General features: G+C 45.2%; 40 protein-coding genes. 26 read left to right on the top strand and 14 right to left on the bottom strand.

Going from position 1 to position 57671, the window contains the following annotated elements; genetic code table 11:
* Positions 1-475: 475 nt before the first annotated feature.
* From QUB10_RS17040 to QUB10_RS17020, 5 genes are all read left to right on the top strand, one after another.
* Positions 476-2482: a GspE/PulE family protein gene (locus QUB10_RS17040; RefSeq protein WP_333203871.1), complete on the top strand. Its 2007-nt coding sequence runs from the start codon at positions 476-478 to the stop codon at positions 2480-2482.
* 75 nt (positions 2483-2557) lie between these two features.
* The gene (locus QUB10_RS17035) at positions 2558-3655 is read left to right on the top strand and encodes a type IV pilus twitching motility protein PilT (RefSeq protein WP_333085111.1); all 1098 of its coding nucleotides are present in this window, start codon (positions 2558-2560) and stop codon (positions 3653-3655) included.
* Positions 3656-3823: 168 nt separating this feature from the next.
* The gene (locus tag QUB10_RS17030; protein WP_333203868.1) at positions 3824-4951 is read left to right on the top strand and encodes a type II secretion system F family protein; all 1128 of its coding nucleotides are present in this window, start codon (positions 3824-3826) and stop codon (positions 4949-4951) included.
* A 1043-nt stretch (positions 4952-5994) separates the two neighbouring features.
* On the top strand, positions 5995-7116 hold the full coding sequence (locus QUB10_RS17025; RefSeq protein WP_333203866.1) for a glycosyltransferase family 4 protein: 1122 nt from the start codon (positions 5995-5997) through the stop codon (positions 7114-7116).
* Between the two features lie 11 nt (positions 7117-7127).
* Positions 7128-7361, top strand: a complete 234-nt coding sequence (locus QUB10_RS17020; protein WP_333203864.1) for a hypothetical protein — start codon at positions 7128-7130, stop codon at positions 7359-7361.
* A 122-nt stretch (positions 7362-7483) separates the two neighbouring features.
* Here the strand turns inward: QUB10_RS17020 and QUB10_RS17015 are convergent, their stop codons facing one another.
* Entirely contained in the window at positions 7484-8419 is a 936-nt protein-coding gene (locus tag QUB10_RS17015; RefSeq protein WP_333203862.1) for an exopolyphosphatase, read from the bottom strand.
* A gap of 66 nt (positions 8420-8485) precedes the next feature.
* Between QUB10_RS17015 and bioF the strand changes: the two genes are divergently transcribed.
* Together bioF and pirA are read left to right on the top strand one after the other, a co-directional pair.
* A complete protein-coding gene (bioF, locus tag QUB10_RS17010) occupies positions 8486-9658 on the top strand; it encodes an 8-amino-7-oxononanoate synthase (protein WP_333203860.1) in 1173 nt (390 codons plus the stop codon).
* A gap of 277 nt (positions 9659-9935) precedes the next feature.
* The gene (pirA, locus tag QUB10_RS17005) at positions 9936-10085 is read left to right on the top strand and encodes an arginine synthesis PII-interacting regulator PirA (protein WP_172185012.1); all 150 of its coding nucleotides are present in this window, start codon (positions 9936-9938) and stop codon (positions 10083-10085) included.
* A gap of 193 nt (positions 10086-10278) precedes the next feature.
* On the opposite strand, the gene QUB10_RS17000 is transcribed toward pirA, so the two are convergent.
* A complete protein-coding gene (locus QUB10_RS17000) occupies positions 10279-10437 on the bottom strand; it encodes a hypothetical protein (RefSeq protein ID WP_333085104.1) in 159 nt (52 codons plus the stop codon).
* A gap of 54 nt (positions 10438-10491) precedes the next feature.
* On the opposite strand from QUB10_RS17000, the gene QUB10_RS16995 reads away from it, so the two are divergent.
* Entirely contained in the window at positions 10492-10686 is a 195-nt protein-coding gene (locus QUB10_RS16995; RefSeq protein WP_333203858.1) for a hypothetical protein, read from the top strand.
* Between the two features lie 494 nt (positions 10687-11180).
* Here the strand turns inward: QUB10_RS16995 and QUB10_RS16990 are convergent, their stop codons facing one another.
* Positions 11181-12548 (bottom strand): TldD/PmbA family protein, encoded by a 1368-nt coding sequence (locus QUB10_RS16990; protein ID WP_333203857.1) that lies wholly within the window; start codon positions 12546-12548, stop codon positions 11181-11183.
* A gap of 451 nt (positions 12549-12999) precedes the next feature.
* Between QUB10_RS16990 and QUB10_RS16985 the strand changes: the two genes are divergently transcribed.
* The 3 genes from QUB10_RS16985 to QUB10_RS16975 all read left to right on the top strand — a co-directional run bounded on the left by QUB10_RS16985 (position 13000) and on the right by QUB10_RS16975 (position 20592).
* Entirely contained in the window at positions 13000-17274 is a 4275-nt protein-coding gene (locus QUB10_RS16985) for a PAS domain S-box protein (protein WP_333203855.1), read from the top strand.
* Positions 17275-17557: 283 nt separating this feature from the next.
* On the top strand, positions 17558-18397 hold the full coding sequence (locus tag QUB10_RS16980) for a DUF1361 domain-containing protein (protein ID WP_333203853.1): 840 nt from the start codon (positions 17558-17560) through the stop codon (positions 18395-18397).
* Between the two features lie 221 nt (positions 18398-18618).
* Complete coding sequence (locus tag QUB10_RS16975) at positions 18619-20592, top strand: ABC transporter ATP-binding protein/permease (RefSeq protein WP_333203851.1); 1974 nt, start codon at positions 18619-18621, stop codon at positions 20590-20592.
* Positions 20593-20791: 199 nt separating this feature from the next.
* Here the strand turns inward: QUB10_RS16975 and QUB10_RS16970 are convergent, their stop codons facing one another.
* Entirely contained in the window at positions 20792-22060 is a 1269-nt protein-coding gene (locus QUB10_RS16970) for a transposase (RefSeq protein WP_333203849.1), read from the bottom strand.
* A gap of 346 nt (positions 22061-22406) precedes the next feature.
* Here QUB10_RS16970 and QUB10_RS16965 point away from each other — a divergent pair, with 346 nt between their 5' ends.
* Positions 22407-24029, top strand: coding sequence for an NB-ARC domain-containing protein (locus QUB10_RS16965; protein ID WP_333203847.1), 1623 nt, complete (start codon positions 22407-22409; stop codon positions 24027-24029).
* 67 nt (positions 24030-24096) lie between these two features.
* Here the strand turns inward: QUB10_RS16965 and QUB10_RS16960 are convergent, their stop codons facing one another.
* The 3 genes from QUB10_RS16960 to QUB10_RS16950 form a co-directional block, all read right to left on the bottom strand.
* Complete coding sequence (locus tag QUB10_RS16960) at positions 24097-25827, bottom strand: NAD(P)H-quinone oxidoreductase subunit 4 (protein ID WP_333203845.1); 1731 nt, start codon at positions 25825-25827, stop codon at positions 24097-24099.
* Between the two features lie 291 nt (positions 25828-26118).
* A complete protein-coding gene (locus QUB10_RS16955; protein ID WP_333203843.1) occupies positions 26119-26940 on the bottom strand; it encodes a Uma2 family endonuclease in 822 nt (273 codons plus the stop codon).
* 186 nt (positions 26941-27126) lie between these two features.
* The gene (locus QUB10_RS16950) at positions 27127-28050 is read right to left on the bottom strand and encodes an ADP-ribosylglycohydrolase family protein (protein WP_333203842.1); all 924 of its coding nucleotides are present in this window, start codon (positions 28048-28050) and stop codon (positions 27127-27129) included.
* A gap of 296 nt (positions 28051-28346) precedes the next feature.
* Between QUB10_RS16950 and minC the strand changes: the two genes are divergently transcribed.
* From minC to QUB10_RS16915, 7 genes are all read left to right on the top strand, one after another.
* Entirely contained in the window at positions 28347-29153 is an 807-nt protein-coding gene (minC, locus tag QUB10_RS16945) for a septum site-determining protein MinC (RefSeq protein ID WP_333203895.1), read from the top strand.
* 248 nt (positions 29154-29401) lie between these two features.
* Complete coding sequence (gene minD / locus QUB10_RS16940; protein WP_006635273.1) at positions 29402-30208, top strand: septum site-determining protein MinD; 807 nt, start codon at positions 29402-29404, stop codon at positions 30206-30208.
* A 216-nt stretch (positions 30209-30424) separates the two neighbouring features.
* Positions 30425-30796 (top strand): cell division topological specificity factor MinE, encoded by a 372-nt coding sequence (minE, locus tag QUB10_RS16935; protein ID WP_333157722.1) that lies wholly within the window; start codon positions 30425-30427, stop codon positions 30794-30796.
* A gap of 623 nt (positions 30797-31419) precedes the next feature.
* Positions 31420-31995, top strand: a complete 576-nt coding sequence (locus QUB10_RS16930; protein WP_333203840.1) for a TerD family protein — start codon at positions 31420-31422, stop codon at positions 31993-31995.
* Between the two features lie 12 nt (positions 31996-32007).
* A complete protein-coding gene (locus QUB10_RS16925) occupies positions 32008-32610 on the top strand; it encodes a TerD family protein (RefSeq protein WP_333203838.1) in 603 nt (200 codons plus the stop codon).
* A 123-nt stretch (positions 32611-32733) separates the two neighbouring features.
* Complete coding sequence (locus QUB10_RS16920; protein WP_333203836.1) at positions 32734-34092, top strand: VWA domain-containing protein; 1359 nt, start codon at positions 32734-32736, stop codon at positions 34090-34092.
* Positions 34093-34208: 116 nt separating this feature from the next.
* A complete protein-coding gene (locus QUB10_RS16915) occupies positions 34209-34910 on the top strand; it encodes a zinc-dependent metalloprotease family protein (protein ID WP_333203835.1) in 702 nt (233 codons plus the stop codon).
* A gap of 27 nt (positions 34911-34937) precedes the next feature.
* Here the strand turns inward: QUB10_RS16915 and QUB10_RS16910 are convergent, their stop codons facing one another.
* Together QUB10_RS16910 and QUB10_RS16905 are read right to left on the bottom strand one after the other, a co-directional pair.
* Positions 34938-35393 (bottom strand): TerB family tellurite resistance protein, encoded by a 456-nt coding sequence (locus QUB10_RS16910; protein WP_333203833.1) that lies wholly within the window; start codon positions 35391-35393, stop codon positions 34938-34940.
* A gap of 220 nt (positions 35394-35613) precedes the next feature.
* Entirely contained in the window at positions 35614-36783 is a 1170-nt protein-coding gene (locus QUB10_RS16905; protein ID WP_333203831.1) for a DUF58 domain-containing protein, read from the bottom strand.
* Between the two features lie 283 nt (positions 36784-37066).
* Between QUB10_RS16905 and QUB10_RS16900 the strand changes: the two genes are divergently transcribed.
* The 3 genes from QUB10_RS16900 (at position 37067) to QUB10_RS16890 (ending at position 42452) form a co-directional block, all read left to right on the top strand.
* A complete protein-coding gene (locus tag QUB10_RS16900; protein WP_333203829.1) occupies positions 37067-38347 on the top strand; it encodes a PilT/PilU family type 4a pilus ATPase in 1281 nt (426 codons plus the stop codon).
* Between the two features lie 566 nt (positions 38348-38913).
* Positions 38914-40545, top strand: a complete 1632-nt coding sequence (locus tag QUB10_RS16895) for a polysaccharide biosynthesis protein (protein WP_333203827.1) — start codon at positions 38914-38916, stop codon at positions 40543-40545.
* Positions 40546-41246: 701 nt separating this feature from the next.
* Positions 41247-42452: a glycosyltransferase family 2 protein gene (locus QUB10_RS16890; protein ID WP_333203826.1), complete on the top strand. Its 1206-nt coding sequence runs from the start codon at positions 41247-41249 to the stop codon at positions 42450-42452.
* A gap of 267 nt (positions 42453-42719) precedes the next feature.
* Here the strand turns inward: QUB10_RS16890 and QUB10_RS16885 are convergent, their stop codons facing one another.
* Complete coding sequence (locus QUB10_RS16885; protein WP_333203825.1) at positions 42720-48650, bottom strand: AAA family ATPase; 5931 nt, start codon at positions 48648-48650, stop codon at positions 42720-42722.
* A 167-nt stretch (positions 48651-48817) separates the two neighbouring features.
* Here QUB10_RS16885 and QUB10_RS16880 point away from each other — a divergent pair, with 167 nt between their 5' ends.
* The 4 genes from QUB10_RS16880 (at position 48818) to QUB10_RS16865 (ending at position 52190) form a co-directional block, all read left to right on the top strand.
* On the top strand, positions 48818-49036 hold the full coding sequence (locus tag QUB10_RS16880) for a hypothetical protein (RefSeq protein ID WP_333203823.1): 219 nt from the start codon (positions 48818-48820) through the stop codon (positions 49034-49036).
* A gap of 113 nt (positions 49037-49149) precedes the next feature.
* Positions 49150-49896, top strand: a complete 747-nt coding sequence (locus tag QUB10_RS16875; RefSeq protein WP_333153733.1) for a hypothetical protein — start codon at positions 49150-49152, stop codon at positions 49894-49896.
* Positions 49897-49980: 84 nt separating this feature from the next.
* On the top strand, positions 49981-50175 hold the full coding sequence (locus QUB10_RS16870; RefSeq protein WP_333203821.1) for a hypothetical protein: 195 nt from the start codon (positions 49981-49983) through the stop codon (positions 50173-50175).
* 311 nt (positions 50176-50486) lie between these two features.
* Positions 50487-52190 carry an NAD(P)/FAD-dependent oxidoreductase gene (locus QUB10_RS16865; protein ID WP_333203819.1) on the top strand — a complete coding sequence of 568 codons (1704 nt, stop codon included), beginning with the start codon at positions 50487-50489 and terminating at the stop codon, positions 52188-52190.
* A gap of 573 nt (positions 52191-52763) precedes the next feature.
* Here QUB10_RS16865 and QUB10_RS16860 read toward each other — a convergent pair.
* From QUB10_RS16860 to QUB10_RS16845, 4 genes are all read right to left on the bottom strand, one after another.
* Positions 52764-53318, bottom strand: a complete 555-nt coding sequence (locus QUB10_RS16860; RefSeq protein ID WP_006635267.1) for an NYN domain-containing protein — start codon at positions 53316-53318, stop codon at positions 52764-52766.
* Positions 53319-53498: 180 nt separating this feature from the next.
* Positions 53499-54338, bottom strand: a complete 840-nt coding sequence (gene murI, locus QUB10_RS16855; protein WP_333203817.1) for a glutamate racemase — start codon at positions 54336-54338, stop codon at positions 53499-53501.
* Positions 54339-54515: 177 nt separating this feature from the next.
* Positions 54516-56303, bottom strand: coding sequence for an N-acetylmuramoyl-L-alanine amidase (locus QUB10_RS16850; protein WP_333203815.1), 1788 nt, complete (start codon positions 56301-56303; stop codon positions 54516-54518).
* A 442-nt stretch (positions 56304-56745) separates the two neighbouring features.
* Positions 56746-57252 carry a hypothetical protein gene (locus QUB10_RS16845; RefSeq protein WP_333203813.1) on the bottom strand — a complete coding sequence of 169 codons (507 nt, stop codon included), beginning with the start codon at positions 57250-57252 and terminating at the stop codon, positions 56746-56748.
* Between the last annotated feature and the right edge of the window lie 419 nt (positions 57253-57671).

The following is a 57671-nucleotide window of genomic DNA, read 5'->3' as shown; positions in this document are numbered from 1 at the left end:
CAAAAGGGCGATCGAGGCTTTCGTAAAAGCTATCATCACAGAACATAGCTCATCTTTAATTTAGTACAGCTAACCGCGCCACCACGGGCGCTGTAATTTGAGCAAACAATTTGGGAAAATAGAATTAGCCTGGGAAGGGGACACACCCCGCCCCGCTTTTCTCTCCCGGTACGGGGAACCCCCAAGTGATGTGCCCTGACGCTATAACGAGAGTATCCCGCAAGTTAATCAGGTAAGTAAGCAACTTAGCACTCAACGAACAAGATTTGATTGCAAGCATCGGCAAATCCCTCCAAGGTCTCGTCAATTTGTGGACGAAGCTTAGAGGGGACTGCGAGCTTAAACTTGAGAGATAGGGATTGAGCAAGAAAATGATAGCTGATCCATAAGCAAAGAATACGGGGGTTAAAACCCCGCGTTGGTTTTCCTCTCAGCACTTTTTGTGACTGAGTTTCCCACCTATTGAGTGTTTTTTATGACTAGCACATCCCCGCTGCGCTCCACATCCATAGTTTCTGTGAGCCAATTTACTCCGGCTATCACCAAGATGATTCAGTCGGGTTACGTCAACGGCGAGCAAGTGAAGCAAGCTCTAGTTGATAGCCGGAACTCCGGCAAGCGGTTGACGGAGGTATTAGAAGCACTTACGGGGCAGCCGTTGCCTCCAGAATTGCTGCGACTTTACAAGAAGCAGCAGATGTTTGAACGGAAGATAGTCTACGGGGTTGAAGCATTTGACCCGGAGATGAGCGAAATGTCTAACGAGCAACTCGGAGTTATGCTCGATGCGTTGAAGATTTCGATCGACATTTGTCACCAAGGTCGGTTTTTACCAGTAGCGAAGACTGAAACTGAGCCGGCGGCGGTTTTAGTGGCAATGGTAGATCCCGACAACCTCAACGCCATAGAAGATTTGCGGCGGATTTTACAGCCTCACGGCTTGGCTTTGCAGCGACGGGTGATTACGCCGGACGACTATCAGGACATAACTTCTACCTATCAAGACGAACAAGTTAAGAGGGAAGCTAAAAAAGCTGAAATCGAAAAGCAGAGAAAGATGGATCTAGGGGAGGGAGATTTTGGCGAGCTCTCGCTAGAAGAGGAGAGTAGCGACCAAGAAGACCTCGCTAACACCTTGGACGATGCTGAGGCGGCTCCGGTAATTAAGGCCGTCAATATCATTTTGGCTAAAGCTTTGTCGGAAAAGGTGTCTGACATCCACGTAGAACCTCAAGAAGAGTTCATGCGGATTCGGATGCGGAAAGACGGGGTGCTGCAAGAGTATTTCCGGTTTCCCAAACAGGTAGTCGCATCGATTACCGCTCGTTTCAAGATTATTGCCAACCTGGATATTGCCGAACGCCGACAAGCTCAAGACGGCCGCATCCGCCGGGTATTTGAGGGACGCACGGTCGATTTCCGGGTGAACAGCTTACCTTCGCGGTACGGCGAAAAAATCGTGCTGCGGATTTTGGACAGTTCCAGCACTCAGTTGGGTTTGGGTTTGTTAATCTCCGACGAAGAAACTCTGGCTTTAGTGCGAGAAAGTGCTAGTCGTCCGTTCGGACTGATTTTGGTGACGGGGCCGACGGGTTCGGGCAAGTCAACTACTCTGTACTCGATTCTGGCGGAACGGAACGATCCGGGGGTTAATATCAGTACGGCGGAAGACCCGATCGAATATGCTTTGCCAGGAATTACCCAATGTCAAGTAATTCGGGAAAAAGACTTGACTTTTTCCAACATTCTGCGGGCATTTTTGAGGCAAGACCCTGACGTGATGCTGGTGGGGGAAACGCGGGACACGGAAACGGCAAAAACGGCTCTGGAAGCTGCTTTGACGGGACACTTGGTGCTGACGACGCTGCACACGAACGACGCGGCCGGGTCGATCGCCCGTTTGGCCGAAATGGGCGTAGAACCGTTCATGGTTTCGGCCGCTCTGTTGGGCGTTTTGGCTCAGCGTCTGATGCGGCGCGTTTGCGACAAATGCTGCATTCCTTACCAGCCTACTGCCGCAGAACTCGGCAAGTACGGTCTGTCGCCTTCTAAAGAAATTGATCTCACTGTTTACAAAGCCAACACTATACCGCTGGAGGAAAGGAAGGAACTCGCAGAACGCGAGCAACTTTGTCGGAAGTGCGGCGGCCTAGGCTACAAAGGACGGGTAGGGGTTTACGAATTCCTGAAGAATACTGAGCGGCTTCAAACTCTGATCACTCAAGGAGCTCCCACAGAGCAAATTAAGGAAGCAGCAGTAGAAGAAGGGATGAAAACCTTGTTGGCTTACAGCTTGCAGTTGGTGCGGGAAGGCGCGACTACTTTTGAAGAAGTCGAGCGGGTGACGTTTACAGACTCTGGGCTGGAGGCTGAAATGAAAGCAAAAAGCAAGCAGGGACTTACCTGCAAAACTTGTCAGGCGCAATTGAAGCCGGAGATGCTGGATTGTCCGTACTGCTTGACACCACGCTTTTTGGATTGATTCAGCAGTTAACTGTTGACTGTTAACTGAGCTAGATTGGTCAATAACTATCAATTTGATCGAGGAGAGGTATCTATGGGTCTGATGATTGAAGACGTACTGGAGTCCCTGGTAGAGCAAGGGGGTTCGGACATACACATCCAAGCGGGCGCGCCTATATTCTTCCGAGTCAGCGGTAAACTAACTCCTCAGACTCAATACGGCGACATTCTGTCTGCTGAGGAAGTGCAGATCCTGATTTTCCAAATGCTCAACAATATGCAGCGCAAGCAGTTGGAAATGGAGTGGGAACTCGACTGCGCTTATGGTGTTCGGGGATTGGCTCGGTTTCGCGTTAATGTCTACCGGGAGCGGGGTGCTTGGGCTGCTTGTATGCGGGCTCTGGCTTCTAAGATCCCTAATGCAGATGCTTTAGGCGTGCCGCAGATTTTGCGGGATCTGACGGAAAGACCCAGGGGTATGCTGTTGGTGACGGGACAAACAGGTTCCGGGAAGACTACTACGATGGCGGCGTTGTTGGATCTGGTCAACCGGACGCGGGCGGAACATATTCTAACAGTTGAAGATCCGATCGAATATGTGTTTCCTAATATCAAGAGTTTGTTTCACCAGCGCCAAAAGGGCGAAGATACTAAGAGCTTTGCTAATGCGCTGAAAGCTGCTTTGCGCGAAGATCCTGATGTAATTCTTGTGGGGGAAATGCGGGACTTGGAAACGATCGGTCTGGCAATTTCGGCGGCAGAAACGGGTCACATGGTGATGGGAACGCTGCACACTAATTCGGCTGCTGCAACGATCGATCGGATTTTGGACGTGTTCCCGCCCATTCAACAACCCCAAGTTCGCGCCCAGGTGTCTAACTCTTTGGTGGGAATTTGCAGCCAAAATTTGGTAATAAAAGTTGGGGGCGGCCGCTGCTGCGCTATGGAAATCATGGTAAATACTCCAGCTATGGCTAACTTGATCCGGGAGGGCAAAACTCCGATGATTTACTCCCAAATCCAAATGGGGGCAAAATTGGGTATGAGGACGATGGAAATGGCCCTCGCTGAACTTTACAAGAGCGGTAAAGTCACTTGGGAATCGGCAATGGCCAAGGCTTCTAAGGCTGACGAACTCGAACGCTTGATCGGCCCGGCACCTGTTGGTAGCGCCCCGGTAAAAGCTCATTAATTCCGTCAGCAGTCATTAGTCATTAGTTATAAGTCATTGGTCAGTTGTCAGTTGGCCGTTGACCGTTGTTATTAATTATGGGTAACAACTAACAACTAACAACTGACAACTGACAACTGACAACTGACAACTGACAACTAAGTTTTAATAAATTTTCAGAGGTGAGCTGTGGCTACCAACGTTATCCGCCAAAAACCGAAAGGTGGCTTTGATTTCAGTAAGATTCAGGAGCAAATTGAATATAACCTTACCAGTCTTACTGTTAAGGATATGGCTATTTTTGCTCGTCAGTTTGCGGCTATGTTTAATGCAGGGGTGGCGATCGTTCGATGCCTTTCCGTGCTGCACGAGCAGTGTTCTAATGCTAAGCTGAAGCGAGCGCTCAGGAGCATGAATGCTGACGTGCAGGAGGGGATAAACTTGGCAGAGGCGATGGCTAAGTTTCCTGATGTTTTTGACCAACTGTTTATCAGTATGGTGGCGGCGGGAGAAGTCGGGGGGGTACTCGATGAAACCCTAGACCGTCTGGCCGTGATGATGGAAAAAAATCACAAGACGGAAGCCGAAATTAATTCGGCTATGTCTTATCCGAAGACGGTGTTTTCTATCGCGATCGTGATTTTTTTCGCAATGACCATATTCTTGCTACCAACTTTCGCTAAAATCTTTAAGGATATTGGTGCAGATTTGCCAGCATTTACGTTGTTTATGTTGGCAATTAGTGCATTTTGTACGGCTTGGCCTCCCATTCAACAGATAACTGTTATTGGGGTAATTATAGCGCTAAAAATTGCCTTCGATATGTACTACAAAACTCCCATAGGTCGCCTACAAATTGATAGGATTGCGATGAAGTTGCCGATTTTTGGAGATTTGATCGAAAAATCTGCTGTGGCTCGGTTTTGCGTGATATTTGGGTCACTAACGCGATCGGGCGTGCCGATTCTCAATTCTTTGGAAATTGTGCGAGATGTGGCGGGAAATCAGGCGATATCTAATGCGATCGAATATGCGAGACAGGAAATTCAAAGCGGCGGCATGATCAGTATTGCTTTGCAAGAACAAGCTGTTTTTCCGTCTTTGGCCATTCAAATGATGGCAATTGGCGAGGAGACAGGGGAACTTGACAAGATGCTGATGAAAGTTGGCGCTTTCTACGAAACGGAAGTGGAAGAAGCAGTAAAAGGACTTACCAGTATGCTAGAACCTCTGATGATTGTGGTCGTCGGTGGTATCGTAGGTTCGATTTTGCTGTCGATGTATCTGCCAATGTTCGCAGTGTTCCAGAAGCTGTAAAAAAGAGCTAATTAGTTATTAGTTATTAGTTATTAGTTAGTAGCAATTAACGCATAACCAATGACTATTTCAATCTTTCCCAGGCTCTGCCTGGGCAGACTTTTGGAGGAGGCATAGCCTCGATTAAAAGGAGAAAACAATTTGGAGGCAGAGCCTCCAAATCTTCATTACCAGGGTCTTCCCATTGGTGACAAGTTACGAAAATGTCACAAAAGTCAAGTAGGATAGGCAGACAGATTTAACTGCTGCCTAATCCTGGCTTTACGCTCCGAGGTAAACGCATCTTAATTTGAACCCCAAATATGCTACAGTTAAATCCGAATAAATTTAAATTTAGTTATTGTAGTTGATGGATGCTATCAATGGCAAAAGGTTTTACTCAAACTTTAACTCACCAACCAAAACAAACAGATTCATTGCCTTCGGTGAATATATTAAATGGCAGATTTTTAGAATATTTTGCCAATTTGAACGACCCCAGAATAGAAAGAATAAAAAAAGTTACTCAGAGATATTACAGGGTAATCGCATCTTAATTAACGTATAATGGCGAGGGAAATTTTTCAAAGATTTGACAGCATCATTCAAGGGCAGCTCGTAAACTAAGTAATGAAAATTGAGTGTGATAATGAGAGCCTGCTAAGCACGCTCGCTGGGGTTCCACCTAGTTGATTTATCTCCATCACGTGATATTCCCTAGGGCGTGTTTTCAAACTATAACCACAACAGAATGCAGGCGATCGTAATCATGGCTGTATAATTGGCAGCCAGCTTATCATATAGAATAGCGATCGGACTCCATTGCTTGAGTCGCTTGATAGGACGTTCCACAATGTTCCGTTGGCGCTAGATTTGACGGCAGCCTTTTTCCATCTGCCTGAGTGAGGGATACCTGCCGGGAGTCCATTCCCAGTTTAACTGCTTGTTGGTCGCCGATCCCGTCTCCACCGCAGCCCTGCCTCTGGCAGGTGCATTTTATGTCATTTGTCAAGTACAATTTATACCAAATTATATCCGATTACCTGCACTAATAACCAATAAATATGGTTCACTTTAACGTTGCATTTCAACACTTTAATTCCTTCACCGACATTACCCTATCCCTGGCGAAAACTTTACACCAAATGGGAATTCCTATTTCTGTCGAACCTTCAACGATAGCCTCTCATCTCAGCCGCAATTCGACAGCAGAAGAAAACGACCTGCTAGCGAAGTGGATGAACACCACACCCTCAGATTTATTTCATATCAAATGGTCTCATTATTGGAAACCTTATTTTTTAAAAGAACTCAACGGACATCTCAACTTAGAACTTTTTGCAATCAATTACGAATTCGCCAAAAACCATGATGATTATGATTACTGGATTTACGATGCTGTTAACACTTCATCCCACAAGCTAGCAGTCAGCCAATATTCTAAAAACGTTTTAATAAAAGCTGGCTGTCCGGCGGCTAACGTATCAGTTATGCCTCTAGGTTTCAATCCTTTAATCTCGCAACTATATTTTCCCAGACCGCAAAAAACCCAAAAAGATGTAAAGTATATTCTGCACATGACCAATTCTTTTGATTTATATAGATTTGGCACGGATCTGGCTATTCAAGCTTTTTGTGAAGAGTTTAAAGATGATTCTAACGTAGAGTTAATTATCAAAGATGGCGGCAAAAATCCTGATGTTATAGTGGAACATCTCGTAAATATCGAAAAACAATTCGGCAAGTTCAAGTCAAAAGTTCAGGTAAAGCCTAAATTTTGTACTAAAGCAGAATTAGCTGATTTATACTTGTCAGCAGATGCTTTTTTAGCTCCGTTTCGTGGCGAGGGTTTTGCGATTAAAATTTTGGATGCCTTTGCAGCAGGTTTGCCCGTTGCTATGACTATGTACGGCGGCCCGACTGAGTACGCCAATGCTGATAACTGCTATCCCATTGCTTACGATCTAATTCCCGTGGGAAAGTGTTACGATACTGAGTATCTAAAAATCAGAAATGCTCCTCATTGGGCAGAACCCAATGTTCAGTCTGTTCGCGAACAGTTGCGAAAAATTGTTGAAGACCCGATGCGTTTTCATGTAGCTCAAAAAGCTAGAGAGACGGCGGATTTATTTAATTGGGAAGCTGCCGCTCAAAAATTGCTAAGATTAATGCGAAAGTTGTTTTAGGATCAGAAATTATGGGACTCGAACGCAAAATGTTTAGGGGAATGTTTTCAGCAGGGGAGGTGGTACGATTAAAACAGCCTTGTTTTACTCCCGGCCGATTGTTTGAGCCAGGAAAATATAACGCTGATGAGTTGCCGGATATCGCTTTTGATATGGGTTTGGTAGACCATTTGCCACCAGTCAAAGGCAAAAGTTCAGAAAGTCTCAATGTTCAGAACCCGCCAGATCAAAACCTTGAGGACTAAACTCCCGTTTGCAGTAATGAGTTCAGTCCTAAAAATCCCCGTTTGTAGTAAGGACTTTAGTGCTCAAATTAAAATAAATAATCAAAGACTCAAGTCCTGACTGCCAAAAAGATAAAGCCCATTTAATCATTTTGCTCTATCTGGGCAATTAACTCTTTCAAAACTTGACTAGCTTTATCGTTCTCAATCTGACAAGTTCCGGCATTCTGGTGGCCACCACCCCCATATCTTAACATTAACTCCCCAATATTAGTTTGAGAAGTTTTGTTAAAGATTGACTTGCCAACTGCGAAAACAGTATTTTGTTGTTTCAGTCCCCAAAGTACGTGAATTGATATATTGCATTCGGGGAACAAAGCATAAATTACAAAACGATTACCCGCATAAATCACATCTTCGTTACGCAAATCCAAAACAACTAAATTATTATATACTTGGGCGCAGCGCTGTATTTGCTCTTTAAACTTTTCTTCTTGCTCGAAGTAGAGGTCTACTCTTTCTTTCACATCAGGAAGCTGCAAGATTTCCTCGATGGTATGATTTTTGCAGTAATCGATTAACTGCATCATTAACTGATAATTGGAAACCGTAAATTCTTTAAACCTTCCCAAGCCGGTTCGGGCGTCCATTATGAAGTTTAACAGCACCCATTCTTGCGGATGCAGAACCTCTTCTTGGGAAAATTGAGCGGAATCTGATTTGTCAACGGCCGTCATCATCGCCTCAGAAATATCAGGAAACTTTGCTTGGCCTCCATAATATTTGTACAATACCCTAGCAGCAGAAGCTGCATAGGGATCGATGATGTGGTTAATTTTGATTTTCTCGTGTCTAAGAGTTTCGCTGAAATGGTGATCGAAAGCTAGATGAACTCCCTCAACATAGGGTAAATTGGTGCTAATATCGTTATTTGTTATTTCGATTTTCCCATCCTGCATATCTTTAGGATGCACGAATTTAATCTCGTCGATCATATCGAGTTCTTTGAGCAAAACTGCACAGACAAGACCGTCAAAATCGCTGCGGGTGACTAATCTGTATTTTTTAGTGAGTGGCATATGCTTCTGTGATAGGGAGGAACTGATCACCAGCTAATATAACGTATTACCCGATCGCTGGACAATATGAACACAGACCCTTACGCTTGGATAGAGAAGGCCCTGGACACAGTTCGCCGTGCCGATTGGTATCGATCGCCACAATCGATCGAAAGTTCCCCTGGGCCTGTGGTAAAGTTAGCAGGCCACAGGCTGATTAACTTTGCCAGCAACGATTATCTGGGACTTGCCGGCGATGACAGGTTAATCCAAGCTGCTATGGCTGCAACTAAGGAATTTGGTACGGGTGCGACGGGTTCGAGGTTGGTCAGCGGACACCGCGATTTGCACCGACAGCTAGAACAAGCTATTGCTAATTTAAAACAAACTGAAGATGCTTTAGTATTCAGTTCGGGATATTTGGCGAATCTAGGGGCGATCGCATCCGTTGTCGGCAAGCGCGATTTGATATTATCTGACAAGTACAACCATTCGAGCCTGAAAAACGGAGCCGCACTCAGCGGTGCAACAGGCCTAGAGTACAGTCACTGCAATCTTGAGGATTTAAAGGCAAAGCTAGAGCAAAATCGCGCAAGGTACCGCAAGTGTTTAATTATTACCGATAGCGTCTTTAGCATGGATGGGGACTTGTGTCCGCTGCCGCAGTTGTTGGCTGTGGCCGAAACCTTTAACTGCATGGTATTAGTAGATGAAGCTCACGCTACAGGAGTTTTCGGTGCTAGCGGTGCCGGTTGTGCAGAACATTTCGGGTGTACGGGAACACCGCTGATTCAAGTGGGGACACTCAGCAAAGCTTTGGGAAGTTTAGGTGGTTACGTTGCGGGCTCTGCTGCTTTAATTGATTTTCTGCGTAATCGAGCTGCGAGTTGGATTTATACTACAGCATTGACGCCTGCTGATGCGGCGGCTGCTTTGGAAGCTGTGAGGATTGTACAGCAAGAACCAGAACGCCGAGTTCGGTTGCGACAAAATATCGAAACTTTCAAATATTGCGCGATTACCAATCACCAATTACCAATTAGCAATTCCCTCTCCCCAATTTTCACTCTTCCGTTAAAAGATGCAGCCTCCGCTTTAACAGTGGGCAGCAAACTCAAGGAAATGGGTATTTTTGCTCCGGCGATTCGGCCTCCGACTGTAAGCGTGAGTCGAATTCGGATTTCGCTGATGGCAACTCACGAGCTCGCACACCTTCAGCAGTTGGTAGAGGCGCTGCTGCAAGTTTGGAGTTTTGAGTAAATGTTGGGTACGTACCGCGCACCGCTTGACTAAATGTAAATGTTGGGCATCGGGCATCGGGCATCGGGCATCGGGCATCGGCCTAATGACTACTGACTACTGACTAATGACTTCTGATTGTCAAGATATCGCTATTGACTTATGACCAATCTTATACAGGAGTTTGGTCGATCGGTCAACAACTGTAAATTTTTTGTAAATTTAGATACTTTTTGGAATTTAGCGCTATATTAGAGAAGTAGCAGGTACACCAAATTTAATATAAGGAACGTCCACCATGAACACAAATCGTCAAAACGTAAAAAAAGTAGCAGAAACCCACCGCGCTAACATTCACAAGCAACTGATGCACCGCATAGAAGTAGCGAGATCCAGTGGCAATCAAGATTTGGTTCGGGTGCTTGAAGAGGAAATGAGACAGCTTTAAAAAAGCTGCAACTAGAATTTGCCCGTAGTTTGGTTTAGAGGGTTGTGCGAGAAATGCAGAATTCCGGCAACCACTACCTGTGAAGTTTTGACTCCTCTCTTAGTTGGTAGGAAAAATCCCGGTTTCTTCAAGAAACCGGGATTTTTTATTGAGAAGGAAGAAGAAAGAGGGAACACTCCTGCACGCACAAACTCTATCTGTAGAGTGCGCCTCGTCCCAAAAAGATTTGCCAAAAATAGAATGTTATGTCGGTAAGTTGAATCAGATATTTATGAATTTGCTGAGCAATGCGATTCATGCCTTGAATTGCTATGACCAAAAACGCACCTCGGAGCAAATTAAAAATGACCATAGTACGATTACGATTTGTACTTATATGCTGAATTAGGATGGGGTAAGAATCGGTGTGAAAGACAATGGGCTGGGAATAACAAGGGAGGTAAGAACCCATCTATTTAGTCCTTTCTTTACAACTGAACCTGCGGGTCAAGACACTGGTTTGGGATTATTTGATTACCTATCAGATTGTGGTGGAGAAGCGCGGCGGAGATTTGAAGTGTTTATCACAGCCAACAGAACGGGGTGCATAATTTGTGATTGAGATTCCCATTAGGCAGAATAATCGGGTAGATATGAAAGAAACTTAAGGGGAATTAAACAAAAAATTAGGGGAAAGCCTGGTAAAGTCTATAGCAATCCTAAATGGTTATACTCGTTACCACGCTCTGCCTGGTAACGCATATCCGGAGGAAGAGCCTCCATAGTCTGGGCCGAGGCAGAGCCTCGCTTACATCGGTTCCCAGGCAGAGCTTGGGAACCAGTTAACCAGTTATTGAAACTGATGCGAGGATTGCTATATAATCGCGATCGCACTTCCCCAATTTCTCTGTAATTTCTGAAGTCTCCCAAACACCGAACGACCTCGCTGAAGCCCTCAATAGTAGATTTTCAGTGGTTTGTCAACTTGTCAGTGTCCCGCACTGGTTAAGGTGAGGCGTGAGGGCGCGAGCACGCCTTCACCATGTGCCAATTGCGTAAGTCTTGAACTAATGACTAATGACTAATGACTAATGACTAATGACTAATGACTAATGATTACCTTCCTCCGACTACAACATTTTTAATCCGCAGATGGGGGCCGCCGACGCTTACGGGTAAACCACTCTGGCCATTTTTACCGCAACCGCCGTAGGCATAAACCGAGTCGTTTCCTATAGACTCAATATCCTTTAACGTCTGAAATACATTGCCACTTAAGGTGACATCGCTCACGGGTTCGGCTAATTTGCCGTCGCGAATCATGAACCCTTGAGCCGCCGCAAAGGTAAACATTTCGCCGTTGGTTTGTCCTCCCAACATCCGCACTGCATAAACTCCTTCGTCAATGTCGGCAACCATTTCGTCAAAAGAATGTTCGCCAGATTCGATCGCAGTATTAGTCATCCGCACCAAAGGCATAAAAGTAGCGCTCAAAGCCCGGGCATTTCCCGTCGGACTTTCGCCCATTTTGCCCGCAGTCTCGCGATTGTGCATCCGAGCCGCTAAAACTCCATTTTTAATTAAATGCTTGCACTGAGCGGGCACACCTTCGTCGTCGTATTTCAAAGTTCCCGGCAATCCCGGCACAGTTGCGTCGTCTATTACATTTAATTGTTCGATCGCCACAGGCTTGCCCAAAGTCAACAATTCCTGCATTTTCGGGTTTTCGTAAATGCCGTCTGCTTCCGACAAATGCCCGAAAGCTTCGTGAATAAAAACCCCCGACAAATAAGGGTCTAAAATCACCGGATACTGACCGCCTTTCACCGATTTTGCCTCTAATTGACCTACAGCTCGAACGGCAGCACTCTTAACACGATCTTCAATATTTGTCAAGACATTGTAATCCGATCGCGAGTGAATCGACTCAAACCCTTGGCGGACGACACCGCCCTCGCCACGGGCGATCGCCCCGAAACGCCCGGTCACGTCCAAGCGCTCTTGAGCGATGCAAGTGCCTTGAGAATTTACAAAATAAGTAATCCCAAATCTGTCGCTGTAACCGGCCATTGTCGTCTGAATTCGCGGGTCATAATCTAACAGCAACTGATTGTAAGATTCGAGCAATTTCCGCTTTTCGGCGAGAGTAATAGAGCGCGGGTCGCGGCCCAATTCCACCGCTACATAATCTTGAATCGGGGTGACATCTGCTAGTAAAGTTTTTTCGCTGCCAACCAAACGAGACTGCACTACAGCTTCTTCAATGCGGTCTTTTAACTCATCTAAACCGTTAAAAGTGACAAAACTCCAGCCACCTTTGTGACAGGCGCGGATGCCACCGGCGAGACTAAAACTGCGGTTGACAGCATCTAACTGAGGGCCGCGAAAACTAATCGCAGTTGACTCGCTTTGTTCGAGGCGAACTTCCAGATAATCCACGCGATCACGGTAAGGTGCGATCGCTTCCATCAACTGTTCTTGCATCAAATTGCCCCTATGAATGATTAGCCGTAGCGCTGAAAAAAATTATTGCTAACCTTATTTTAGCTAATAACTCCCGTCTTTCGGGTGCGCGTTCCCCCACCGCTGTGGTGCGGGAGCATGGCGCGTCCTACCCGATCGAGGGCGAGTCAACCAATTTTAGATTTGAGATTTTAGATTTTAGATTGATCCGTCCTGAGTCTGCGAAAGAATGAATCCGGGGGCTTATGACGACATTACTTTCGGTCAGTCGATTGTAGATTTAAAACTTTTTCCATAGAATTAATGATGAGAAGCTTGCCGATCGCCCGCGTTCGACGGGCGTCCTCGAACACAACAAACTCGCGCCCGCTTGCGAAAAGCCCGGTATGCCGAAAATCGTGGATTTGCTTAAAGAAATCAAACTAAACTAAATCTATCTAAAGACGTAAAAAAATACCTTAACCCCCGGCAGATGGAATACTTTAAGGTTAAAAAATTCCAAATTTCACCGTATTTAGCAGCAATTTCGGCATCAATAGCAATTTTGATCGGAGTTGGCATTTTAGATCGATCGGAACAGCGGCGGTTTTTTCACTACAACCGCGCTACCACGCTCGCTCGCCTCAGTACAGTCCGTTCTAGGCTGGAAGGCTCTTTGAATTCCCGCCTGTTTTTGATGCGCGGTTTGGGGGCTTACATTTCCAACAACCCAAATATCACCGAAGGCGAGTTTACAGCGACGGCGAGAATTCTGGTGGCACAGCAACCGGGCATTCGCGCCATAACTTTAGTTAAAGGCACGACGGTCGCTTACATTTATCCGCGGGATGGAAATGAATCGGCGATCGGGGTTGACTTGACGGCGCTACCAGAACAGCGGGAAATGGTCAAAGAGGTCATCCGAACCAGAAAAACTTTGCTAGCCGGGCCCGTGAAATTATTGGAGGGGGACGAGACGTTCATAAGCAGATCGCCGATTTTTCTCACACCCTCCGGCGCCGAGCCTGAAACAGGAGTTTACTGGGGCTTGACAGGTCTGATCATCGACAAAAATTCCCTGATTGAGGAAGCAGGACTCAACGACTCCTCAGCGAAGCTGCAATACGCTCTGCGGGGCAAAGACGGTTCGGGAGCATCCGGGCCTGTGTTTTTCGGTGACGGGTCAATTTTTGAGCAGAATCCCGTGCTGCTGGAAGTGACTTTGCCCAACGGTTCCTGGCAGTTGGCAGCAATTCCGGCGGGAGGATGGCCTGCGAATTCGCCGTTTCGGGGATGGCTGCTTTTTGGAGGTGGCTTGCTGGCACTTTTGAGCGGGGCGGCGGTTTTTAACTGGGTGTACGGCCGTGCGAAACTGCGATCGAGCGAAGTTAAGTACCGGCTATTAGTTGAGAATGCTAACAGCATGATTGTGCAGTTAGACAGTGAAGGCAAGATTACTTTTTTTAACGAGTTTGCTGAAGCTTTTTTCGGGTATTCAGAAGCAGAAATCATGGGCAAAAGTGCGATCGGTACAATTATACCGAAAACAGATTTATTTGAAAGTGACCTCGCGACAAAGATTCGAGACTGTTTGGCACAGCCGGAAAAATACTTCCAAAACGAAAATGAAAACATCCGCAGCAATGGAGAAAGGGTGTGGATAGCGTGGACAAATAAACCTTTACTAGATGCGAAGGGAAATGTGGCAGGGCTGCTTTGTATCGGGACGGATATTAGCGATCGCAAACAAGCTGAAATCGCCCTGCAAGCTTCTGAATCGGAACTTCGAGCTTTGTTCGCTGCCATGAACGACGTAATTTTGGTGATTGATATTGAGGGACGCTACCTGAAAATTGCCCCGACAAATCCCGGACTTTTATACAAACCGTCGGCAGAACTTGTCGGCAAAAAAGTCAGCGAATTATTCGAGCCAGAAATTGCAGATTTTTGTCAGGAGCAAATTCGCACCGCCCTTGCTACAAATCAAACCTGTACTTTTGAATATAACCTGGAACTTGCCAGCGTACAAACGTGGTTTGCCGCGACCATTTCGCCAATGAAAGAAAACGCGGTTCTGTGGGTGGCCCGCGACATTACGGAGCGCAAGCAAGCTGAAAATTGGTTAACTGGTCAAAAACAAATTTTAGAAATGATTGCTAAGGGCGCTCCTCTTGGGGATACTTTAAATACTTTAGTTAAAATTATCGAGCAGCAATCTAGAGATGTCATCGGTTCGATATTGCTTCTAGCTCCAGATGGCGAACATTTACTGCACGGAGCAGCGCCCAGTTTGCCCGACAGTTACAATGCTGCTATTCATGGCAGAGACATCGGCCCGGATGTAGGCTCCTGCGGCACTGCTGCCTTTACCCGCCAACAAGTGATCGTTACAGATATTGCCAGCGATCCTTTGTGGGAAAATTATCGAGATTTAGCCTTGAGTTTTGGACTGAGAGCTTGCTTGTCTACTCCTATTTTTTCATCTCAGGGTAAAGTTTTGGGAACTTTTGGAATGTATTATTCCCAACCGTGCCACCCCCCAATTGTCGATATGCAATTGATAGAAGCGTCGATGAATTTAGCAGGAATTGCGATCGAACGCAACCAGGCAGAAGAAAGTCTCAAACAGCTCAATCAAGACCTAGAAAATAGAGTCAAACAGAGAACCGATCAATTGATGCAAACTGAAGAACGCTGGCAGTTAGCACTCAAAGGCAACAATGACGGCATTTGGGACTGGAACTTGCAAACCGGTGAACTTTTTGTTTCCGATCGCTTTAAGGAAATCACTGGTTACGAAGATAGTGACATTAGCGATTACAATAATACATGGAATACGAGTTTACATCCCGATGATTTAGTGAGTTCTCAGCAACTTCTTCAAGAACACTTGGAGAGAAAAACGCCGCATTACATCACCGAATACCGCTTGTGGTGCTACAACCGCGCTTACAAATGGATATTGAGTCGGGGACAAGCTTTGTGGGACGCATCTGGAAAAGCAGTCCGCATGGTAGGTTCAATTACTGACATTACGGAGCGCAAACAAGCTGAGGAAGCACTGCGGGAAAGTGAGGCAAGATTCCAAAAGCTGTCTGCTAATGTGCCGGGAATCATTTATCAATTTTTGTTGTGTCCCGATGGCTCTTTCAGTTTTCCTTACATAAGTGCTGGTTGCCGAGAACTTTTTGAGTTAGAACCCGAATATATTCTTAAAAATGCGGCTGTGCTAACAGATTTGGTTCATCCCGACGATCGCGAAAATTACGACGACTCTATTGCTATTTCTGCCCAAAATCTGCAACCTTGGCAGTGGGAAGGACGGCTGGTACTACCTTCAGGCAAAATTCGCTGGTTTCAGACAAATTCGCGTCCTGAAGCTAAGGAAAACGGCGATATTCTTTGGGACGGCATCACCGTTGATGTTACCGATCGCAAACAAGCTGAATTAGCATTGCAAGAAAGCCAGCAGTTTATTCAAAAAGTAGCCGATGCTACTCCCGGTATTTTGTATCTCTACGACTTGGAAGAACAGCGAAATATCTACACTAATACTTCACTGTTAGGGCTTTTGGGATATACCGTTGACGACATTACAGCGATGGATTCGTCACTCATGCCTCAGTTAATCTACCCCGAAGATTTGCCTAAAATTGTGGAACATCACGCGAGCTTTGCAGAAGTTGAAGATGGCGAAACTAGGGAAATTGAGTACCGGGTACAGGGAGCATACGGTCAATTGTTGTGGCTGCAAAGCCGGGATACTATTTTTAGTAGGAATGCGGAGGGTCATGCTAAGGTAATAATTGGAGTTTCCCAGGATATTACGACTCGCAAGCAAGCAGAGGAAGCACTGCGGCAAAGTGAGGAACGAGAAAGAGAAAAAGCTAGAGACTTAGAGTCAGCGCTGCGGTCATTGCGCTCTACTCAAACTCAACTCATTCAAACTGAAAAAATGTCTTCCTTGGGGCAATTAGTTGCCGGGATAGCTCACGAAATTAATAATCCCGTTAACTTCATTCACGCTAACATTGATTATCTCAACCAGTATACAAAACAGTTGCTAGATCTGGTGACTCTTTACGAAGATGAGTATCCCGAACCTAATTCAAAAATTGTCGATCGCATTCAAGAGATAGATTTGGATTTCATGGCTGAGGATTTAAGAAAAGTTATGGGTTCGATGCAGGTAGGAAGCGAGCGCATCCGGCAAATTGTATTGTCCCTCAGAAATTTTTCGCGACTGGACGAATCGGCAATGAAGCCAGTGGATATTCACGAGGGAATTGAGAGCACTTTGTTAATTTTGCAGCACCGCTTGAAGAGTCGGGACAGCCGCCCGGAAATTGAAGTAATTAAGGAGTTTGGGAAACTGCCGCTGGTGGAGTGCTATGCGAGCCAACTGAATCAGGTGTTTATGAATATTATTGCTAATGCAATTGATGCTATTGAAGAACAATATCAAAAGTTATCCGTTCGGGAAGCAGATACGAGTGGCCGGATTTCTATTTGCACTGGTGTAACGCCCCAGAACACTGTGATAGTGGAAATTTCGGACAATGGTACGGGCATTCCGCAGGGGATAGTGGATCGAATTTTTAACCCGTTTTTTACTACGAAAGCTGTGGGGAAGGGTACGGGGTTGGGAATGTCTATCGCGCACTCGATTGTGGTGGAAAAGCACAAGGGTAAGATTGAGTGCATTTCTTCCATAGGATGCGGAACAACTTTTAAGATTGAGATTCCGATCGACAAAGTGTATAAATAGTAGGGTGCGCCAGTTGATTTGAGATTTGAGATTTGAGATTTGAGATTTGAGATTTGAGATTTGAGATTGACTCCGCAGTGGTAGGGTGGGTCAGTCGATTTGAGATTTGAGATTTGAGATTTGAGATTGACTCCACAGTGGTAGGGTGCATCAGCAGTTCTTGATTTTCAGGCGCAGCGCCCCGAGCCAGAGGCTAACTCACCCTGCAAGTTAAGGACTAAAATAGACGGAAGCTGCGAATGAAGCGGTGCTGCATCAAACCTTTAATTGTATAAAAATTGACATGATGGGATTAATCCTGGAAGCCCTGCAAGCAATGGGACACAATGTCCGCTGGATGTCTTGGAATTTGTTTTTGGGTTTAGTACCGCTGGGCCTGAGTTTTTGGCTGTTCCGCAAACCTCGATCGCGCTGGCTGCTGTGGGGTACGGGCTTTCTCCTGGGCGCTACTTTTTTGTCCAGTACGCGCCCTGTTTTAGGCTATCTGAAGCATATTGTGCAAGATGTGGGCAAAACTTACGTTTTGGGGGCGATCGCGATTACGCTGGCACTGATGGCTGTAGACATCTGGGTACTGCGGCAGCGCGGAGTTCGCTCTCTCCGGTGGTGGGGCGGTTTTTTCTGGTTTATCGCATTTTTACCCAATGCGCCCTACGTTTTAACTGATATCATTCACCTGATCCGCCAGATTAAAGAGGGGAACTCGGTGTGGACTGTGACTCTGGCTTTGATCCCGCAGTATCTGGCGTTTATGCTAGCCGGGTTTGGGGCTTACGTGCTGTCGGTGATGAATTTGGGTTACTATTTGAAGCAACAGGGTTTGAGTAGATTTATCCTGGTAACGGAGATAACTATACACGCACTTTCGGCGATCGGCATTTATTTAGGGCGATTTATCCGCTTCAACACTTGGGACATTCTTACTAACCCCGATGCGCTGGTTAACAGTGTAATGAACGATTTGATAGGCAAGCGTCCGGTTTTAGTAATGGCTGTCACTTTTGTAGTAATTGCTGTTTTGTATTGGCTAATGAAACAAGTAATTTTAGGGATTAGCCAACGATTTTACCCCAGTAAATTGCAGTCGGACTTGGCCGGCGATAGCGCAACTTCTTCCAGCTAGAGAGATTTGAGATTTGAGATTAAAGAATTGATTCAACAGATGAATATAAGAGCTTGAACTAAGCTCCCAAATTTTTGGTCTCCACCACTTAACTCGGAAAACAAGTTTCCGTCTGTGGGTGAGACAAATTTTTTCGCGAAACTTCGACATAAATTACTGCTGCAGTTTGTCACAAGACTTGATATGTTAGAACAGTCAAAGTAGTTTTGTAAACAGCAAAGATGAATCGATTTGACCGTCAGTTGTGGCAGAGATTTATTGCGATCGCTCAACCTTACTTTTATCCTTTAGAGCCTGGGGGAGGCAGGGTATTTTTGGGATTAGTGGCGCTGTTGTTGATATTTCTCTTCGCTGCGATGTTTGTGCTCGTCAGCGCTGTATGTTTGGGTACTCAAGTTTTATTTCCCGAATTTGTCAATAGTATTGCAGCCGGCTTAGTTACTTTGTTGAAAGGAATTATTAATTCGCCCGCAATTGCGATCGTGGCTTTAATGTTAATTATTCCTTTCAGTGCTTTTGTCTGGTTCAAAGACAGATTGACTGCACACTGGCAGCCCTGGGCTTTATTGACTTTGCTGCTGTTTTTGTCGCTGTCAGTCAGCGGTATGAATGTAATAATTAGTTACGTCGGTAACTTTTTTAACACAGCACTAGCTAAGAAAGACCAGCTCAATTACTGGAAGTATCTGTTTGTGTATGCAGGGGTTTTTATAGTCGGCACTCCCATTGTGGTAATTTACCGGTATACCGAAGATAAATTGGGTATCTACTGGCGGGAGTGGATGACGAATAAGTTCCTCGATAAGTATTTTCAGAATCGGGCTTATTACGAAATAAATTTACACAAGGAAATCGACAATCCAGACCAGCGAATTTCCGAAGATGTCCGATCTTTTACCCGGACAAGTTTGTCATTTATGCTGCTCATCCTGGGTTCAATAGTTAATATTATATCTTTTACTGGTATCCTGTGGTCTATCTCAAAACAACTTTCGATTTTTCTGATTATCTATGCTATTGTGGGCACGACAGCTACTCTAGTTTTTGGTCAAAGATTAGTACCTCTGAATTTCGAGCAACTTAAAAAAGAAGCAAATTTTCGCTACGGACTGGTTCACATTCGCGACAACGCCGAATCTATTGCTTTTTATGGAGGCGAGGAGCAAGAATCATTTCAAATAAAGCAGCGATTTGTGGAAGTATTTCGCAATTTTAATTTGCTAATTGGTTGGCAGCGGAATTTGGATTATTTCACAACTGGATACGGATATGCTGTGGTGATTATTCCGGCTTTGTTTCTGGCTCCAACTTATTTTGCCGATCAAAGTGGTACAATCGAGTTTGGAGATATCACTCAAGCTGGTTTTGCTTTTAGTCAGGTTTTGCGCGCTTTTTCTGTGATTGTAACTCAGATTGAGCCGCTGAGTTCTTTTGCCGCTAGTATCAATCGTTTGACTGTATTTACAGATACTCTGGAAGCGGAAAAAGCGGTATCTCGTGCCGGAGGAACTGCTATAGATGTAGTAGTAGATTCTCAGTTGACACTGGAGCACGTTACTTTAGATACTCCGCAGCATCAAAAGACTTTAATTAGGGATTTGTCGGTAGCAGTGCAGCCCGGTGAAGGACTGTTAATTGTCGGGCAAAGCGGTGCTGGGAAGAGTTCTTTGCTGCGGGCAATTGCGGGTTTGTGGGATTCGGGAACTGGTCGTTTGGCGCGGCCGGAATTGGGGGAAATGCTGTTTTTGCCACAGCGTCCTTATATGATTTTGGGTAGTTTGCGATCGCAACTTTTGTATCCCAACAGCAGCAGCGAGGTTGATGAGGAAAAATTGCGCCGCGTTTTGGCATCAGTAAACTTAGCAGATTTGCCGGACAGATTGGGCGGTTTTGATGCGGATTTAGATTGGGGTGAGATTTTGTCGCTGGGAGAACAGCAACGTTTAGCTTTTGCTAGATTGTTATTGACGGAACCGAGATACGCTATTTTGGATGAGGCGACAAGTGCTTTGGATTTGAAGAACGAGCAACATTTATACGAGCAGTTGCAAGCCACTAAAACTACGTTTGTGAGTGTCGGCCACCGATTGAGCTTAGTGAAATATCACCAGCAGGTTTTGGAACTTCTGGGCGAGGGGAGTTGGCGGCTGCTTTCGGCCCAAGAATACCGCGCTAGTGCGACAAATTTTGGCTGATACAGCGCTGCTTTCCAAAATTGTGAATTTACGCGCTTGTTGGTTGACGGTGGGTTGTGGGGCGGTTGGATATTTATGGTTTGGTGCTATAAATTAATCGCCGCGCCTCCACTCTACAATAGGTTTTACGGGTAGGGAAATAGCAACAATTAATGCAGATTAACTCCCCGTTTCTCATAGCTGGTAAAAGTATAGTCATTTATTGCATGACATGGGAGGCTTCAAGTCCCTCCCCCTTCCCTTTCACTTTGAGCGGATCGACCCGCCTCGGCTGAACTACGCAGCTCCCTATCCCATTGCTGAACGCATTTGGGATTGCTTTTCTGAGAATGTTATACGCTGCATTCACGTCAGAATTAATTAACCGACCAGTCGATGTTTTGTACAAACCTCGCTTGATTCGTTTACCAGTAAACACAGGCTCTTTTTCTGTTTTCCCGTAGACAGGGATTGAATCTAAACCCAAAAAATTTGCGCGAGATGTGTAAGATTCTTCCTGTACAATTACATCGATTCCTACCAACCGAGCTTTGTATTCCAACATCTCAATTAATCGAGAGTGAGGAATACTAACAAATTTTTGGTTGGTTTGCTTCCCTAAATCTATTTCTGTTTTCCACTGCGCGTTCTTGCCAATTACTAGCGTCCCAATCTGCTTGGTGAGCAAAAGGTTAATAATTAGACGGCTAGCATGATGTAAGTAATTGTCTACTTTCTGATTGCGACAGCGAGTTAAGCGCTGAATTCGGGGTGATATTTTGCGGTTCCCTTTTAACTGGGATTGTAATCGTGATTTTCGCTTGTTGTAGAACTGGTTGAGCGATTTCAATGGTCGCCCGTTAATCAACAAAGGGAGAAATCCCGGTTGATTTGAAGTTAACGCCACTAAATTATCCAGTCCTAAATCCATACTAGCTACAAAATTAGCGTTGCCAAGGGTGGACTCCGGTTCATCATAAATTACCTCAATTACATAGGAATCACATTTCGGAACCAGCCTAATTTGGCAAACCTGGTCGGGATTGACTTGGGTTTTAATTAAAAGTTCTGTACCCGAAAGTTTAATGATTCCTTTCTTCAACTGTTTGCTGCTAATTGCTTGAATCGTGTAGATGAGAAGGTTGCGCCCTTTGACCTTATCTTTGTACTTTGGTAGTTTTGGGCGACCTGTGAATTTGGAATGATCGACTTTGTAAGCTTTAACAGCCTCAAAAAACGATTTCCAGTTCTTGTCTAAAACCATTAAGATTTGCTGACTTACTTTGGCAGGCAAAGCCTTGTAGGCTTCATGAGACTTCATCAAGCGGTTCGTTTCGTTGTAATTAACATAGCCCCACCCATAAATAAAACTCTGACGAATAACGTAATTGGCGGCATTGTAGAGGTTTTTGGACTTGAAAGCTAGTTCGTCAATTTGGGCGAAACGATGTTCCGTGGATTTAATGATGTGCCTCTCTGTTAACTGCATTTGAGATTTCCGTTTTTCAGGCTGTGCGTATTCCTTATTCAACACTTACAACATAATACCATTATTGTTTATAATTGCTTATAAACTCAATGAAGTTTTACAATACCATTTTAGATTAAAGGATTAAAGAATTGGGAATGACTGATTGTGTATTGGTTTGGATCACGGGCCGAGAGTAGCAATTTTTTAAACTGGTATCACAATCGATAATTGGGTATAAATATCTAAAACTGCCCAAACAACAAAAAGCAAGCTGAACGTTGACTGATTCGATTCAATTGCTCGCCTGCGAGAACTCACACAATATAATAGAAGATAGATTTTTAGTATAGACGAGATTCCTACCTTGACTACTCCGATTCCTCAAAACTTTGTGCAAACGATCGCCAAACAGCGCGGTGTCACAGATGCCGAGTTAGAAACTGTGTTTATGGCTCTCGACGGTCAATCTACAGCGACGATCGCCACAAAGCTTGGCATTAGCGACATCGCCGTTCGCAAAAGACTCGGCGAAGTTTACAAAAAGTTTCAGATCGGGGGGAACGGCCCTGGAAAGCTTTCGGAATTGAGGCATCAGTTGCTGTTTTCATACCACATCGATCAGGGAACGAGCGATTTTAGTCGAGGTAAAGGCTCCCTATTGAAGATGGCGCTCGGACACCGACAGGAAGATTGGGGCCAAGCACCGGATGTTTCGGTTTTTTACGGACGGACTGAAGAATTAACTACTTTAAAGCAGTGGATTGTATCAGATAATTGTCGCCTGGTAGCGCTGCTGGGTTTGGCTGGTAGCGGCAAAACAACTCTGTCGGTGCAGTTGGCAAAACAGGTACAGAATGAGTTTGATTTTGTGATTTGGCGATCGCTGCGATCGACACCCGCACCATCCGACTTCCTAGGAAGCTTAATTCAACTTTTTTCTAACCCACAAAAACCCGATGTGCCCATCGATCTCAACAGCAAAATTTCGCGCTTGGTCGAGTATCTGCGGAAACACCGCTGTCTGATAATTTTAGATGATTTTGAAGCGGTTCTCAGACCCGAAGAATTAGCGGGACACTACCGCGAAGGCTACGAAGGATATCAAGATTTAATTGTGCGGCTCTGTGAGGTCAATCACAATAGCTGTTTACTGCTAGTTAGTTCGGAAGAGCCTACGGAACTGGCTTTGCTGGCTGGAGAAAAAGTGCGGTCTTTAAAACCTGCTATTTCCGAGGAAATAGCGCGGGAAATTTTCCAAGAAAAAGGTTTGTCGCCTCAAGAGCAAGAGTTGGAAATCTTGTTATCCCGGTACGGGGGCAATCTGTTAGCATTAAAGATTGTAGCGACAACAATTAACGAGTTTTTTGAGGGGAATGTTTTAAAGCTTTTGGAAGCTACGGCTTTATTTATTGAAGAACATATCAGCAATTTGCTCGCGCAGCAGTTCGATCGAATGTCGAGTTCTGAACAAGAAATTGCCTACTGGATTGCTATTGCTCAAAGCCCGATTTCCCTGGCGACTTTGCGAGAGCAGATGTTGGTCAATTCATCGCTTTCAGATTTGCTGAAAAATCTCGATTCTCTGGGTCGTCGCTCACTGATTGACAAAATTAGTGAGGGCGGGGAAACTGTTTTTATGCTTCAGCCTTTGATCGTGCAATATGTGACCGACAGATTAGTCGATCAGATTAGAGCGGAGGTTTTGGAGACGGTTAAGACCCAAGGAATAGAAAGAATGAGGCTGTTGAAAACTCACAAATTGAGCATCAACATTGCTAAACGGAAAGGGGATAAAGGCGAACCAAGTAGCTCTATTTTAGCATTAGTAAAAAATCGGTTGCAAGTGTTGTTTTTGAAGACGACAGGCTTTGAAGAACCGCTAAAGATATTGAAGAAAGTTGCCTCTGATCTCGATGATAAATCGATTCTTGAGGTGGGATATGCTAGGGAGAATCTGGCGCAGATTATTTCAGAAATTCAGCGCTAAGAAAAAAGCGATCGCCCTTTGACAAAAGCGATCGCCCAATTTTCAACAAAAACAGAATTCGGTAAAATTATTTGACAATGCCAAAAACCGATGCAGATTCAGACCCTGTAATTTTGTCCAAAGCAGGCGATTTCTGAGCTTGGGCAATTTTGGGAACCAAAAGTTGATTCGCATAAATCCGAGGATTTTGTTGAGCAATTTGGATGTAAGATTGCCTGACTTCTGCGTTGACTGCGACAGTCTTGGCATCGTATACTTGCATCGCCATGTTGGGATAAAAACCAATGCCGACAATCGGTATCAAAAAGCAAAATGCGATCGCCACTTCCCGAGGTTTAGCATCAATAAACGCTGCATCACCCGGCAAAACGCAACTATTACCAAAACAAACCGCTTCATCCAGATTGTTTCTCTGATTCTGCAAATTTAGATCCTCAAGGTCGCAAGCCGCTAGGGTTCCACAGTTGTAAAATAACTGTCGCAGCATCGAGAGCAAATAAATCGGCGTCAAAATCAGTCCTACTGCCGCCAGGAACACTGTCACCGCGCGGAAAGAAGCGCTGTACATATCGCTAGTTGCGACGCCCACAAACACGGACAATTCGCTAGCAAAACCGCTCATTCCCGGGAGTGCCAAAGATGCCATAGCGCCTGCGGTAAACAAAGCAAACACTTTCGGCATGACTTTCCCAATCTCGCCCATCTCGTCCATGATCATTGTATGGGTGCGATCGTAAGTAACGCCAGCCAGGAAAAACAATACTGAGGCGATTAAACCGTGGGAAATCATTTGCAACAGCGCCCCGTTGATTCCCAAATCCGTGAAGGAGGCAATACCCAACAACACGAATCCCATGTGAGAAATCGACGAATTGGCTAAGCGACGCTTCATGTTCGATTGGCCGAAGGAATTCAGCGCGCCGTAGATAATATTTACTACGCCGAGCACCGCCATAATCGGTGCAAAGTAAACGTGTGCTTGGGGAAGAAGTTCCAAATTCAGCCGAATCAGTCCGTATCCGCCCATTTTCAGCAATACGCCGGCCAGAATCATCGACACGGGAGAAGATGCTTCACCGTGGGCATCAGGTAGCCAAGTGTGGAAGGGGAAAATCGCCAGTTTCACACCGAAAGCAATGAACAATCCCGCATAAAGCAGTAATTCTAAACCCAGTGGGTAGTCCTTCAAGCCTAGTTCTACCATGTCGAAGGTGGGGGTGCCTCCGCCGTAGAATGCCATTGCTAAGGCAGCTATCAAAATAAAGATGGAAGCGCCTGCGGTGTAAATCAAGAATTTGGTAGCTGCATAGCGACGGTTTTGTCCGCCCCAAATCGAGATTAGGAGGTACACCGGAATTAGTTCTAGTTCCCAGACAATGAACAGCAGCATGATGTCTTGGGCGACGAACACTCCTATTTGTGCGGAGTACATCACCAGCATTAGGAAGTAAAACAGTCGTGGCTTGCGATCGACTTCCCAGGCTGCAAAGATTGATAGCGTCGTCACCAATCCCGCCAACAGTACCAACGGAACAGACAGTCCGTCAACGGAAACAGACCAGTTGAGGCCTAAAGAAGGTATCCAGGGATATTGCTCGACGATTTGGAAAGTAGAGATGCTGGGATCGTAATGAGTCCAAAACACCCAGCACATTAATACAAAATCTGCAATACCTACGCCTAGGGCATACCAGCGCACGGTTTTGCCGTCTGTATCGGGCAGAAAAGGGATGGCGAGGGAAGCTACCAGGGGTAGGATGACAATTGCGGTCAGCCAAGGAAATTGATCCGCTATCATAGTGAGAATAAATACTTAGTTGGAAGTTACCAAAATTATAATACTAAATTTAATTAAAACTTAAGATTTATTCATAAATATTTTTTATATCCCGATAAACGCGCATGAAAATATCACGAATTGCTACACACGTCAAGGGTTCTTCGATTTGTGATTTTCGATTCAGGACTTACGAACAACAAAATATAGCGTTTTGTAGGGGCAATCTGCCTGTGGTTGCGCCTATTCTGGTAGATAGTTGGGTAAGTCCTGTGTATTCAGGGCGATCGTAAATTAGCTTTCAATCAACGTTCAATCTGGATCAACTCCCAATTCGCGCAACTTAGCCGCCAATCGTTCAGCCCTTTGCCTTTCTTGGTCAGCCCTTTGGCTTTCCTGCTCAGCCCTTTGCCTTTCTTGGTCAGCCCTTTGGCTTTCCTGCTCAGCCCTTTGGCTTTCTTGCTCAGCCCTTTGCCTTTCTTGCTCAGCTTGTTCTGAACTCCACAGCAACAAATTACCTACATCATCCCACCAGCGCAGCCAGTTCATGGTTTGTCCCAACCTTTCCCCCGACCAAATCCCCAGATATAGTTCCAGTTGTGGAATCCACACCCGCCCCTGCTCATTGGCTGAATGTAAAACATACCGCCCATCTTGCAAATAGCGCACTTCTAAAATACCTTCGTAGGGGTCATAAGTGACATAAGTAGGTATTTGAAGAATCTGTTCGTAAAAGTGGAGTTTACCATAGGGCGGAGTTGCTCTGACCGATAGTTCTCCTCCCTCTGCTTCCGAGAGAAACTCCATCACGATCGCCACATTAGCACCATCAGTGTGAGGAGTATAACTACGGCGAATTACCCCATCTGCTAGAGGATGCACTTGCGGCACATAAAACCAGTCTGGAGCTTTGACAACAATCTTTTTATTGACTGTGGCGACTAGCCCCAAATTAGAGGCAATCAGCGTTTCTGGCTGGATACATCCTGCGGCTCCCAGTGCATCGGTGAGACCAGCGGCGAGAGAAGGTTGTTGAATATTTTCCACAGGATCGTCGGGTAATACGAAGTTAGCTGGTAGGGGTTCCCAGGTGACGGTTGGTTTGGCTTTGATAGACGGGGCTTCGAGTACCATTGTATTAACCTTCAACCAGAAATCTTTGTGTAAATTTGTCTATTTTAACTCAAGTTGCTAGTTTCTGAATGGGATGGGGCGGGTTTATCTGATTTGTCGGTGGGTGTCATATATTTCGGTGAACCCGCCCCTACAATTATTTATGTTATGCCTGGGAATTGTCACCCTTGATTTAAAACATCGATTTTAACTAGATAAAGAGAAAAGCCGATCGCCAAAAGATGCAATTAAAGTGCGATCGACTAATTGCGAGATCCATTTTTGCGGTATACCAGATTCTCCGTAAAAAGCCCCAGCCAACTGTCCGTAAACCGCACCAGTTGTATCCGCGTCGTCGCCCAAATTCACAGCCAACAAACAGCCTTCCGCAAAAGAAGAACTGTTGTAAAAAGCCCAAAGTGCCGCCTCCAAAGACTTGACAACATAACCCGTACCTTTAATTTCAGGAGGTTGTCGCAATTTAAAAGAACCCGCCGCAATCTCATCAATCTCCGCCACCAGCGGATTTGCTGCCCAATAGCCACCAATCGGACAATATCTTTCCGAAAGCAACACATCTTTAGCAACCCCATTCACAGCCCCCGCAATTAAATTACCAAAATAGCGGCAAGCATCCACACAAGTAGCAGCAGCGTGAGTAGTTCTCGAACTTTCTCCAGATTTATCTATGACTTCCAAAGGATTTTTCGCATAAAACAAAGGCACCGGAGCCAAACGCATAATCGAACCATTTCCAGCAGTCTGAGCATCGGTAAAACCGCAATAAGGTTTTCTTGTATCTTCAAACTTCCAAAGTGCTTGTTGCACCGTATTGCCAATATCAAAACATTCACCCGTACTGCTCAAATGTCCGTCTCGCCACCACCGCACATAAGTTTCTAACTGATGGACAGGATCGAAACCTTGCTTCTCAATCAAACTTTGGGCCAAACAAAGCGCCATCGAAGTATCGTCCGTCCACTCGCCCGGTTCTAGTCGAAACGGGCCGCCGCCAACCATATCGTTAATAGGCGCAAACGTTCCGGGGCGACAGAACTCTAAAGTTGTACCCAAAGCATCACCAACTGCCAAACCCAGAAGACTACCGCGATAACGTTCTATTTGCTGCATATAGTAATGGCGAATGGGGAATTGGTTATGGCGAATGGGGAATTGGTAATCAGTAATTCAAGATTTATACACCGATCGAAGAAACCGGGTTTTTTACCGAATCTGCGGGTTGCAACGAAGTATTTTTGTAAAAAAAACCCGGTTTCTAGACCCCCAGGCGTAAGTCCTATAATTGTCTAAAGTGCGCGCGGAGTGCCCTGCTAATGACTAATGACTAATGACTAATGACTAATGACTAATGACCACTCAGGCTAATATTGATGTTAACCTGTCCCTACCTGAACTCAGACCTGTCCATGACACCCGATGCCACCGCCGGAGCTACTTCCGCCCCTGCCACTCAATCAACACCCGAAGTCAGCTTGGAGCTGCAAGTCCGACTCAAAACCGAAGATGGACAGCTACTGTTGCTACTCCCCCCAGAAACCAATAGTGAACCCGCAACAGCTTCCGCCTCGACTTGGACTGAACTTTGGCAGCAGCTAAAAGTCAGGCTGAATGCGGGAGAACGCTTTTGGCAGCCAAACGCAGAAGTACAATTGATGGGGAACGATCGACTTTTAGATATCCGCCAACTACAAGAAATCGCCGATGCCCTCTCCGAAGTGGAACTGCAACTCAAACGAGTCCACACCAGTCGCCGCCAAACCGCCGTTGCCGCAGCTACAGCAGGCTATTGTGTAGAACAGCAGCCTCCGGTTTCTTCCCTGAATAAAGCCGCCGCTGAAAAACCGCAATCGCTGGCGGAACCTTTATATTTGCAGATGACAGTGCGATCGGGCGTAGAAATTCGCCATCCGGGCACCGTCGTACTTTTGGGAGACGTAAATCCCGGCGGCTCAGTTATCGCCGGAGGCGATATCCTAGTTTGGGGCCGTTTGCGGGGAGTCGTGCACGCCGGTGCCGGTGGCAACACCAAAAGCGTGATTATGACCTTGCAGATGGAACCGATGGTGATTAGGATTGCTAAGTATGTTGCCAGAGGCCCAGAAACCTCACCCGCTCAGTTTTTCCCGGAAGTCGCCTATGTGACGCCTCAAGGGATTCGGATCGGTAGAGCCTCTGATTTTGACAAATCGCAGTTAGTCGGGGGTAATGGTTAGTTGACAGTTGACAGTTGACAGTTGACAGTTGACAGTTGGCAGTTGACAGTTGACAGTTGACAGTTGGCAGTTGACAGTTGACAGTTGGCAGTTGACAGTTGACAGTTGACAGTTGACAGTTGTTAGTTGTTAGTTGGCATTTGTTAGTTGTTACCAATTAGCAATTACCAATTACCAATTACCAATTACCAATTCCCAATTACCAATTACCAATTACCAATTAGCAATAACTAATCTAAAAATCGCTTATGGCTCGCATTATTGTTGTTACATCAGGGAAAGGCGGGGTAGGAAAAACCACCTCCACAGCCAATCTCGGCATGGCTTTAGCTAAGCGGGGACGCAACGTTGCCGTAATTGATGCGGATTTCGGTCTCAGAAATTTAGACTTGCTGCTGGGCTTAGAAAATAGAATTGTTTACACGGCATTAGAAGTTCTCGCTGGAGAGTGCCGATTAGAGCAAGCTTTGGTGAAAGACAAGCGGCAGCCGCGCTTGGTGCTGTTGCCGGCGGCCCAAACTCGGATGAAAGATGCCATCAGCGCTGAGCAAATGAAGCAGCTTGTGGGGATGTTGGGAGCAAAGTACGACTATATTTTGATCGACTCTCCTGCTGGAATTGAACAAGGTTTTCAAAATGCGATCGCCCCGGCTCAAGAAGGGATAATTGTCACAACTCCCGAAATCGCTGCTGTCCGAGATGCCGATCGAGTCATCGGGCTGCTGGAAGCCAACAACGTCAAGAAAATCAACCTGATCGTCAACCGGATCAGACCCGCAATGGTGCTGGCAAATGATATGATGTCGGTGCAAGACGTGCGGGAAATCCTCGCGATTCCGCTGTTAGGCGTGGTTCCCGACGACGAGCGCGTCATCGTTTCCACCAACCGAGGCGAACCATTAGTATTGTCGGAAACGGCCTCTTTAGCTGGAACTGCCTTCGACAATATTGCCCGCCGCTTAGAAGGCGAAAAAGTTGATTTTCTAGATCTCAATCCCCGTCGGGAAAACTTCTTTACTCGCCTCCGCAAGTTCTTAAATACTAAAATTATGTGATGTGCTCATTGGCGATCGATCTTTAACAGCAGCGACCGCATCACAAAAACTACCCCAAAATTTCCCCCACTCACACCAGTTCCCAAAAAGAATGAAACTGTAGACCAGCTCCCAACCTGACGGGAATCACTTATTCCCCCATCGAAAATCGAAACTCGAAAATCGAAAATGGTATGACGTTTTCTATGCCTAACCCTTGACAAACCAGCCCGACCCATGATACACACACTTCTCGAACGACTTTTCCCGCGCACCCCTGACAACAGCCGCGACGAGGTAAAACGGCGCCTCAAACTGGTTCTAGCCCACGACCGCTCAGAACTCAGCCCAGAAATGGTTGAGTCGATGCGCCGAGAAATTCTAGAGGTGGTGTCTCGCTACGTGGAAATCGATACCACCGGGTCTGAGTTCTCGCTGGAGAGCGACCAGCGGGCCACAGCACTAATTGCAAATCTTCCGATCCGGCGAGTCAGACTAGAACATCCACCGGAGAATTTGCCCAAGAATTTGCCCCCGAATCGGCCAGAGAATCGACCAGAATATGTACCGGAGTATGTAGTCGAAATTCTCCCCGAAACAAGAGAGTGATAGGGATTGAGATTTTATTGTCAGGCAAAGAGTTCGATTCGAGCCGATCGGCATTTAAATTAAAGTATAGCAACCGCTTTCGTCGGTTAGAAAATCGACTACAATTAGTCGCCAGTTTTGCAGAGCGATCGCGCCGACTTTGGGGCCCAAACTGTACATTTATACCTTTTTGATCAGGTCATTCCAGCGATCGAGTTAAATGGCATGAAGAAAATCGAAGTTGCTCAAGCGTTGGGAATCCGTCGCAACACCATCGACGCCACAAGTCGATGGTATTGCAACGCAGGAGACTTCCCAGCGGAGGGCCTTGTGGAAACGGCCTGGTAATGGTCACTGGCATCACAAAACAGGGCGAAGTTCCGAGAGTTTGTCAAAATACACAAGCACAATAACCCAAGCTGAGATTACACAACTGTGGGAGGCAGGGCATGATTGCTTTGTACTCATACAAAAAAAATAATTAAGAGTTGTAACCCCTATTGACATCGGCACAGTTAGCTAATATTCTTATTATTTAAGATTTAAAATTCTTTAACTATTTCCAGCAAAAACTTAATAAAGTTTTCCAGTCCGCGCCTCCCTCCATAACCACTTCTAATTCTAATAAAGAGGAAGATTGAATCATGGCAGTATCTCTGACAAAAGGACAACGGGTATCGCTTGAAAAAATTTCACCCGGTCTCTCAGAAGTATTCGTAGGACTGGGATGGGACGTTAAAGCTACAGACACGGGTTCTGACTTTGACCTAGACTCATCATTGTTCCTCTTAGGTGCTAACGAAAAATTAATTTCTGATAACCACTTCATTTTTTATAACAATCTCACAAGTCCAGATCCCGACAAATCAGTGCAGCACCTGGGAGATAATCTCACGGGGGCGGGCGAGGGGGATGATGAAGTTATCAAAATCAACCTCAAAAAAGTGCCTAATGATGTCCAAAAAATTCTTGTAACTGTAACCATCCATGAAGCACAGCAACGCCGTCAAAATTTTGGTCAGGTGCAAAATGCCTTCGTGCGGATCGTTAATGCCCAAACACAACAGGAAGCTGTTCGCTATGACCTTGTAGAAGATTATTCCATAGAGACGGCACTGATCATGGCTGAACTTTACCGGAAAGACGGTGAGTGGCGTCTCAATGCAGTGGGAGCCGGCTATCAAGGTGGTTTACAAGCATTACTCGATCGCTATAGCTAAAAGGTAAAATACATGGGAATTAACCTACAAAAAGGACAGCGCATCTCGCTTTCCAAAGAAGCGCCAGGGCTAACAAAACTGATCTGCGGATTAGGCTGGGATGTGGCGAAACGCTCAGGTGGGGGTTTGTTTGGGGCTTTTAGCAGTGCTCCCGATTATGACTTGGATGCCTCAGTGATTTGTTTAGATCGAAATGACAAAGTGAATGATATGACCAATATCGTTTATTTTGGCAATCTCTCCCACCGTTCAGGAGCTATTACGCATCTAGGTGATAATCTGACTGGAGCGGGAGAGGGAGATGACGAGCAAATTCTCGTCGATTTATCTCGAATTCCCTCGCAAATTGTCAAACTGGTATTTACAGTTAACATTTACGATTGCATTGCACGCAAGCAAGACTTCGGACAAGTTCAAAATGCGTTTGTGCGTTTGGTTAATACGTCCAATAATCAAGAGCTCGCCAAATATAACCTATCAGGTTCTGAATACAAAGGCATGACGGGGATGCTGATGGCAGAAATTTACAAGCATAATAATGAGTGGAAAATGGCAGCCATCGGTAACGGTGTTAAGGTTAATGGGTTACAGGAACTTGTGAAAACCTATGCTTAACAACTCCTTCGGTACATAGATGCTCCTTACTTCCTGGAATCAGAAGTGGACAACAACGATCGAAACCTTTTTTTGTTGACAATAGCTAATCAGCCGAATTTGCATTGAAGGAAAACCAATAGAATGGGAATCCAATTAACCAAAGGTGAAAGGTTAAATCTTTCTAAAGCTGCTCCCGATTTAAAACACGTGGCGATTGGCTTAGGTTGGGATGTGAGCCAGGTTGGCCCAAGCTATGATATTGATGCTTCTGTGTTTATGTTAGGTGCTGCCGGCAAAATAATTCATGAAAAATACTTTGTATTCTATAATAATCTGAAATCACTGGATGGCTCTTTAAGACATTCAGGAGATAACAGAACTGGGCAAGGCGAAGATGATGATGAGACGATCTACGTAGATTTGACAAAAGTCAAGATTGCTATTGAGCAAATAGTTTTTGTTGTCACTATTCACGAAGGGCTGGAAAAAAATCAAAATTTCAGCCAAGTTAAAAATGCGTTTATCAGGCTTTACAACCAGGAAACAGGAGTCGAGTTAGCTCGGTACGATTTAAAAGAAGCTTTTTCTCAAGAGACAGCGTTGGAGTTTGGCAGATTGTATAGAAAAGACTTAAAATGGAGATTTCGAGCAGTAGGAGAAGGTTATAAAGCCGGCTTGCAAAGTTTTGTCGATAGGTATTTTGTCGAGACTAAACAGGAAGAGAAGAAAGTAGATAGTTCTGTACTAACTCATCAAAAAGAAACCCAACAGCAACCTATTGATATTACAAAAAAAGCAGACATCAGCCTTTTAAAAGCCAAAGTAGATATTTGTCTTAAAAAGAAAGGAATTGATGATATCCTAGCAAGAGTTGCTTTGGTTTTGGATATTTCTGGCTCTATGAGCCATCAATATAGTTCTGGTGCAGTGCAAGCGTTCCTTGAAAGAATAGTTCCAGTAGCTAGCAGACTAGATGATGATGCTACATTAGATGTTTGGTTTTTTGGCTCAACATTCAAAAGAACAAGCTCGGTGACGGAGACAAATGTTGATGGCTATATCACAAAAAAAGCCGGCGAAATGAAGAGAGCTTTACTTGTTTTTAAAATGCCTTCTCTGATGCTGGAATTAGGCGGCGGAAACAATGAAAGTTTGGTAATACAAGATGTCATAAAAAAGTATACTCAGGAAAAGCCTAGTAAACTGCCTACATTTATTGTTTTCCTCAGTGATGGAGGCGTTACTAATGAGCCAGAAATTAAAAAATCTATAGTTGAAGCTGCAAAATATCCGATTTTTTGGCAATTTGTGGGATTGGCTGGTTTTAACTATGGAATTCTGGAAAGACTAGATAGTATGGGTGGCCGGCTGGTTGATAACGCTAACTTTTTTCATTTAGACGATTTGGGGAAAATCACTGATGAACAATTGTATGAAAGACTGCTGAATGAATTTCCCGCTTGGATTAAGCAGGCCAGATTGAAAGGAATATTAAAATAGGGAAATCGGAGCATTTTGTTGGAGACTGTGGCAACTATCAACTCAACCCATAGCCTTAGCTAAAATTAGCTCAAATTAACAAGAATACTACGATAAAAAATTCCTACAATCAGTCAATGTCTCTGTACGATCGCCTAGACTTAACCAAACACAATCGCCAGCTAAAACTCCCCCTCTCTCAACGGCTAAACCTGACTAAACCCCCCAAACTCCGTTGTCAGGGCTGTCGTTCCCGTATCCGGCCTGAGTGGGAGTTTTGCCCTTCCTGTGGAGGAGTTCTAAGGGATAAAGATAGCGATTTTCGCCGTTGCATTTGGGTAGATGTATCAGGAATGGATGTCGCACCCGAAAATAAAGAAGCGATCTTTTCCCTGTTGATGGACGCCTTCTCCAAACTCTACGGCGCATTTAGAAGCATCAAAGTATTTTTGACATCTGATCCCCCCGATCGCCAAGAGTGGGGCGAAGATTTTACCCATGTTTATATATTCGTGGATAGCCAGCCGGTTGACTATCTCGGCGTGGCTAGCTTCAAATCGGGAATGGTTACAGATCGGGCGATTATTCGGATTGACCAAGTATTCTATGCTTCTTACAATGCCAGCCTTAGTCTCAATCAACTATCTAACTTAATTGCAAATACCATTGCCCATGAAATAGGGCATACACTAGGACTCGATCATTCTGCACTTCCGACCGATGTCATGCACAATGGACTCGTTCATACTGTTCATAGCTTAATGCCTCCCTCATTTCATGCAGAGCAAATAAACTCAATGAACAATGCTATTCGCAGATATAAAGCCTTGAATAATTGATGGGCTAGAACCAGGAAATAGCTGAATTTAGAGATCGAATTCCCCAGGATTAATGCCCACAGCATGGCAAGCTTCTTTGACAACCTTCTTTTCATCTTTGTCAAAATTACCATCCGCACCACCGATAATAATGCCAATTTGGATGACGGCACGACCTTGGTCTAGTTTTTTATTAAGTTTCCCTATCGCTTGGATAGCCTCAATTTTACCAAAATCGAAGTCCTGTGAGAGCTTCTCACAATAAAAATCAAATTTTTGCTTTAACTCCGACGCCGGAAAAATTTGGAGTGTTTCATTGGAAATTATTAGAGCAGCCGTTTTTTGTCTTTCCTCGGTATTGATAGTGCCATCAGCAGCAGCAATCAATGCACATATTGCCATTGAGGCATCAGCAAAATCATTGTTTTTAAACTTGGAAATATTGGTTTGCAGAGAAACATTGATTTGTGATACGTTCTGCTTTAATTTATCCCAGAAAGTCATTTTTTCTCCTGTTTGGTGAATGAGATATGATGTTTATGACCGGAGTCACAGTAATCTAAGCTGCTCTTGCTCTTAACTTGCCAAGCAATTGCCAGACCCTGTAAGACCCTTAACTTTATCAATTACACTCCTGTAGTGTATCATGGTTCTTGAGGTTTTAGATTAATCAAGTCAATCTTCATAACTAATCGCTCTTTCACCGGTTTTTTCGTGGACTATCTTAATAACTAATCGCTCTTTCCAGAGTATCTTGTAACTGAAGTTCTAACGGTCGGTCAGAGCGAATTTTCAAACCCGGTAAATCGTGTTTGACTAACGTTTTTTCGCCGGTTTCAGCAGTTGCCAACGGCCAGAGTACCCAGCGGCTGCCAGGGGAAAGAGTGCTTAAACTTGCAGAGTTTTGAGTCAGCCAAATTATCGGCAGTTTCGACCGATTATCGATCGCATCTTCCCCAGCATTAACCGCCGCTAAAGTTTCCAAAACTACCCGGTTCCCCGAAACAAGTCCAGTCCCGGCAGTCCAAAGTTTGACGTTTAACAGGCGCTTGCTAGCATAGAAGTAAAGAGACGCAGCTACTGTCACGGCTCGTTCAAATTCTTCTGGCTGCCACGCCGCAGCGCTGTCGAGAGCAATAATAATTTCTTGACCGCCTGCTGCAACTTCTAACTCTCTCACCCGCAGTTCTCCGTAGCGGGCGCTGGTGCGCCAGTGAATCAGGCGGGTGGGGTCTCCGTGGCGGTAAGGTCTCAGGTTGCGGGTGAGGCCTTCGGTAGCAGTTTGCGATCGACTGCGATTGTAAAATTGCGGGCTGTCTTCTTGACCGATGCGATCGATCAAAGGACAAGTGCTCAACGGCAAAACTTGTGGATAGACAACCGCCAGCGCTTTGACTGCGCGACTGCGCCGGCACCAAAACAACCCTAAAGGTGCCGCCGTCCTCAAGTTTACCTCTTGCCAACGATAGACGCCGCGCTGCCGGACTTCCAGATAGTATGTATCCCTGTATATACTGTTCGGCTCTATGACTTCGATCGGGCGGACGACCGGTTCTCCCAATACAAACGGCAAGATGTCTATCACTTGCAACAAAGTCTTAGGTTGGCGGGCGCGATTTTCGATTTCTAGTTCGACGGTGATTTGATCGCCCGCACTCACCGGTTCGATCGGGCGGCGACGGACTTCCAGCGAACGGAGCGATTTTCCCGGCAAAACCGCCGCTACTCCCAACAGCGCTAAACCCCCACCGCTGAGCACGTACAGCCACCCAGACATTGTATTAGTCGCTGACCCAAAAAAGAAAACCGTCATCCCCGACAGCAGCCAACCCGCGTAGGCAGGGGTAACAGCGCGATTTTCGAGCCAGTCGGCGATTTTGTGACCGATGTTCATAGGAGTTGAAATTGTTAATTACTCGATCGCCCCATCAAGCCTAATTGTAAATTATTCTCAGCATTTAGCACCGAATTAGCGGAGAGCGATTAGATTAGAAATCTGGCATTTTTTCGCAATAAATCTACATTGACCCCGCCCAAAAACGGATACCCTGCCACGTACACTCAGTCAGGGTCGAGCCCAAAATTTTAGACTCTAGTTCCTGCTCCCAGATTAATCTGTGGAGTAAATCTAAAATCTAAAATCTAAAATCTAAAATAGACTGACTGGAGACCAAAAAATGAACCCATTAAACAATCCTACACCCCTTCGACCAGAGGCTCAAGCCCGCCGAACACCGCCCCCGCCCCCGCCCTTGGCTGCAACTCCCGCGCCACCTCCTGCACCAGCGCCGAGTGCGCCCCCCGCAGCCCAGAAGCGGTCTGTTGAGACACCCGTCAGTACGATCGAACAAATGGTCAGAGATGCCCATAGCGCAGGAGCTTCCGACATTCACATTCGAGTCGGCCAAGTACCTCGATTTCGGATTCGGGGCGTGATGCAAGTAGCAACTAACCACCCCAAAGTAACGCCAGAAATTTTTGAAAATTACCTAGCCGAAATTCTCACCCCCGAACAGCGAAAACAGTTTGCAACTACCAAGGAATTAGATTCAGCAATTTTTTACCCGGGCTTCGTGCGGTGTCGGCTAAACTGTTTTGATTCCCTCAGCGGCGGTGCCCTAGTATTGCGGTTGATTAGTTTGGAAATACCTACTATCGATTCCTTGAGGTTGCCAGAAGTTTTCAAAAATATCATTTTGCGATCGCAGGGATTAATATTGGTTACAGGGCCTACCGGTTCGGGGAAATCGACAACCGTAGCTGCGATGATCGACCACCTCAATCAGATGGAGCAAAAGCACGTAGTTACAATTGAAGACCCGATCGAATTCATTCACCCTTCTAAAAAATGCTTGGTCAGCCAGCGGGAAGTCGGCTTGCATACCCACGAGTTTCAGCAGGCTTTGCGGGCTGTTTTGCGGGAAGATCCAGATGTAATTCTGATCGGGGAAATGCGCGATCGCGTTACCATCAATACAGCGTTGCAAGCCGCTCAAACTGGTCACTTAGTATTGGGAACTCTCCACACTCGCAGCGCCATTAACGCTATTAATCGGTTGTTGAACCTCTACCCACCCGAGGAACAACAGGCGATGCGGATTCAAATTTGCGATTCTTTAGTAGCGGTAATTGCCCAACTTTTGCTGCCAACAGTTGATAACCGTCGGGTAGCAGTTCACGATATTTTGGTGAATACACCTGCCATGCACGATTACTTGATGAAAGGTGCTGATGATGAAGCTTTCCGATTAATGGAACATGATACTTACGAAGGAATGCAGATTATCAACCAGGGTCTTTACAAACTGGTGCTTGAAGGCAGAGTGACGATCGAAGAAGCAGCAAAAATTTCTCCCGAAGCCAGCGATTTAGACCGTCGCTTGCGGACAGGAGGCTACGATGTTGCCGACGCTCGCGGCTTTGAAGGCAGCAAAAAAGAACGCACCGTTCGCGCCTAGTAGCAGCACACATACAGGGGTAGGCACAGCAGGACTACCCCACCCATCAAGTAACAAGATTTTCAGCAGACGAAAATATTTGATGAGGGCTTTCATGCGTATTTTTACTTAAAATCTCCCTTTAGTTAGTAACAAAAAATACATTTTAATTAAATAGTAAAATGCTATAATCAATGCCGAGTGTATTGTTAAGTTTTTTAAACCTAGACCCTACTTTACATAAACTTTAAAATTGCGTGAAAACTCGCAGGTTATTGCAAAGAAATAGTAAAGATATCTTCGGAGTATTGCCAACACTCAGCAATTTAAGTATATAGTTGTAGTGACAAATTTTCGACATAGAACATTCCGACTTTGCCGATATTTGCCGCTCGCAGAAATAAGCAAGTTAAAAAAGCGCTTAATAAAACTACAAGCAGAGCCGAGGGCGTGTCTTTCCGATTAAGTAGCTTTCCGTCGAAAAAATCCTAAAACCAAGCAGACTTTTAAAGATTCTGTCCCTCGATAATTTGTTTAACAACTCGCTTATCAGCAACGGTATTTCTAGAATTTAAAGGAGCAAAAAAGTGAAGAGTGCATTTAACCAAAGAGAAGTGTTTGAAGGTGCCAGCAAAGCCGAAATAATCGATCGCATCCAGCAGCTAGTTCCGCCCGGTTCCCCGGAACCCCAAGATCCTGAAATCCTCGCGGTTTTACAAACTCTCACCGCACAGCTAATCTCCGCCTATCAAGCCGACGGACAATTAGAAAGCGAACCTTTTAGCGACGTGCGCGATCGCACTATTCACCTATACGCATCCGCCTGCAGCAGCCAAATCAAAGGAAAAACCATCCTCATCACCGGTGGAGAAGGATGTGTCGGCAGTTTCTTAATCGCAAAACTCCTCGAATTAGGCGCAACTAAAATCATTTCCGCAGACAACGCCCGATGTCAAAACGCCGAAGAAAATCTCCCGCTTTTTACCCAAGAAGGTGCAGTAACTTTCTATGCCGCCGACATTCGCAACTTCGAGGCGCTCAAACACATATTTGAGGTAGAAAAACCAGCAATTGTTTTTCACCTAGCAGCCCAGCGCCAACCCGGACTAGCTGAAATCAAAATCCGAGAAACAGTTACAACCAGCCTGTTAGGATGTAAACACATCATCCAACTCTGCGAAGAATACGGCGTAGAACACTGCATCTTCTCTTCCACAGGCAAAACATCTCGATATTTTACAACCGAAGTTTACGCCGCCTCGAAGAAGTTTGCCGAATGGCAATTTGCCAAAGCAGCTCAAGAAGGAGATGTCACTTACGGGATGGTTCGCTTTACTCATATGTTAGAAAATAGCTTGTTCTGCGAGCAAATGTCCAAAAAAGTAGAGCAAGGTAAAACTGTCAACGTTCACGCTCCCCACCGCTACGTAACTGCTCAAAATCTTTTTGAAGCCGTACATTTATTGCTGAATTCTCTGATTGTTTCCGTTCCCGGAAAACTGAAATTTGTTGCCGTAAGTAATCTCGGTTGGCCGACAGAAACCTTGGAAGTAGCTCTTTATAAAATTCTTGAATCAGGCAAAAATCTGCCGATTTATTTTCAAGGACTTTTGCCGGGATATGAAGAACCGTTTTTCCTAGGACAATTTGACTGGAAAAAACCTACCGATATTCACCTTCTAATTAATGTCTTGGAAGATCCTTTTAGAAGTGTTAACGATGCTGGCGACATGGTGAGTGTAGAATTAGCTCCTTTTTCTTTGCGCGTGTTAGATAAACAAGTATCGAAGCTGGAAAGCTTAATCATCGATCCAGATTTCCCCGAAGTGCAAATCAAGCACGCTCTTGTCGCAGCGGAAAAAGAAGTGATTGCTTCCTCTTTTGCGTGGAGTGCCCCCGAAGACTTGTTGAAGATTTTGCAGTGGGGAATCAATCCCAAGAAATTGCAAGGTTACGGAACGGAAATCGCTGACTATAGCGAGATTATCGAACTCCTCCTACAAGGAATTTGCGGGCGGCTTAACCAAGAAGTCTTGCACAGTGCTGGAATTACGGCAGATGAGTTTGATGACTTAGTTGAGAGTCTTTCTACCCTGGATTCGATTCAAGCAGAAGTGGGATATTTGCGATCGATATCGAGATATCTCAGAGAATTTGCACCCCCCGCACAGTTCACCACCAAAAAATCTGAACCTGTTGCTATCCGCGATGCAGCGTAGCTTGAACATAGTTTTCAGTTTGGAGATTGCTTTGTGACTGCCCACCCACAGGGGATGAGTTATATCAATTCCGGTTGCAGGAGGGAAATGATTGTTGACAGTTGACAGTTGACAGTTGACAGTTGACAGTTGACAGTTGACAGTTGACTCGGTGTCGAAAAACTGAATGGTTGAGTGTTAACTCTTGACTCGATTTTATTATTCCGATGCAACCGGATTTGATGTTAAACATGGACTAAGTGTTTAGTGGATTAAAAATAGAACACCTAGAAACCTGGTTTCTAAAAGAAACCAGGTTTCTGCTGTCTGGGCTTGTTTGAGGTGTAATTAAATTGAGTGATTTAACATTGTCAGAATTGACATGATATGATATTATTGGCGACCACACAACCGCAATCAAATTAATTTGTAGGGATGAGGCTAGTCCTAGTAGTTTTAGGAGGACTTAAGTTCTCACAACAAATGTGAGAAGGGTGATTTTTTGCGGGCATGATATGATGATATAGCCATCCTTGCAGGAGTCGTAAATTTTTGACCCCACCCCAACCCTCCCCTTATCAAGGCGAGGGAGTAAGAAATTTACAAATGATTGAGGATGGCTATACTTTAGATAGCGTGGCGCCGTGAGTTAACAAAGGTGCAATAAGATTAAATAAACTCAATGAACGCGACAAATAAAATTAAATTAAGGTACTAGAATTGTGGAAATTAATCAGCTACTATTCCTATTGATAGATGTTGTGCTATTGGCGATCGCCCTGATCCTTCTAATTCCCGTTGCAGTTCTATTTCTAGAATGCAGTGCAGCTTTCTTGTCCGGCGAGGGCGAGACAGCCGAAACTAAAGCGCCCCGCCCCAAAGTAGCAGTTTTAATTCCCGCTTACAACGAAGCAGCAGGAATTGCCGCCACCATCTCCACCATCTTGCCACAGCTAACACCTCAAGACCGCCTGTTAGTGATTGCTGACAACTGCACGGACGCCACGGCAGAAATCGCCCGTAACTCCGGTGCAAGTGCGATCGAGCGCCAAGACACACAACGCAAGGGCAAAGGATACGCACTGGATTTTGGCTTGCAGTCGATCGAATCAGACCCCCCCGAAGTCGTCATCATGGTTGACGCAGACTGCATCTGTCAGCCAGACTCTATAGAAAAATTAGCCAGGGTTGCAATTGCTGAACAAAGACCCGTACAAGCGACTTATTTAATGGAACAGCCACCAAATCCTACTCCCAAAGATTCCATTTCTGCTTTAGCATTTCTTGTGAAAAACTTAGTCCGTCCCAGCGGCTTAAAACAGTTAGGATTCCCATCATTACTAACAGGTACTGGCATGGCTTTTCCCTGGTCGATAATTCGATCAGTTTCCCTAGCTAGCAGCAATATTGTTGAAGATATGCAGATGAGTTTGGATTTGGCGATCGCCGGACACCCAACAGTATTCTGCCCCGAAGCCAACGTCACCGGGTGTTTGCCACAGCAGCAACAAGCAGCTAAAAGTCAAAGAACCAGGTGGGAACACGGTCACATACAGACATTGTTAACTCAAACTCCCCGGCTGACAGCAGCTTCAGTCGAGCAAAAACGTTTTGACTTATTGGCGATCGCCCTCGACTTATCCGTCCCTCCCCTATCGCTTTTAGTCGCTATCTGGCTAGCTGCTTTTGCCGCCTCTTTACTAGCAGCAATTTTGGGAACATCCCCAATTCCCGCCGTCTTGTTAGCAGTACAAGGATTACTGATTTTAGTTTCAATTGTCGGCGCTTGGGCAAAATTCGGGCGTGCCGATATTTCTGGCTCAACTCTCTTATCTGTACCTTTTTACATCCTTTGGAAAATCCCTTTGTATCTAGGTTTTCTCCTGAAGCGGCAGACTAAATGGGTGCGGACAGAACGCGATGTTTAATATTTAAATTGAGAAGTTTTAACCGCACATATCAGCCGATAAACACAGATTAACACAGATGAACGCAGAGATAATTGTATCTGCGTTCATCGGCGTTTATCGGCGGTTAAAAAAACATATATAAAAACTTAGGGATGAGAATTAAATAAAATCCACTTTTCATGACTGTTGTGGGATGGGCGTCCCGCCCGTCCTTTCTGGGCGGGCGGGACGCCCATCCCACAAGAAAAAAGGGAAATTATTTAATTGACGATCCTTACAAAAAGTTCACTGCTTCACGGGAATTTCAATCACAAACTCAGCCCCTTCACCGGGCGCGGAAAAGCACATTAGCTTCCCGCCGTGTTTCTCGACTACAATCTGATAACTGATACTCAACCCTAAACCAGTACCTTGGCCCACAGGTTTTGTAGTAAAGAAAGGGTCAAATATTCGCGATCGTACTTCCTCCGTCATCCCCCGACCATTATCAGCAATATAAATTCTCACCAAGTTTTTGTCGCATACCTCAGTCCGAATCTTAATCTTTCGCTCAAAGATTGGAGATAAAGGATTTTCGAGTTTGGCAGTTGTATCCGGTCGCCCAACTCCTAACTCCACAGCATCAATTGCATTGCTCAAAATATTCATAAACACCTGATTTAACCCAGAAGCATAACAATTTACCTTCGGCAGTTTACCGTACTCTTTAACTACCTCAACGCCATGTCCGAGTGCATCCTTTTTCAACCTATGCTGCAAAATTAGCAGAGTCGAATCAATCCCGGAGTGAATATCCACTGGTTTCATCTCGGCTTCATCCAGGCGCGAGAAATTCCGCAGTGACAGCACAATATTGCGAACGCGATCGACCCCAACCTGCATTGATTTTAGAATTTTAGGCAAATCTTCTTGAATAAAAGCCAGGTCAATATCTTCTGTTCTAGCAACAATCTCAGGATTAGTATTCGGGTAAGACTCCTGGTAAAGCTCAATCAATCCCAGCAAATCTGAGCTATAATCGCTAGCATGGAGAACATTGCCATAAATGAAATTAATCGGATTATTAATTTCGTGAGCAACTCCCGCCACCAACTGCCCCAAAGAAGACATTTTTTCCGTTTGAATTAGTTGAGTCTGCGTCGAGCGTAATTGGGACAAAGTAACTTCTAATTGTGTCGCTTTTTCTCTCAATTGCCCCTCAGACAGTCGCAAAGCATCCTCCGCTAACTTGCGCTCCGTAATGTCCTGTATCGTCCCAAATAACTTAATCACCTTACCGCCATCAAAAATAGCTTGCGCCTTAAGATAAATATATCTGACAGCTCCATCAGCGCGCAAAATTCTCATCTCATACTCGCAAGGATTTCCTAATAGACTAATCTGCTCTACTACCTCTAACCACAACTTTAGGTCATCTGGATGAATTTGCTTCCTGTGTTCTAAAATAGTGGGTTCTGGTAGTTTAGGGTCAAGGCCAAAAATTCGGAATACTTCCTCAGACCAAGTTAATTTATCCCCCTCCAAATCAAATTCCCAGTTGCCGAGGTGCGCCAGTTTTTGAGCTTCTTGCAGCTTAGCTTCTTTAGTCTTTAATTCCTGCGTGCGCTCTTCTACTCTCACCTCCAGCGTCCGGGAATAATCCTCCAACTGTTCCTTAGCCTCCGACAAATTAGCAACAAGTACCGCATTTTCTAGAGAGATAGCAGCTTGGGAAGAAAGTATTTTCAAAACTTCTAACCTAGTTGGAGAAAACGCTTCAGTAGCTAAATTATTTTCCAGATAAAGGAGACCTACGAGTTTGCTTTGATTCAGAATAGGAGTACAAAGCGCAGATTTCACTTGCTGCCTTTTAATATAGGGATCGTCTGTAAATAGACCTTCTCTAGCAGCCTGACTTAAAACTACATCTAAGTGCGTTTTTTCCACATAATTAATCACCGTTATTGGCAAAACCTCTGCAGGAGATACTCTAGGGCATTGTTCAACTGCAACATCCGAAGACTCCACCGATGCCGCTGCTTGAATCAGCAATTTGCCTTCCTTGGGCATCAACAGAAAACCTTTTTGTGCCCCAGCATTCTCGATCGCCATTTTCATTAATTTTTCTAACAACTTGTCCAACACAATTTCACTAGCTAGCGCTTGAGATGCTTTAACAACAGTTGTCAAATCCAATAAACTGCTGTGACTGCTGCTCGTGCTATAATTAGTGCTAGTAATAGTTCGATCTCCGCTGGCTTTTCCCGCCGATGCAGGGGGTAAAGACATCGGATACTCTGACTCCAAATGTTTGACCTTGGCGGTTGCTCCCCAATGAAGATAGCCGTAGTAAGCATCTATTAGATAACTCTGAGCCACTTTGTTTCGACCGCGAGCCAGATAAAATTCTGCCGCCCGTTCGTTGGCTAGCGCTTCTTCGTGGATGTATTCATTCTCCGAAGCTCCTTTCACTGCTTGATCGTAATACAGAGCCGCTTTTTCATATTGTCCCAATACTCGCGCTTTCTCTGCCTCTACCAAGTCATATTTATGCTGATAATTTCCCGGAGAGTTCACAGCCCAATGCTTCATTTTTTTCTGAAGCGAAGCAACTTTTTTTAAATATTTTTTCTGTTCAAAATTTGAAGCTGTGGGATACAAAGCTAAGAGTGCTAGGGAATAGTAAAAATTGTGGATGGGAACATAGATCATGCCCATCACAGCCTCAGAATAATTTGATGCCATAATGGCATTATCAGCAGAGATTGCATAATCTTTAAAGAGATAATTTAGCCATGATTTAGAAAAATATACTACAAATATTACCAGATTATTTTGACCCTCCCTTAATCCTGGTAGCATAGTTTCTTCATTAAACTTTTCGCCCGTCAATAGGCAAGGATTGGCTGTTTTACCTTGCAAGTTTAAGACAACTTGCGCCCCTACTCGGGATTGATAAATCATAAATTCATTCTTATAATTCACCAACATTTGAATATAGTGACTCTGCTTAGTCTCCACAGAATCCAGAGGTTCCCCACTCAAAAATATATAATTGCTGTAAAAACTAGCACAATAACAAGCATTGTTGACATCTCCCGTTTCCAGTCCACTCTGAATACCCTCAAGTAAACCGCTAAGACTTTCCCTGACGTGCTCAGACCAGTGACGGATAAAACCATTAAAAATTAGTGAAATTTGAGAGTTGTACAAGTTGGTGTGGAATCGTTCTAAAAGTGCCTGAGCCATTTGACCGTATCGGTATCCAGAATCCATATCGCCTAACACCCCACACTGGAGCGAAGCATAGTTTGAATACCCAACACTAGATAGTGGCGTATTCCCGTACTTAAGAGAAAGAGTAACAATTTTAAAAGCGATCAGTGGGAACATATCGGGTAATGCTATAAAAGCAGCCGGAACCATATTCGTTAAAATCCGTATAGCCGCAATTTTATTAGGGTCAGTCATTGGTGGCAGTTGTAATAAATCCTCAATCTGCTTATTTCTTAAAGCTAGTTTTGTGCGAAATAGCTCCATTAAAATATTTAGTTTTTGTGGATTTTTAGGTATGTACACTCCCAGCATTCTCAAAGCTTCTAGAGCTATATCTATCGAAGCTTGGGCTTGATTTTGATTGAAGTAAAAAATAACTTTTAGCTCATAAACGGGGAGTTTATCTAGCAAAGTTTTGGCGCGGGACATGATAACATTTGATAGGTGAAATGAGCGCTCAAAATCGGTATTTATATACGAAGCTTCCAGTGCTTCGGAATGGATTTCCATGATTAAATCGTAGTGACTCTGCCAAGCTCCATCGGGTAGAAGTTCTAGACCTGCATTAAAATATTTGAGCGCTGCTTGATAGGCGGCACAACTCTTAGCTTTCTTACCTGCTATGAGATTAAAGTTAGCTAGTTCAGTTCGCTGTTCCTGATTTGTGATGAATTCCACCCCGATATTGAGTTGGTTGACAATATCAAAGATATTTTCTGCTATCTCCGATGCCGTAGGGGCGGTGCCCCCGTGCCCGCCGTGCAATAGCATGGAGCCGATTTTTAAGTGAGTTTGTTTTTTCTCGGAGTCAGGGATGAGAGAATAGGCGGCTTGCTGTACGCGATCGTGCAAAAACCTGTAATCAATTGAGCGTTGCATAATTGCGGGATGATTTTGATTGTTTTGTGGGATGGGCGTCCCGCCCCTCCGGTGTGTTTTCACTATTTCTTCATCAAGCATCGGAATTTTGTAAGCATCGCTCATTGGCAGAATTAAACCAGCTTGAAGTGCATCCCATAAATGAGCCGCCGTTTCCGGGCCCGATTTTTCCCTAACAATCGCCAAATTTTCTAAATTAAAACGGTTGCCCATACAAGCCGCTAATTTCAATACTTGCTGCGTCTCCTCCGGCAGTTGTTGCAGATTCCGAGCAACTAATTCAACGACACTGTAATCTGCAATGCCAGCGGCTTCAATTTCCGTGATGTCCCACTGCCATGCACCAACAGTGAAATCAAAAACTAACAGTTGTTCTGAGTGAATAGTTGAAAGAAGTTGAGTTATAAAAAATGGATTTCCGCCAGTTTTATTAAAAATTAACTCGGTCAAAGATTTTAAGTTTTCAGTTTGATTACCCAAAGTATCGCGTACTAGCTCAGTGACGCTGCTCAAATCTAAACATGGGAGGATAATGTGATGCACAGCAGCACCACTCTGTTGAATTTTTTCGACAGTTTGAACTAACGGATGAGTCGAATTCACTTCGTTATCTCGATAGGCCCCTATCAGTAAAAAATATCGGCTATCTTGGTCAGTAACTAATTCCTCAATCAATTTTAAGGAAGCTAAATCTGCCCACTGCAAATCATCCAAAAATAGAACTAATGGGTGTTCGGCTTGGGCAAACACATTCATGAATTCTTTAAACAATCGATTAAAGCGATTTTGAGATTCTGTCGGCCCCAATTGTGGAACAGCAGGCTGCGAACCAATTATTAGTTCGACTGAAGGGATGACATCAATAATAATTTCACCGTTATTACCCAGCTTTGACAACAGCTTTTCTTTCCAAATTGTTAATTCTTCTGAGCTGGTTGTTAATAACTGCTGCATCAATGACTCAAAGGCTTGAGTTATTGCAGCATAAGGAATATCCCGCTTAAACTGGTCAAATTTTCCAGCAATAAAATAACCCCGTTGCCTGACAATTGGTTTGTGGATTTCACTGACAACTGAGGTTTTACCGATGCCTGAGTAACCGCTTACCAACACCATCTCTGTCTTCCCAAAGCTGACTCGCTCGAATGATGCCATCAAATCAGCGACTTCTTGTGTGCGACCGTAAAGTTTTTGGGGAATCAAAAATTGACCAGATTTGTCAAGTGTCCCTGGAATAAAATTTTCAATTTTGCCAGTAGTTTGTAGCTGAGTTAGACAATTTTCCAGGTCTGCTTTTACTCCAAAGGCACTTTGATATCTGTCTTCGGCATTTTTAGCTAATAGTTTCATGACAAGGGATGAAATTATCTGCGGGACTTGATTGTTTAGTTGATGGGGAGGAACTGGCGTCACCGCAATGTGGCTGTGAATTAATTCTAGCGGGTCGGTTGAATTAAAGGGCAACTCTCCTGTTAGCATTTCATAAAAGGTGATGCCTAGAGAGTACAAGTCAGTTCGGTAGTCGAGGTCTCGGTTCATCCGACCAGTTTGCTCTGGGGATATATAGGCTAGAGTGCCTTCTAGCACCATAGTATTGCTATTTTGGTGGACTTCTCTCGATAGGCGCGTCGCCATGCTAAAGTCGGTGATTTTTACTTGTTTTAAATCTGGTGTTATGATAATATTTGAGGGTTTTATATCTTTATGAATAATCTGGTTTTGATGCACTTCTCCGAGAGTTTGAGCCACTTGAATAGCTAGTGGCAAAAATTTATGAAGTTTAATGCTTTTACCCGCTTGATGGTGCTTGAGAGATTGACCGCCACAATCTTCTAAGATCAGAGCGAAACTGTTGTTATATTTTTCTAAGCTATGGGGTTTGACAATCCCTTCGAGTTTGAGATTCGAGCTAATTTTGTATTCATGTCTCAAACGGGTAATTTCTTCTATTGTGGGGTACTCGGTATTGAGTGTTTTAATAATGACTGACGATCGATCGGATTCCCTGACTCCGCGATAAATGATCGACTTCACACCAAGTTGAACAACTTCTGTGATTTTGTAACCGGGAAGTGTATTCATGCTTTTATTCTGTGACTAATTGTTGGGTTAACATCGTGCTTGATGTCGATCGAATCTCTGGCGAACTCTACTTAAGTATTTTTTGTAAGTATGGTAATTTGGGATACCTTATAATCTAAGTAATTACTCAGGGATTTTTTAGATAGCGAGATGCCTAAACTTTGAAAGTGCCTGGACGGGCGGACAGCCAAACATCTGGTTTGAACTCCGACTTAATCATGTACGGTCTGACACCTCACCGAGTTGATTGCCATATTGTAACAAATTCTGTGATGTCGATCGCACACATGACAGACAAATTTTTATATACTCAAGGTTTTGCTCAACGTTTGAGTCCGCTAACCAACAACGAAGGGGACGCCCGGAGGACGAAAACGCAGGTTTAGGCGATCGAGAACATAATTAAACGTGATGTCAAACACAACAATTATTGATTTAAATCACATTTGCGTCGTGATTAAGTTACTAGCCTATAGATTCATTAATCAGGTGCATCACAATGGAAGAAGTCCTAGAATTGATTGAAAAGAAGAAGCAAGAATTTGCTAAAGCAGAGCTATTTGAGTTTATGCGAGACAAAAGTATAGATCCAAGACAACGCCTAGCTTTCGCTCCCTGCATTGCTCACTTTGCAATGAGTTTTGGTGAATTGAACCAGTCTATTTTCAGAGAAGAACCAACCAACGATCCTCTTCAGGCAATGATCAACAATCATACTTACGAAGACGATCATCACTGGTTGTGGTTTTTGGCCGACATGGAAACACTGGGTATTAATAACAAATCCTTGAAGTTCAGCGATGCTTTGAATTTTGTCTGGAGCGAACAACTAAAAGCTTCACGGTTGGTAACATATCAAATTTTTCGATACGCTTTTGGAGCCAGTCCAATCACTAAGCTAGCAATTTTGGAAGTGGTAGAAGCATCGGGTAACGTGTTCTTGTCAGCGACAGCATCAATTGCCGAAGAACTCCGATCAATTACTAAAAAGGAGCTTATCTATTTTGGCTGTTTTCATTTGGATGTGGAAACAGGTCATACTACAGGGACGCCGGATGTTGAGCAATCGATCAAAAACATACCACTGACTATTGAGAGCCGTCAAGAGATTTTTGAGATAGTTGAGAATTTGTTTGAAATTTTCACGAAACAGATTGCTGAACTTCTGGTTTATGCAAAAACCCATAGCTTTGACCAACCTTTTGCCCAGCCCCGCGAGATTTTGCAACCTTTAAAAGCTGCGTAGCTTACGAGATGTAAAATTTGCTACTTTTAGAACCCGATCAATCTTAGAATTAGACAAAATCTATTACTTACAAGGAGACCTATCATGTCACAACTTAACAGCAATTCTTCTACGCTCATGAATGAACTAGAACCGAATTTGATCCACTCTTGGACAGAGAATTTGGATATTGCTCACACTTGGACAGAGAATTTGGATATCGCTCACACTTGGACTGAGAATCTGGATATTGCTCAAACTTCTCCCATAGCTGAAGATGAGAAAGTAGCAGTCGGATAAAATCTGTTGCAAACTGAAAGGTTGCACCAATGTCGATCGGGGGCTTTTTCGTGGGTGGGGGCGGGTTTACTTAACCTGTTTGTACCATTTAAAGCGGTTGGTGAACCCGCCCCTACAAATTTTTGATACTGGTGCAACATCTCAGCTAAAACCTGTTGTAAATAACTATTCAGCCACCGAATGATGGGCGGGTTTCTTTAACCTGTTTGTACCATTTAAAGCGGTTGGTGAGGGGAACCCCTACAAGTTAAGAATAGTTAGACATTTTTCTCGTCAATACCCAAATTCAGCATCTACTATTTCTCTGTGATATGAGCCATTACGACGTTGTAATTGTGGGTGGCGGCCCCGCTGGGAGCACTGCTGGCACTCTGATCAAGAAATACAATCCCAATCTGAGCGTGCTAATCCTAGAGAAAGAAAAATTCCCTCGCGATCATGTTGGGGAAAGTCAATTGCCTCAAATTAGTGATGTGCTTCAAGAAATGGGATGTTGGGACAAAGTAGAAGCAGCCGACTTCCCAATTAAAATCGGTGCTACCTATCGCTGGGGAACAGATCCGCATCCTTGGGATTTTAATTTTATCAAGCCTGAACAGTTTAAAGATGAGCGGCGTCCTGCTAAATTTGAGGGACAGAGACGGCAAACTGCTTTCCAAGTCGATCGAGCAAAATATGACGAAATTTTGCTGCGTCACGCGGAAGAAATGGGATGTTTAGTAAGAGAAGAAACGCCCGTTGTTAAAGTAGATATAGAGGGCGATCGCATTACCGCCCTGCACCTGCGGCAAGAACAAATAACTGCCCGCTACTACCTCGACGCATCGGGCCACATCGGCGTGCTGCGACGAGTTTTAGGAATTGAAACACACTGCCCGACGCGGTTGCAAAATATCGCTATCTGGGACTACTGGACAAACGCTGAATGGGCCGATAAAATTGGCGTTGGTGGCACCCGCGTACAGGTAATGAGTTTGAGTCACGGGTGGATTTGGTTTATTCCCTTGGGCCCCACTCGCACCAGTATCGGCTTTATTTGCCCTGCGGAACATTACAAGCAGATGAAACAGCGGCCAGAGGATATATACTCTCAAGCACTCAACAGCGAACCCCGCATCAGCAAGTTAATCGCTAATGCTACCAGTACCGGAAAGATTGAAACTACAAAAGATTGGTCATTTTTGGCTGATAGAACAGTAGGAGAAAACTGGTTTTTGGTCGGAGAAGCGGCAGGTTTTGCTGACCCTATTTTAGCTGCTGGCATGACTTTAGCTCACACTGGTGCCCGTGAAGTCGCTTACACAATTTTGGAACTAGAGCAGCAGAAGCACGAGGCTAACTGGCTGAAAACTCAATACGATCACAATCAGCGCAGCCGAGTTAAAAAGCACATTCGGTTCGCGGATTACTGGTACGCTGCTAATGGTCAGTTCACTGATTTACAAGAGCATTCTAGGGAAATCGCGCGGGATTCTGGGTTGAATTTAAGCCCGGAAAAAGCTTTTCAGTGGTTGGCTCAAGGCGGATTCACGAATGATATTTTGGGTCAAGCTGTGATTGCTGGATTTGATTTGGGTTCTATGAAACAGGTGATGCAACGCTTTTCGCAGCAGGAGGTTCCGTGGCTACTTTCGGCATACAATGTGTTTCAGTTAGATTTATTGGATGCGGAAGTCGAGTTTGTCGCTGTTTATGATGCTGGTCAAATTAGCAAGATCAAGTGTTATGTGAAGAACGGTCAGCGCTTGCCTGTTACAGGATTCTACGGTTTGCTGATTGACATTTTGGGCCGCACTCAGTACATTGAACAAATTTATCGGCAGTTGGTACTGGTGTTTAAGGAACGTTTTTCTGTGCAACACGCACGAGTAGCTCTTCATCAAGCCCTTGGTTGCTTGGAGGTGATGGTGAGTTCTGGTATTGTCAAGGCGATATTAAACCCGGAGTTGTCTAAGTTGAATATTTCCATACCTATGGAAGGTGAGTTAATTCACACTCACAGGGATGTGAATTAAGGCGCTACCAGAAAGCTTGACCCCAAACCATCTCAAGTCTTAAAAAACAAAAAGTCTGAAGCTGGAAAATTCCAACTTCAGACTTTTACTAACTCCCCGGGTAGGATTTGAACCTACGACCAATCGGTTACACTTATCCCAACGTTTCCGAAGGGGGCGGACTATTTCATCATCCCTACAAATCATGTTTGTGATTTGTCGTCGGATGTCGGGCGCTATGAGATTTATTGGTTAGGCTCCTCATCTCTAGTCTCTGCACCTTTCCGGCTACTTGCGATCGTAACCGCTGCCTTTCGCCAGACTTGGCTCAAGATTGCCGCCACCCGAAGTGCTGCGGTTTCCTTGAATTCACCCGATTTTTCAGTATCCGTTACCGGATAGAGCTGCTATGTCACTAGGGCTTTTGGTTGATACCAAAGGCTTGCATTCATTACAGCCGACCGCTCTGCCACTGAGCTACCGAGGATTGGGGGTTTTTGTTACCCACATTTACTAACAATAGCTGAACTTCCTCGATTTGGCAAGGCCTTTGAGAAACTTTTTTTTTGTCAGACAGGGAGCGGGTTTCAGCAGCTAATGCAGCCCCATTCTCAACTTGGCGAGGCGCTGCTGGGATTCTGGATCGAGGGAACTGGCGAGAAAGCGACTGGAATTTTGTTTGCGGGATTTGTGCCGGCGCTCGCTGCGGCGGGCGGTGGATTCTACGTCAGCCGCTAGTTGTTCGGCGGACATCCATTCGGCACCGTAGCCGACTACGGTCAATTGCTGCGCTCGGTCTGAGGTGGCGACAATCATGCGGCCTTTGCCTTTGACCGATCGCAACTCGTAGCGCAAACTAGCACAAGATTTTTCAATATAAGTATCTGCTGTCTGACCGAAGTCAGTGTAGTGCACTGATAAATTTTTAGTAATAATTTCTTTAACGCCGGGAGTATCTCGATAGTGGGCGTCAAATACAAGTCGAGCCTCAAAATCTTGAACGGCGCTGTAGTTAACTAAAACCTCAATCAACTCGCGGCGAGCTGTTTCGAGTTCGTCGCGATCGCGCTTCTCTCGGAGTCGAGGCCAAAGTCCAATTATGTTATAGCCGTCTACAAGTAAAACTGCTTGTGATACATAGGGTGACATGGTTCAAGGCTGAAGAGCTCCAGCACGTATAGGACATTATTTGCATTGTTCATCAAAGCTTTTGTTCAATAATATTACCTATTGATGTGTAATTGCTAGGTTACATCGCAATAATTAAACCCCCCAGAGCCAGCTTTACCTGAGTTTTGGGGGGTTAGATTCATCTATAAATTTTCCGGATTATTCGGCAGATTCCAGTGGGACGGGCGATCTTACAACTGTCGGCAGGGATATTTTCTCAACAGCAGGAGTACAACCGAGCCACTGCACCGACAACTGGGCAAACTGCTGCGGGGGGCCGCTCACGCAAAAACGAGTCGGCAGCGCAGTACCAGGATTCCGCAGCCCTAAAAGCTCCAATTCTCTGGCAGCAGCAGCCACCACCCGTACCGCAGGATCGATCAATGTCACCCCAGCAGGCAAAAGTGAGCGCAGCACAGGAGCCAGCAGCGGATAATGAGTGCAGCCGTAAATCAGCGTATCGATGCGCTGCTGAATCAAAGGAGCCAAATATTCCCGAGCCACCTCACAAGTATAAGGGTCGTGAATCCGGTTTTGCTCCACCAGCGGCACAAAAGCCGGACAGCTAACCTGCCAAACTAGGCAAGAATCGTCCATCTCCAAAATCGCATTTCGATAAGCATTGCTAGCAGCCGTCGCAGGAGTTGCGATGACCCCGATCCGCTTGCCTTGCTGCACCGCAGCCTGCGCCCCCGGCAGAATTACTCCCAGCACCGGGATATCAAATTCAGCCTGCACCATCTCCATCGCCAAAGCAGAACTGGTGTTGCAGGCCATAATGACCATTTTCACATCCTGTTCCACCAACCAGGCCATAATTTCGCGGACAAACTCCACAATTTCTGACGGCGTGCGAGTGCCGTAAGGCAGCCTCGCCGTATCTCCAAAATAAAGTATCGATTCGTTGGGCAATTGTCGGTACAACTGGGTCAAAACAGTCAAACCGCCCACGCCGCTGTCAAAAATACCGATTCTTTGTTGTCCAGAGTCTGTTGTCATTTGTTAATAGTTAGTTGTCTGTTGTCTGTTGTCTGTTGGCAGTTGGCAGTTGGCAGTTGGCAGTTGGCAGTTGGCAGTTGTCAGTTGTCATTTGTTAATCGTTTGCAGTGGCTAATAACAGATAACCAATAACATTAATCAACAGTCAACAGTCAACAGTCAACTGCCCACTGCCCATTATCTTTGTTGAAGATAAAACAAAATGCCGCGAGCGATCGAAGCCGCCATTTGACTGCGGTAAGCTGGGTCAGACAGCCTAGCAGCATCATCAGCACCCGTCACAAAACCCACCTCCAGCAAAACAGAAGGCATAGAAGTCTTCCTCAAAACATAAAATCGCGCCTGCCGCACTCGGCGGTCACTCGCCCCCGTCCCCTCCAAAATACTGGCGTGAATCACCCTCGCCAAATCTTGGCCGTTATTGAAATAATAAGTCTCAATCCCACTGATATCGGGCCGACTCATATTAATCGCATTAGCGTGAATGCTGACAAACAAACTAGCATTCACCCGTTCCGCCAAAGAAACTCGGGGTTCCAGGTCGATTTCCCTGTCGTCAGTCCGAGTCATCACCGCCTGCACCCCCTGTTGTTCCAGCAGCCTCGCCACCTGAAGCGAGATATCCAAAACAATCTCCTTTTCCTGAATGCCCTGAATCCCGACTGCCCCCGGATCGCGGCCACCGTGACCAGGATCGATCACTACTACGGCGCGGCGGTTTGAAGCTTGGGGCAACTCATCGGTGCCGAAAGTCCTTCTCGGCAAAGGCTGCAAATTGGGAGTGCGAGTCAAAGGCTGCGCGCTAGCATTCGATCGCAACTGCAAAGACAGCAACTGCGGGTTGGGTCTCGTCACCCTGCCTACCTCTACCCCCGATCGTGGCTGCACCCAAACCACCACAGTCTCCGCATCTTCTTGGCTGGCACTAAACGATACAGGACTGTTGGCATCGAGCTGAGGAATTTCGCCGGTCAGGACACTAGAGGCGATCCTAATCCAGTAAGCTCTCGACCCCTGATCCCACCCGCTGGTATAGGAGACTTGGCGGTCAGTTCTCACCACCAGTTGCGTGCCGTTACTGGCTAAATCAATTGACTGAACTCTCGCTAAATTTCCTTGAGATTGTCTCGCCGGAGGAGCTACAGTCAGGCTGCGGGGAACCGAGGGCTGTCTTACACTTCCAGGCAATAGCACAACCCCGCCCAAATTGCTCACAGACGCTCGCCACTGAGTATTAGGACTCTTCATCCGCAAAGTCACGCGGGTAACGGGCGGGTCTGTTGGCAGTTGCCGGACTTCAATCTTGTCAACCCCGTGCTTACCGTTCGTTTGAGGCTGTTGGCTGCTTAGGCCCGGCGCTAAACTCGCTCCTTCAATATCGAGGGTGGCGATGTCCCCAGCCCGACTTTGTTCAAAATTAATTTGGGGGCGACCGCCCGCAGTGCGGACTAAAAAACCGTCCGCCGTCACCTGAACGTTCTGAACTACAGTCGCCTCGCCAGACTGGGCTTGGGATGCTGAAGGTTCAACCGATAACCTTTCTCCCCCTGGCTCTGAAATCGGATTTTGAGTTCCTCCCCGCACCGGCGTTGGCAAATCCACTGTCCACTCGCTCGGAGAAATACCCCGGAATTTTACTTGCTCGGGGTCTATAGTAAACCCGTCTCTGATCTCGACCACAATTCTGGTCGTATCGTTGTCAAACTGCCCTACCCGCACCGATTCGATCGCCCCTGAGAGCGGTCTGCTGACCGAGGGACGACCCAGACTCGTCCCCGGCAAGTCGATTACCAACCGCATCGGGTTGAAAATCAGTTGAGCCTTGGGTTGTACTCCCCCGTCTGTTGTAATGTAAAGCCGGTTCTCTGAAGCATCAAACCGCCAAGATTGCAGTCTAGCTGCTTCGGCGGCTCCGGCGAGCAAAAATACACTTAAGAAACTCGGTAGTAGCCAGTGGAATTTCACGACAGTTTTTTCCTCGTTTGCGTTACTGCCAAAAGCTGGAAGGGCGCTGCTTGCCCTCAGAGGCTTTCAGCAGTTAGCCGCCAGCAGACCGGGGACACGGGAGCCCTCAGTTGTTGGCTAAATTGACTTTTTTATGCGTTAATAGGCTCCAAAATGCCAGATCCCGGCATTTTTGAACTTTCCCGTATAATTGGGGGCGATCGGTTATAAGCAGACTGAAAGATTGTTGGCACAAGGGAAGGTATTTATTTTTAGGAGCAAGAAACAAGGTGTTTCTTGAAGTTAGAAGGTACAAGTTAGAAGGTAGAATTTTACCGTTCTTCCAGGGAGGGGTTTCATAGCTCTTTAATGTTGGCGAAGCTCGTTACGGCCAGGGTTATAATCCGCTTTACACTTGCGTTTTGTTCTAACTTTTCCTAAACTACCTCAATAACTTAACAACTTACCTCGACAACAATCCGGATTTCCAAGATTTAGGTAACTTTTCAAGGTCACCAAATGTTAGTCCCTGACCAACTGACATATTCTTTTGGAAAAGCTTTTTTGCTACTTTTTTGCTAAGAGATTGACAGTTAAATACAACTACATATCGCCCCTGCTCTCTTTTTTTCTGGATTTTTTTAATCAGTGGTTTTCGGTGCTGCTTGACACTTAGTGGGGCGATCGCGATCGCGCCCGCCAATTTAACATTATGATAGCTAGTCCATGTTTTCAGCAGTAACGGGAGAGTTTTGTGTGTTACTTGGGCCGGCAATGCTTTGTGTTTTAGGCTCTTTTTGAGTGCACGATCGACAGCCAGAGCATTGGTTGGTTGGCCAGAGAAAAAGTTTTGACCGTAGATATAGTAGTTATCGCAGTTGTAAAGTTTGTGGGACAGCAAAGACAATCGATCGGCTTCTGGGTAAAACCTGTGATTTGGTTTAATGACTTGCCTTTCGACTAACTGCATAACTTGGATGTGTACTACCAGTTAGAGAAGATACACTATCTTGGTGATTGTGTCAATCTCTGACCGAAAGCATCCAGGATACAAGCCCTCGGATTCATTCCTTCGCAGACTCAGGACCCAGAAATAAAAAACCTGTATCCGATAAAGAAGCCCTCGAATTGATCCGTGGGGTCAATGCTTCAATTCTAAAATCTAAAATCTAAAATCTAAAATCGATTAACCTTCTAAAAAAATGGCAATCAATAACCGTAGATACATGACTTCACAGAAAGACGGAGACTTACTTTCCTGCAGGAGTCGTCCACAGCAAACAAGTGGTTTAGGTTAGCTCAAGCCTGTAGATATAGCCTTTCTCTGAAAGATGAGGTATCATGTTACTGACACTCACTCGTGAGGGTCAAACAGAGAAAATCAGCTCA

The organism is Microcoleus sp. B5-D4 (genome assembly GCF_036705145.1).
Taxonomy (GTDB): Bacteria; Cyanobacteriota; Cyanobacteriia; order Cyanobacteriales; family Microcoleaceae; genus Microcoleus.
This window is presented reverse-complemented; position numbering and strand designations above follow the sequence as displayed.

What these genes read in the sequence shown, in the direction of transcription:
- QUB10_RS16960 (WP_333203845.1), bottom strand. Translation starts at nt 25,827, where the DNA reads ATGATAGCGGATCAATTTCCTTGGCTGACCGCAATTGTCATCCTACCC.
- QUB10_RS16975 (WP_333203851.1), top strand. Translation starts at nt 18,619, where the DNA reads ATGAATCGATTTGACCGTCAGTTGTGGCAGAGATTTATTGCGATCGCT.
- minC (WP_333203895.1), top strand. Translation starts at nt 28,347, where the DNA reads ATGACACCCGATGCCACCGCCGGAGCTACTTCCGCCCCTGCCACTCAA.
- QUB10_RS16955 (WP_333203843.1), bottom strand. Translation starts at nt 26,940, where the DNA reads ATGGTACTCGAAGCCCCGTCTATCAAAGCCAAACCAACCGTCACCTGG.
- QUB10_RS16920 (WP_333203836.1), top strand. Translation starts at nt 32,734, where the DNA reads ATGGGAATCCAATTAACCAAAGGTGAAAGGTTAAATCTTTCTAAAGCT.
- bioF (WP_333203860.1), top strand. Translation starts at nt 8,486, where the DNA reads ATGAACACAGACCCTTACGCTTGGATAGAGAAGGCCCTGGACACAGTT.
- QUB10_RS17035 (WP_333085111.1), top strand. Translation starts at nt 2,558, where the DNA reads ATGGGTCTGATGATTGAAGACGTACTGGAGTCCCTGGTAGAGCAAGGG.
- QUB10_RS16845 (WP_333203813.1), bottom strand. Translation starts at nt 57,252, where the DNA reads ATGCAGTTAGTCGAAAGGCAAGTCATTAAACCAAATCACAGGTTTTAC.
- QUB10_RS16875 (WP_333153733.1), top strand. Translation starts at nt 49,150, where the DNA reads ATGGAAGAAGTCCTAGAATTGATTGAAAAGAAGAAGCAAGAATTTGCT.
- QUB10_RS17000 (WP_333085104.1), bottom strand. Translation starts at nt 10,437, where the DNA reads ATGGTCATTTTTAATTTGCTCCGAGGTGCGTTTTTGGTCATAGCAATT.
- minE (WP_333157722.1), top strand. Translation starts at nt 30,425, where the DNA reads ATGATACACACACTTCTCGAACGACTTTTCCCGCGCACCCCTGACAAC.
- QUB10_RS16910 (WP_333203833.1), bottom strand. Translation starts at nt 35,393, where the DNA reads ATGACTTTCTGGGATAAATTAAAGCAGAACGTATCACAAATCAATGTT.
- QUB10_RS16865 (WP_333203819.1), top strand. Translation starts at nt 50,487, where the DNA reads ATGAGCCATTACGACGTTGTAATTGTGGGTGGCGGCCCCGCTGGGAGC.
- pirA (WP_172185012.1), top strand. Translation starts at nt 9,936, where the DNA reads ATGAACACAAATCGTCAAAACGTAAAAAAAGTAGCAGAAACCCACCGC.
- QUB10_RS16900 (WP_333203829.1), top strand. Translation starts at nt 37,067, where the DNA reads ATGAACCCATTAAACAATCCTACACCCCTTCGACCAGAGGCTCAAGCC.
- QUB10_RS16950 (WP_333203842.1), bottom strand. Translation starts at nt 28,050, where the DNA reads ATGCAGCAAATAGAACGTTATCGCGGTAGTCTTCTGGGTTTGGCAGTT.
- QUB10_RS16925 (WP_333203838.1), top strand. Translation starts at nt 32,008, where the DNA reads ATGGGAATTAACCTACAAAAAGGACAGCGCATCTCGCTTTCCAAAGAA.
- QUB10_RS16905 (WP_333203831.1), bottom strand. Translation starts at nt 36,783, where the DNA reads ATGAACATCGGTCACAAAATCGCCGACTGGCTCGAAAATCGCGCTGTT.
- murI (WP_333203817.1), bottom strand. Translation starts at nt 54,338, where the DNA reads ATGACAACAGACTCTGGACAACAAAGAATCGGTATTTTTGACAGCGGC.
- QUB10_RS17025 (WP_333203866.1), top strand. Translation starts at nt 5,995, where the DNA reads ATGGTTCACTTTAACGTTGCATTTCAACACTTTAATTCCTTCACCGAC.
- QUB10_RS17015 (WP_333203862.1), bottom strand. Translation starts at nt 8,419, where the DNA reads ATGCCACTCACTAAAAAATACAGATTAGTCACCCGCAGCGATTTTGAC.
- QUB10_RS16885 (WP_333203825.1), bottom strand. Translation starts at nt 48,650, where the DNA reads ATGAATACACTTCCCGGTTACAAAATCACAGAAGTTGTTCAACTTGGT.
- QUB10_RS16915 (WP_333203835.1), top strand. Translation starts at nt 34,209, where the DNA reads ATGTCTCTGTACGATCGCCTAGACTTAACCAAACACAATCGCCAGCTA.
- QUB10_RS16970 (WP_333203849.1), bottom strand. Translation starts at nt 22,060, where the DNA reads ATGCAGTTAACAGAGAGGCACATCATTAAATCCACGGAACATCGTTTC.
- QUB10_RS16980 (WP_333203853.1), top strand. Translation starts at nt 17,558, where the DNA reads ATGATGGGATTAATCCTGGAAGCCCTGCAAGCAATGGGACACAATGTC.
- QUB10_RS16930 (WP_333203840.1), top strand. Translation starts at nt 31,420, where the DNA reads ATGGCAGTATCTCTGACAAAAGGACAACGGGTATCGCTTGAAAAAATT.
- QUB10_RS16985 (WP_333203855.1), top strand. Translation starts at nt 13,000, where the DNA reads ATGGAATACTTTAAGGTTAAAAAATTCCAAATTTCACCGTATTTAGCA.
- QUB10_RS17020 (WP_333203864.1), top strand. Translation starts at nt 7,128, where the DNA reads ATGGGACTCGAACGCAAAATGTTTAGGGGAATGTTTTCAGCAGGGGAG.
- QUB10_RS16870 (WP_333203821.1), top strand. Translation starts at nt 49,981, where the DNA reads ATGTCACAACTTAACAGCAATTCTTCTACGCTCATGAATGAACTAGAA.
- minD (WP_006635273.1), top strand. Translation starts at nt 29,402, where the DNA reads ATGGCTCGCATTATTGTTGTTACATCAGGGAAAGGCGGGGTAGGAAAA.
- QUB10_RS17040 (WP_333203871.1), top strand. Translation starts at nt 476, where the DNA reads ATGACTAGCACATCCCCGCTGCGCTCCACATCCATAGTTTCTGTGAGC.
- QUB10_RS16990 (WP_333203857.1), bottom strand. Translation starts at nt 12,548, where the DNA reads ATGCAAGAACAGTTGATGGAAGCGATCGCACCTTACCGTGATCGCGTG.
- QUB10_RS16860 (WP_006635267.1), bottom strand. Translation starts at nt 53,318, where the DNA reads ATGTCACCCTATGTATCACAAGCAGTTTTACTTGTAGACGGCTATAAC.